General features: G+C 58.1%; 56 protein-coding genes (2 of these 56 cut by a window edge). 29 read left to right on the top strand and 27 right to left on the bottom strand.

Annotation, left to right across the window (positions count from 1 at the left end):
* From H2515_RS12455 to H2515_RS12405, 11 genes are all read left to right on the top strand, one after another.
* Positions 1–1724 carry the 3' portion of a TonB-dependent receptor gene (locus H2515_RS12455; protein ID WP_065413520.1) on the top strand. Its footprint begins 640 nt before the window's first position, so only the last 1724 of its 2364 coding nucleotides appear in the window; its start codon lies off the left edge, out of view; the stop codon is at positions 1722–1724.
* A gap of 276 nt (positions 1725–2000) precedes the next feature.
* Positions 2001–2324, top strand: a complete 324-nt coding sequence (locus H2515_RS12450; RefSeq protein ID WP_198660274.1) for a hypothetical protein — start codon at positions 2001–2003, stop codon at positions 2322–2324.
* A gap of 230 nt (positions 2325–2554) precedes the next feature.
* Positions 2555–5368, top strand: coding sequence for a bifunctional YncE family protein/alkaline phosphatase family protein (locus tag H2515_RS12445; protein ID WP_141672370.1), 2814 nt, complete (start codon positions 2555–2557; stop codon positions 5366–5368).
* Between the two features lie 181 nt (positions 5369–5549).
* Entirely contained in the window at positions 5550–7664 is a 2115-nt protein-coding gene (locus H2515_RS12440; protein WP_198660273.1) for a class I SAM-dependent DNA methyltransferase, read from the top strand.
* On the top strand, positions 7661–8878 hold the full coding sequence (locus H2515_RS12435; RefSeq protein ID WP_198660272.1) for a restriction endonuclease subunit S: 1218 nt from the start codon (positions 7661–7663) through the stop codon (positions 8876–8878). Before H2515_RS12440 ends, H2515_RS12435 begins: the two co-directional genes overlap by 4 nt.
* A 74-nt stretch (positions 8879–8952) precedes the next feature.
* A complete protein-coding gene (locus H2515_RS12430) occupies positions 8953–10431 on the top strand; it encodes a PIN domain-containing protein (protein ID WP_198660271.1) in 1479 nt (492 codons plus the stop codon).
* Positions 10431–11390: an AAA family ATPase gene (locus tag H2515_RS12425; protein WP_014028142.1), complete on the top strand. Its 960-nt coding sequence runs from the start codon at positions 10431–10433 to the stop codon at positions 11388–11390. The genes H2515_RS12430 and H2515_RS12425 overlap by 1 nt, the downstream gene beginning before the upstream one ends.
* The gene (locus tag H2515_RS12420) at positions 11368–11529 is read left to right on the top strand and encodes a hypothetical protein (RefSeq protein WP_232821382.1); all 162 of its coding nucleotides are present in this window, start codon (positions 11368–11370) and stop codon (positions 11527–11529) included. The genes H2515_RS12425 and H2515_RS12420 overlap by 23 nt, the downstream gene beginning before the upstream one ends.
* A 9-nt stretch (positions 11530–11538) precedes the next feature.
* Positions 11539–11760 carry a hypothetical protein gene (locus H2515_RS12415; protein WP_014028144.1) on the top strand — a complete coding sequence of 74 codons (222 nt, stop codon included), beginning with the start codon at positions 11539–11541 and terminating at the stop codon, positions 11758–11760.
* Positions 11761–11842: 82 nt separating this feature from the next.
* A complete protein-coding gene (gene rhuM / locus H2515_RS12410; RefSeq protein ID WP_014028145.1) occupies positions 11843–12853 on the top strand; it encodes a RhuM family protein in 1011 nt (336 codons plus the stop codon).
* Positions 12850–16086, top strand: coding sequence for a type I restriction endonuclease subunit R (locus tag H2515_RS12405; RefSeq protein WP_198660269.1), 3237 nt, complete (start codon positions 12850–12852; stop codon positions 16084–16086). The genes rhuM and H2515_RS12405 overlap by 4 nt, the downstream gene beginning before the upstream one ends.
* 199 nt (positions 16087–16285) lie before the next feature.
* On the opposite strand, the gene H2515_RS12400 is transcribed toward H2515_RS12405, so the two are convergent.
* Positions 16286–16621, bottom strand: coding sequence for a type II toxin-antitoxin system PemK/MazF family toxin (locus H2515_RS12400; RefSeq protein WP_065413513.1), 336 nt, complete (start codon positions 16619–16621; stop codon positions 16286–16288).
* Positions 16618–16755, bottom strand: a complete 138-nt coding sequence (locus tag H2515_RS16570; RefSeq protein WP_368604810.1) for an antitoxin MazE-like protein — start codon at positions 16753–16755, stop codon at positions 16618–16620. The genes H2515_RS12400 and H2515_RS16570 overlap by 4 nt, the downstream gene beginning before the upstream one ends.
* On the opposite strand from H2515_RS16570, the gene H2515_RS16140 reads away from it, so the two are divergent.
* On the top strand, positions 16708–16848 hold the full coding sequence (locus tag H2515_RS16140; protein WP_232821381.1) for a hypothetical protein: 141 nt from the start codon (positions 16708–16710) through the stop codon (positions 16846–16848). The two genes, H2515_RS16570 and H2515_RS16140, sit on opposite strands and share 48 nt — an antisense overlap.
* A gap of 254 nt (positions 16849–17102) precedes the next feature.
* Here the strand turns inward: H2515_RS16140 and H2515_RS12390 are convergent, their stop codons facing one another.
* From H2515_RS12390 to H2515_RS12300, 20 genes are all read right to left on the bottom strand, one after another.
* Positions 17103–17609, bottom strand: a complete 507-nt coding sequence (locus H2515_RS12390; RefSeq protein ID WP_035191828.1) for a hypothetical protein — start codon at positions 17607–17609, stop codon at positions 17103–17105.
* On the bottom strand, positions 17609–17941 hold the full coding sequence (locus H2515_RS12385; RefSeq protein ID WP_035191827.1) for a DUF3579 domain-containing protein: 333 nt from the start codon (positions 17939–17941) through the stop codon (positions 17609–17611). The genes H2515_RS12390 and H2515_RS12385 overlap by 1 nt, the downstream gene beginning before the upstream one ends.
* A gap of 64 nt (positions 17942–18005) precedes the next feature.
* The gene (galU, locus tag H2515_RS12380; RefSeq protein WP_065413512.1) at positions 18006–18902 is read right to left on the bottom strand and encodes a UTP--glucose-1-phosphate uridylyltransferase GalU; all 897 of its coding nucleotides are present in this window, start codon (positions 18900–18902) and stop codon (positions 18006–18008) included.
* Between the two features lie 79 nt (positions 18903–18981).
* On the bottom strand, positions 18982–19677 hold the full coding sequence (locus tag H2515_RS12375) for a DUF502 domain-containing protein (protein ID WP_198660268.1): 696 nt from the start codon (positions 19675–19677) through the stop codon (positions 18982–18984).
* Between the two features lie 72 nt (positions 19678–19749).
* A complete protein-coding gene (locus H2515_RS12370) occupies positions 19750–21135 on the bottom strand; it encodes a sigma-54-dependent transcriptional regulator (protein ID WP_035191824.1) in 1386 nt (461 codons plus the stop codon).
* A 1-nt stretch (position 21136) separates the two neighbouring features.
* Complete coding sequence (locus tag H2515_RS12365) at positions 21137–21628, bottom strand: hypothetical protein (protein WP_014028154.1); 492 nt, start codon at positions 21626–21628, stop codon at positions 21137–21139.
* On the bottom strand, positions 21628–23112 hold the full coding sequence (locus tag H2515_RS12360; protein WP_065413510.1) for a sensor histidine kinase: 1485 nt from the start codon (positions 23110–23112) through the stop codon (positions 21628–21630). Before H2515_RS12360 ends, H2515_RS12365 begins: the two co-directional genes overlap by 1 nt.
* A gap of 271 nt (positions 23113–23383) precedes the next feature.
* On the bottom strand, positions 23384–25060 hold the full coding sequence (recN, locus tag H2515_RS12355; RefSeq protein WP_198660267.1) for a DNA repair protein RecN: 1677 nt from the start codon (positions 25058–25060) through the stop codon (positions 23384–23386).
* On the bottom strand, positions 25060–25947 hold the full coding sequence (locus tag H2515_RS12350) for an NAD(+)/NADH kinase (RefSeq protein WP_198660266.1): 888 nt from the start codon (positions 25945–25947) through the stop codon (positions 25060–25062). The genes recN and H2515_RS12350 overlap by 1 nt, the downstream gene beginning before the upstream one ends.
* Positions 25948–26014: 67 nt before the next feature.
* Positions 26015–26752 carry a type III pantothenate kinase gene (locus tag H2515_RS12345; RefSeq protein WP_198660265.1) on the bottom strand — a complete coding sequence of 246 codons (738 nt, stop codon included), beginning with the start codon at positions 26750–26752 and terminating at the stop codon, positions 26015–26017.
* A complete protein-coding gene (locus tag H2515_RS12340; RefSeq protein WP_198660264.1) occupies positions 26749–27690 on the bottom strand; it encodes a biotin--[acetyl-CoA-carboxylase] ligase in 942 nt (313 codons plus the stop codon). Before H2515_RS12340 ends, H2515_RS12345 begins: the two co-directional genes overlap by 4 nt.
* Positions 27671–28927 carry a glutamate-5-semialdehyde dehydrogenase gene (locus H2515_RS12335; protein ID WP_198660263.1) on the bottom strand — a complete coding sequence of 419 codons (1257 nt, stop codon included), beginning with the start codon at positions 28925–28927 and terminating at the stop codon, positions 27671–27673. Before H2515_RS12335 ends, H2515_RS12340 begins: the two co-directional genes overlap by 20 nt.
* 90 nt (positions 28928–29017) lie before the next feature.
* The gene (gene holA, locus H2515_RS12330) at positions 29018–30052 is read right to left on the bottom strand and encodes a DNA polymerase III subunit delta (protein WP_198660262.1); all 1035 of its coding nucleotides are present in this window, start codon (positions 30050–30052) and stop codon (positions 29018–29020) included.
* Position 30053: 1 nt separating this feature from the next.
* Positions 30054–30572, bottom strand: a complete 519-nt coding sequence (locus tag H2515_RS12325) for an LPS-assembly lipoprotein LptE (protein WP_198660261.1) — start codon at positions 30570–30572, stop codon at positions 30054–30056.
* Positions 30569–33034, bottom strand: coding sequence for a leucine--tRNA ligase (gene leuS, locus H2515_RS12320; protein WP_198660260.1), 2466 nt, complete (start codon positions 33032–33034; stop codon positions 30569–30571). Before leuS ends, H2515_RS12325 begins: the two co-directional genes overlap by 4 nt.
* Positions 33035–33215: 181 nt before the next feature.
* A complete protein-coding gene (locus H2515_RS12315) occupies positions 33216–33479 on the bottom strand; it encodes a Txe/YoeB family addiction module toxin (protein ID WP_035192076.1) in 264 nt (87 codons plus the stop codon).
* Complete coding sequence (locus H2515_RS12310; RefSeq protein WP_014028296.1) at positions 33476–33718, bottom strand: type II toxin-antitoxin system Phd/YefM family antitoxin; 243 nt, start codon at positions 33716–33718, stop codon at positions 33476–33478. The genes H2515_RS12315 and H2515_RS12310 overlap by 4 nt, the downstream gene beginning before the upstream one ends.
* 170 nt (positions 33719–33888) lie before the next feature.
* On the bottom strand, positions 33889–34005 hold the full coding sequence (locus H2515_RS16565; protein WP_408626823.1) for a helix-turn-helix domain-containing protein: 117 nt from the start codon (positions 34003–34005) through the stop codon (positions 33889–33891).
* A gap of 207 nt (positions 34006–34212) precedes the next feature.
* Positions 34213–34593, bottom strand: coding sequence for an HVO_A0114 family putative DNA-binding protein (locus tag H2515_RS12305; protein WP_198660259.1), 381 nt, complete (start codon positions 34591–34593; stop codon positions 34213–34215).
* Entirely contained in the window at positions 34590–34859 is a 270-nt protein-coding gene (locus H2515_RS12300; protein WP_041648543.1) for a hypothetical protein, read from the bottom strand. Before H2515_RS12300 ends, H2515_RS12305 begins: the two co-directional genes overlap by 4 nt.
* A 202-nt stretch (positions 34860–35061) precedes the next feature.
* Here H2515_RS12300 and H2515_RS12295 point away from each other — a divergent pair, with 202 nt between their 5' ends.
* Complete coding sequence (locus H2515_RS12295) at positions 35062–35790, top strand: M15 family metallopeptidase (protein WP_065413502.1); 729 nt, start codon at positions 35062–35064, stop codon at positions 35788–35790.
* On the opposite strand, the gene H2515_RS12290 is transcribed toward H2515_RS12295, so the two are convergent.
* Positions 35783–37306, bottom strand: coding sequence for a SulP family inorganic anion transporter (locus tag H2515_RS12290; protein ID WP_014028301.1), 1524 nt, complete (start codon positions 37304–37306; stop codon positions 35783–35785). The genes H2515_RS12295 and H2515_RS12290 overlap by 8 nt on opposite strands.
* Before the next feature lie 334 nt (positions 37307–37640).
* Here H2515_RS12290 and H2515_RS12285 point away from each other — a divergent pair, with 334 nt between their 5' ends.
* Positions 37641–38444: a DNA-formamidopyrimidine glycosylase family protein gene (locus H2515_RS12285; RefSeq protein WP_065413501.1), complete on the top strand. Its 804-nt coding sequence runs from the start codon at positions 37641–37643 to the stop codon at positions 38442–38444.
* Positions 38445–38456: 12 nt separating this feature from the next.
* Here H2515_RS12285 and H2515_RS12280 read toward each other — a convergent pair whose 3' ends face one another.
* Positions 38457–38906 (bottom strand): rhodanese-like domain-containing protein, encoded by a 450-nt coding sequence (locus H2515_RS12280; RefSeq protein ID WP_014028303.1) that lies wholly within the window; start codon positions 38904–38906, stop codon positions 38457–38459.
* Between the two features lie 280 nt (positions 38907–39186).
* On the opposite strand from H2515_RS12280, the gene H2515_RS12275 reads away from it, so the two are divergent.
* The 6 genes from H2515_RS12275 to rpoS all read left to right on the top strand — a co-directional run bounded on the left by H2515_RS12275 (position 39187) and on the right by rpoS (position 45100).
* Positions 39187–40350 carry a cation diffusion facilitator family transporter gene (locus H2515_RS12275; RefSeq protein WP_035191809.1) on the top strand — a complete coding sequence of 388 codons (1164 nt, stop codon included), beginning with the start codon at positions 39187–39189 and terminating at the stop codon, positions 40348–40350.
* A gap of 154 nt (positions 40351–40504) precedes the next feature.
* A complete protein-coding gene (glnA, locus tag H2515_RS12270; protein ID WP_014028305.1) occupies positions 40505–41920 on the top strand; it encodes a glutamate--ammonia ligase in 1416 nt (471 codons plus the stop codon).
* A 203-nt stretch (positions 41921–42123) separates the two neighbouring features.
* On the top strand, positions 42124–42630 hold the full coding sequence (locus tag H2515_RS12265) for a DUF4124 domain-containing protein (RefSeq protein ID WP_198661472.1): 507 nt from the start codon (positions 42124–42126) through the stop codon (positions 42628–42630).
* Between the two features lie 96 nt (positions 42631–42726).
* Positions 42727–43479, top strand: a complete 753-nt coding sequence (surE, locus tag H2515_RS12260) for a 5'/3'-nucleotidase SurE (protein WP_035191808.1) — start codon at positions 42727–42729, stop codon at positions 43477–43479.
* Positions 43461–44162 carry a protein-L-isoaspartate(D-aspartate) O-methyltransferase gene (locus H2515_RS12255; RefSeq protein WP_035191807.1) on the top strand — a complete coding sequence of 234 codons (702 nt, stop codon included), beginning with the start codon at positions 43461–43463 and terminating at the stop codon, positions 44160–44162. Before surE ends, H2515_RS12255 begins: the two co-directional genes overlap by 19 nt.
* Positions 44159–45100: an RNA polymerase sigma factor RpoS gene (gene rpoS / locus H2515_RS12250; protein ID WP_035191806.1), complete on the top strand. Its 942-nt coding sequence runs from the start codon at positions 44159–44161 to the stop codon at positions 45098–45100. The genes H2515_RS12255 and rpoS overlap by 4 nt, the downstream gene beginning before the upstream one ends.
* Before the next feature lie 27 nt (positions 45101–45127).
* Here rpoS and H2515_RS12245 read toward each other — a convergent pair whose 3' ends face one another.
* Entirely contained in the window at positions 45128–45502 is a 375-nt protein-coding gene (locus tag H2515_RS12245) for an Mth938-like domain-containing protein (RefSeq protein WP_065413499.1), read from the bottom strand.
* A gap of 94 nt (positions 45503–45596) precedes the next feature.
* On the opposite strand from H2515_RS12245, the gene alaC reads away from it, so the two are divergent.
* Genes alaC through H2515_RS12220 form a run of 5 tightly spaced genes read left to right on the top strand, consistent with a single transcriptional unit; the run spans position 45597 to position 52006 of the window.
* A complete protein-coding gene (gene alaC / locus H2515_RS12240; protein ID WP_198660258.1) occupies positions 45597–46778 on the top strand; it encodes an alanine transaminase in 1182 nt (393 codons plus the stop codon).
* Positions 46778–48100: a homoserine dehydrogenase gene (locus H2515_RS12235; RefSeq protein ID WP_198660257.1), complete on the top strand. Its 1323-nt coding sequence runs from the start codon at positions 46778–46780 to the stop codon at positions 48098–48100. The genes alaC and H2515_RS12235 overlap by 1 nt, the downstream gene beginning before the upstream one ends.
* A gap of 52 nt (positions 48101–48152) precedes the next feature.
* Positions 48153–49283, top strand: coding sequence for a threonine synthase (gene thrC, locus H2515_RS12230; protein ID WP_198660256.1), 1131 nt, complete (start codon positions 48153–48155; stop codon positions 49281–49283).
* On the top strand, positions 49283–50248 hold the full coding sequence (locus H2515_RS12225) for a hypothetical protein (RefSeq protein WP_198660255.1): 966 nt from the start codon (positions 49283–49285) through the stop codon (positions 50246–50248). Before thrC ends, H2515_RS12225 begins: the two co-directional genes overlap by 1 nt.
* Entirely contained in the window at positions 50249–52006 is a 1758-nt protein-coding gene (locus H2515_RS12220; protein ID WP_198660254.1) for a single-stranded-DNA-specific exonuclease RecJ, read from the top strand.
* 29 nt (positions 52007–52035) lie between these two features.
* Here the strand turns inward: H2515_RS12220 and H2515_RS12215 are convergent, their stop codons facing one another.
* Both H2515_RS12215 and H2515_RS12210 read right to left on the bottom strand, forming a co-directional pair.
* Positions 52036–52509 (bottom strand): V4R domain-containing protein, encoded by a 474-nt coding sequence (locus H2515_RS12215; protein ID WP_014028355.1) that lies wholly within the window; start codon positions 52507–52509, stop codon positions 52036–52038.
* Between the two features lie 39 nt (positions 52510–52548).
* Complete coding sequence (locus tag H2515_RS12210) at positions 52549–52743, bottom strand: hypothetical protein (RefSeq protein ID WP_198660253.1); 195 nt, start codon at positions 52741–52743, stop codon at positions 52549–52551.
* Positions 52744–53228: 485 nt separating this feature from the next.
* Between H2515_RS12210 and prfB the strand changes: the two genes are divergently transcribed.
* The 4 genes from prfB to H2515_RS12190 form a co-directional block, all read left to right on the top strand.
* Positions 53229–54327, top strand: a protein-coding gene (prfB, locus tag H2515_RS12205) for a peptide chain release factor 2 (RefSeq protein WP_141672309.1) whose coding sequence is annotated in 2 segments (ribosomal slippage) — positions 53229–53303 and positions 53305–54327 — 1098 coding nt in all. Because the reading frame shifts where the segments join, the coding sequence is not laid out codon by codon here.
* A gap of 36 nt (positions 54328–54363) precedes the next feature.
* Positions 54364–55854, top strand: coding sequence for a lysine--tRNA ligase (lysS, locus tag H2515_RS12200; protein WP_014028357.1), 1491 nt, complete (start codon positions 54364–54366; stop codon positions 55852–55854).
* Complete coding sequence (locus H2515_RS12195; protein WP_035191801.1) at positions 55851–57095, top strand: lipoprotein-releasing ABC transporter permease subunit; 1245 nt, start codon at positions 55851–55853, stop codon at positions 57093–57095. The genes lysS and H2515_RS12195 overlap by 4 nt, the downstream gene beginning before the upstream one ends.
* Positions 57088–57531, top strand: the 5' portion of a protein-coding gene (locus H2515_RS12190) for an ABC transporter ATP-binding protein (protein ID WP_198660252.1). The gene runs 252 nt beyond the window's last position; 444 of the gene's 696 nt are visible here — the first part of the coding sequence; its start codon is at positions 57088–57090; the stop codon falls past the right edge of the window. Before H2515_RS12195 ends, H2515_RS12190 begins: the two co-directional genes overlap by 8 nt.

Genomic DNA, 57531 nt, shown 5'->3' with positions numbered 1-57531 from the left:
GGTATCGCGGCGGCAACTACACAACGGGTTTTGCGGTGAATAGCGGGGCGCTGCCAGGAACGGGCACCGAAATGCTGTTCAAATACTCCTATACGCATGCCCCAAGTTTTATGAATAATATCTTCGCCAAAATAAATTCGTATTATTTTGCCTTGGTTCAGCCATATAACAATGGGCTGTCTCAATTAAAACTGATTGCTGTTTATAACAATGAGTCAGCGCGTCAACCATCTTTAGTACCGCTGACTCTGCTTGCCCAGAACGGACGGTCTTACCAGCCACCGCTGGATGTGGCGTCCAGTAGCACGAATACCCACGCACTAAATGTAATATTATCGTGGAAAAGTATATTAAACAATTACATGCTCGCTAAAACGAAAGTCTTCATACAGCAACAGGCGGCGAACAGAACCTCATTCACCAATGCGGCATACTATAACCATAATTATTATGGTTATGCTACTTATGATGGTTACCCGGTGGGGACCAATCTCGAGCCCTGGGCGGCGTATCCATCGGTAAACAATAGCTATAATCCGGTGGCCCTGTTTGGCTCGGGAGCGGCAGGAACGCAGTTCCACAACTATATCGATAACATTCAAAGCATTGGTTTCCTGCCATCGATGACGTTCTTTGCGCCGCACAACACCATTGAGTTGGGTGCGATGGTGGATTACAGTCAGGATCACAGTGCCGAGTATTGGTACGGCAGCAGTCCGGTTCCGAATGTCGATGGGTATAACAATGCTTGGAATGAGCATGACTCGCGTAATTATAACTATGTTTATCTTCAGGATAATATCAACCTGCTTAATGGTGCCCTCCATATATATCCCGGAGTTAAGTATAATATTGTGTCAACTGGTTGTGATGACGTGACTGGTTATTATTACAGCTATGGTGGCCATGTAAATAACACTTACTACTTCTGGGAGCCCTCTCTTGGGTTTTCCTATACGCCGATCCATAACGTGAATCTGTATTTCAGTGTGGGCAAGACAAACAAGGTGCCGAATATCAGCGCTTTCTATTCGGCCATAGGAACAACTCCAACACCGGCGCCCATCTCTGTTCAGCCCGAAGGTGATATTAGTTACGATGCAGGTGTGCGATACACGAGTGATGTAGTATCTGGTAATTTATCCGTTTTCAGGCGCAACTTTAATAATATTTTCAGCGAGTACTACAATCCTGCTACCGGAATGACTTATGAGTACAATAATGGCAATGCCTTGTATCAGGGAGTTACCCTTGATTTGGGTGTACCCATTAAAGACCATGTTTCGCTTTTCGGGTCATATAATTACACCAGCGCTAAATACAGTACGTTATCCACTGGTGTGAACGGCACGGCCTATCCCGGAGAATACCGCCCTTACATCCCGATGTACACTGCAACAACAGGTATCCGCTACGAGCATGGCGGTCTTTATGCAGCGCTTACTGGCCACTTTGTCGGACGTCAATATATGGCGACTAACAAGGGCCAAACGATAGGTGTCACTTTGCCGTCATATGACACGCTGGATTTTACAACGTCCTATGAGGTGCCGATCAAGTCGACCTATGTGAAATCGGTCAAGTTTAGTCTTTACGCCGATAATATTCTCGACAATAACTATCTGGTCTACGCAGAACAGGTTACGAAACCGTTCTCGTATTACCGGGGGCAGGCTGGGGCCCCCGTATTTGTTGGGAGCAATGTGAGCGTTCGCTTCCAGTAAGTGCTGGGCGGTTAATCCGGCTGAGTTCACGGGCACTGCATAGGCTTTCATTTAAGCAGGTGCAGTGCCCGATTTTATTGACTAAAAGGTAATCTTATGGTTTCTGAATGCGCCCACAATGGGAACAAAAGAAGGTGGGTTTTTAGTGTATTAGCTACGGCTGCTTCAGCGTGATATTAACGGTGTATGGTTCCATGGCTTATGTTGCCAGCCAGTCCCGATACATACCGCCAATATACCTCCGTTATGACTAATATAAGGTGGTATCATGAAGGCATGTTTCAGTTTACGATGGGAGATATCGGTAGCTTCAGGCTGACGGCAATCGACACCTATCTGTTGGAGCGTATTTTTAAGCCGGGTATCATGATTGATCCGGGAACTGCCGGATCCCATCTGCCACAACTGTCGATGGGCGATGTCGTGATCGGAGCAAGGGTGGTAAATTTTAGTAACTATATGGCTAAGGCAAATGGCACCATCGTACCAAGTCAGTTTAGTGCTTTGGCGGCAGATAACGAGGGGTACATGAAAGGGAATCCCAACCCCAATGAACGCGTACTTTCACCAGTGTTCGGTATTTGCGCAGCAGCGATCTAATAAAATTGCTTTGCAGATGATCCACTACCTTGCTGGTCAGAAGAATCAGGGCATTCCATTTTCCGGGGGCTTTCGCGATCCGTGGCAGCCGGATACCTTCGCAAAAGCGGCGGTTTCACCTGCATTCGTACAAGCATGGACAAAAAAATTTGGGGTTAAACGCGGCTAACACCATTTTTCGGTCGTGTCGACAGCGAATCGCCATACTGTTGTGCTGAGGAGTAAAAGTAATGGAAAAAGGGTGTCTGAATCTGTCGGTATGTTTTTTCATGCTGTTTTTAAACATTTTTTGCGCTGACGATGCGTGGTCTGCGGGCGTGTCCCCCCTCAACACCCGCAACATCAAAGGCCCGATCCACGTCAGTGCAGAAAACAAAGGCCGGGTGACCCACATCCTGCCTACAGGGCGTATCGTCAGTCCCGTGGGCTTGGTCAATGGTGCCCCCAACTTCGTGACTGCGGTAGTGCCGGTAGGGAATCATGTGGCCGCCATGGCCAACGGAGCGACGCGCGCGCAGACCATCACCCTCTACGATCAGAAGACCCTGGAGCGGGTGGCAGAAATTGCCGCCTACAAAAAAGATGCCAAGAAAGCGGCTCCCCGGCCCAACGATCTTACTGATTTGCACGGTGAAACCATCGCTCATCAAAGCTTCTTTCAAGGCATGGTGGCAGGCGCCGACCAGACGATCTATGCAGCCGGTGGGGAGAGTGGCGATGTCGCCGCCTTTGCGCTAAGAGGTGGCAAGCCCACGCTCCTACGCCGTTATCCTCTGACCTGGCAACCTTTTCCAAAAGGCCAGTACCCTTACGAATATCAGGGGCACCACATTAATCAGCCCAGACTGTTTTATCCCGATGCCGTTGCTGTGGGTCCCCACGGTAAACATCTCTATGTGACGGGTATGCTGTCCAACAGTCTGGCACGGGTTAATATTCAGAGTGGACAGACCGATTACCTGAATGTTGGACCCTACCCCTACGCGGTCACTTTTGCCGATGGCGGCCAGAAACTGGTGGTCAGCCTCTGGGGCGGGAATGGCGTGGCAGTGATTGACCCTGTGACCATGCAGCTATTGGGTACCGTGCGTGTCGGTCCCCCTCCCGGTCCCGACAATACCGCTGCCGGTGTCCATCCCACGGCATTGGCTGCCGTCCCTCAATCGCCGGATGTTTTTGTAGCCCTCGCCAATGTCGACCGTGTCGCCGAAGTGGACACCATCAATCTCAGCGTCAAACGCTTCCTCAATGACCGCCCCTATCCCGACGCCCCGCCAGGCAGCTATCCCGACGGTTTGACCATCGCCGATGGTAAACTCTTTGTCGCCAATGCCGGCAACAACGACGTCGCCGTCTATAATGCGCAGACTGGCAAAGGCCTCGGCCTCATCCCGACAGGCTGGTACCCAACGGCGATCACCCATGTGGGCAACGCCCTCTATGTGGTAGGCGCCAAAGGCCTGGGCTCCGGCCCCAACGTCGATCACCAGTGGGTGGGCGACATGATGGGCGGACTCATTCAGAAAATTGACCTGAATGACCTCTCGACCCATCTCCCGGCCTGGACCCGGAAAAGCCTGCGCAATGACGGTTTTACTGCTGCCCAACGCCATGTGCGTCACGCTGAAGACCTCAAAACCACTGCCTTTCTGCGCAAACACATCCATTACGTGGTCTTCATTTTGCGAGAGAACAAGACCTTCGACGAAGACTTGGGCGATTACCAACGCGCCGGGGCCTGGGCGGAGCCGCGTCTTGACCTATATGGGCCCAAGGATCTGCCTAATCTTTATCATCTTGCCCGTCATAACACCTTGTTTGTGAATTTCATGGCCGATGGCGAGGTGACTGCGCAGGGCCACCAGTGGACGACGGCGGCTTCAGATTCCGACTTTGTGCAGCGTACCTGGCCGGAATACTACTCTGGGCGTGGCCTGGTCCCCAATCCGGGCTGGACGCAGTCCTTGTTACCAGGTGGCGCGAGCGGAACGGGTGGTATACCTCTCGGTGTTGATAACCCTTATGCGATTTATGAAAACCTCTCGGTACTCGGCAAGTGGTCCAACCCCTGGATCAGCTATCCGCAGCGCCTTTTTTTGTTTAATGATTTGCTCGATCATAAGGTATCGTTTGAGGACTTCGGCGAGTTTGTCTCGCGTTCCCAGGCGGGCAATATCTCCACAGCGATGAAAAAGCATCTGGCCACCGGCTTCCCCGGCTGGGATCGGATGATGCTCGACACCTACCGCGAAAAAATGGCGGTACGATGGCTGCAGGCTCATCCGGGTGCCCAATTCCCGCACTTTATTTACATCTGGTTGCCGGATGATCACACCGCAGGTCGTTCGCCGTGCTATTACACGCCAAATTATTACGTGGCCAACAATGACTACGCGACGGCCAAGTTTATTCATTATTTGTCCACCACACCGGAATGGAAACACATGGTGGTGTTCCTGACCGAGGACGATGCCCAGTCAGGAGCCGATCACCTCAATGCGCACCGGACATTCGCGCTGGCCGTGGGGCCCTGGGTCAGGCGGGACTATCTGGAGACCCACCTCTATTCGCAAGTGAACATGCTCAAAACGACCGAAGCCATCCTCGGGCTGCCGCCGATGTCGCAATGGGACGAAAATGCTGGCGTATTCTCCGGCATGTGGACGCATCATCCGGATTACGCCGAGACCCGGCTGCTCCCGATGCAGGTACCGGTTGCGTTCAATGCGGGCCAATGTGATGACTACACCCTGATGCGCCGCGAGGCCGGGGCTTCCGGGCATCCTCTGCGCCCGGATTCAAAATGGTATATCTGGTACAAAGCCCATCAGGCGCAGCATGGTGCCGGGTTGCCGCCTCCGGGTAAGGGGGAAGCCTACGCGCCCACGACCTTGCTCAAGGTGCCGGGTCCTGAGCAGATGAAGCAGGAATGGATTGCCACCAAGGGGGTAAAGGCCTGGCATAAGGAGGTGGCTTATCTGAAGGCTTATGCGCAAAAGCGGCATGCCCCCATTGCCGCCTATCAGGCCGGGGAGACGGAGTGACAGGGCTTTGCCCGGCAGCCTGACGGGGCTGGGCGCGTACCGATGTGGCCTGCGGTTTAACATGGCGGGACATAACCCGCCGATCTTGATGCTTGCACTTTACAATTCGTCATAGATAATGGCCAACAGGCCGTTTAATCCAATGATAATATTGTAGAGGCATGCTCAAGGCTAAAAATTAATGTCGCAACTCGAACACATCGAAGCCATCGAAAAACGTCTGTGGAGTGCCGCCGACAACCTGCGCGCCAACTCCAACTACGCCAGCAATGAATACTTCATGCCCGTCATGGGTCTGGTGTTCCTGCGTCACGCCTACAGCCGTTATTTGTCGGTGAAGGAGCAGATCGAGCCCAAACTGCCCAGTCGCGGCGGCAAAACCCGCGACCTGACCAAGGAAGACTTCTCCCAGCAGAGCGCGATTTATCTGCGGCCCAAGGCGCAGTTCGATACCCTCGTGGCCTTGCCTGACAGCGCCGACCGTGCCCGTGCCATCATCGAGGCGATGGAATCCATCGAGGCGGACTACGATAACCTGCGCGGCATCCTACCCAAGGGCGAATTTCAGGAGCTGGACAACCAGGTGCTTGGCCAGTTGTTACGGACTCTCAATCCGGAAGAGCTGAAAAAGGTCAAAGGCGACGTCTTCGGCCGCATTTACGAATACTTCCTCACTCAGTTCGCCGGGCAGGGCGCCCATGACGGCGGCGAGTTCTTTACCCCCGTCTCGCTGGTCTCGCTCATCGCCCACGTGCTAGACCCTGAGCGCGGTACGGTGCTCGACCCGGCCTGCGGCTCCGGCGGCATGTTCGTCCAAAGCGCGCGCATCGTCGAGGAACACGGCGACAGCCCCACGGAAAAGCTCACCTTCCGCGGCCTGGAGAAAAACGCCACCACCATTCGCCTCGCCAAGATGAACCTGGCCGTGCATGGCCTGGAAGGCGACATCCAGAAGGCCATCACCTACTACGAAGACCCGCACGAACTGGTTGGCCGTGCCGACTACGTCATGGCCAACCCGCCCTTCAATGTCGACGAGATTGACGCCGACAAGGTCAAGTCCGACCCGCGCCTGCCCTTTGGCCTGCCCGGCGTCAACAAAAAGAACAAGGTCAGCAACGGCAACTACATCTGGATCAGCTACTTCTATAGCTACCTCAGCGATAAGGGCCGCGCTGGTTTTGTTATGTCCTCCCAGGCCTCCAGTGCTGGCGGCGGCGAGGCCAGGCTGCGGCAGAAACTGGTCGAGACCGGCGATGTTGACGTCATGATCGCCATCCGTTCCAATTTCTTCTACACCCGCACCGTGCCCTGCGAGCTGTGGTTTTTCAACCGCGACAAGCCCAAGGCGCACAAAGCCAAAGTGCTGATGATCGACGCCCGCAACGTCTACCGTAAGGTCACGCGTAAGATCTACGATTTTAGTCCCGAGCAGCAGCAGAACCTGTTGGCCATCGTCTGGCTCTATCGGGGTGAAACCGACCGCTACCTGCAACTGGTGTCGGAGTATCTCGGTGACGTGACTGACGAAGCGTATGGCTGCTTTGCCGTTGAAGACGACCTGGGCCAGACCTTCCGGCCCCTGCCCGATTTTAGCGACGCCCTGAAAGCCTTGCGCAATAGTCTGGCATCGTTTCTGAAAAGCCAGCCCCAAACCGGCCCGCAAGCCGACGTGCTGAAGGAGTTGGAGAAAGAAACCGACCTGTTCGAACAGGACATCGAGCAGTTCCGCAACGCTGCCCGGCAGGCCGCCCAACAATGGGACGCCGCGCCCGACACCAACGCCGCGCTGCTCAAGCTCACCCAAGCCTTCGAGCCCATCGCCGAACAAAGCCGCGACCTGATCAAACAGACCGACCTCATCTACAAACTCGCCACCCGCCTTATCGACACCTGCGAAAGCGAATGCCACGCCAAGGACAGCGACACCTGGGTGAGCCGCGACATCACCCGCGCCCGCAAGGCCGCGGACGAAGCGCGCGGTATCACCGTCGAACAACTTAAGCAGGTGCGCTACTTCTGGAAACAGGCCCACTGGCTCACCGAACGCTTCCCCGAGGCCCAACTGCGCGATGTGGAAGGGTTGGTCAAACTGGTGGACCTCCAGGAGATCGAGGCCAACGACTGGAGCCTTACCCCCGGCCGCTACGTCGGCGTTGTTCCCGAGGAGGTGGACGAAGACTTCGACTTCGAGGAAACCCTGCGCGAAATTCATGTGGAACTGGAAGACCTCAACGCCGAGGCCGTCACCCTAGCCGCGACGATCAAAAGGAATTTTGAGGAATTGGGGGTATGAATAGCCACCACGTTGGCCCGATTAAGGACTTCGCTTTGGGTATCTATGATGGACCCCATGCGACACCTAAGGAAGCAGATGAGGGGCCGATATTTCTCGGCATCAAGAACGTCACTCCTCAAGGCACACTGGACTTTAGCGAAATCCGGCATGTTTCGGATCGGGAATATCCGAGGTGGACCAAACGAGTGGTTCCACGAGAAAACGATATCGTGTTCTCTTATAAAGCGACGCTGCACCGGTATGCGCTGATTCCAGAAGGGTTTAGGGGTTGCCTTGGTCGACGTATGGCATTAGTGCGTCCCGATCCGACGAAGGTTTACCCACGCTTTCTGCATTACTACTTTCTGACGCCCTCATGGCGAACCGTAGTTGAAGCCAACATTATCAGCGGTGCTACGGTCGACCGGGTTCCCTTGGCAAAATTTCCGGATTTCGAAGTACGGCTACCAGTTCTCGACGTACAGCGACGAATCGCCTCCATCCTCTCGGCCTACGACGACTTGATCGAAAACAACCGGCGGCGGATACAGTTGCTGGAACAGGCCGCACGGCTGCTCTACAAGGAGTGGTTCGTACACCTCCGCTTCCCCGGCCACGAACACGTCAAAGTCAAAGATGGCGTGCCGGATGGGTGGGAGAAGAAAAAGATCGCCGACATTTGCGAAACGGTCGGTGGGGGTACGCCTTCAACCAAATCTTCTGAATACTGGTATGGTGACATAACCTGGGTTGTCCCGTCCGACATCACAAAGAACGACTGCCTGGCTTTGTTCGATTCGGAACGCAAGATCACAGAGAAAGGCCTACGGGAATCATCAGCAAAGATGGTCCCAACTGAGACCATTCTGATGACAAGTCGTGCATCTGTGGGCTTTTTCGCGCTGATGGAATATGAGGTCTGCACGAATCAAGGGTTCATCAATATCATTCCGCACGTGGACGAAATGCGGATGTACTTATTGTTCAATCTCATGAGTCGGGTGGAAGAAATTCGGAGCAACGCAAAAGGCACCACCTATCCCGAAATAAGTAAGGGCCGGTTTCGAGATATGGCGGTTGTTATTCCAACTGCCATGCTGGTCAATGAGTTTTCTGGGTTCGCCAGTGACATCATTAACCAAGTGCGCATATTAAAAAAATCAACTCTGAAACTGGAAAGATCCCGTGACCTGCTCCTGCCGCGCCTAATGAACGGGGAGGTGGCAGTATAGTGGTTAGTATCAATATTTAAATGATTAAAATATGTAGAAAACTGGCTTTATATAACGATGATTAGCGGGTAGAGATGAATATATTACTCGACACAAATATATTGATACCATTGGAGGATACAGCACAACCACTTGATCCTTTGCTGGCCCAGATGTGTCGGCTGTCAGAGAAAAATGGTCACGATCTATATATCCATCCATCCCAACAAGAGGATATCAGACGGGATAGGGATGAGCAGAGACGGGACATCCTTCTCTCTAGATTGAGGCAATACCAGACAATTCCTTCTCCTCCTCAGTTGTCCGAGGCAGAGCTGCAGCAATACGGATGGAGGCAGGGCAGCGATAATGATCGAATAGATAACCTGCTTCTTCACGCTTTGTGTCGAGGCGCAGTTCATTTCTTAGTCACAAACGACAAAGACATCCATAAAAAGGCCCGGCAGACTCAATTTCAAGAGTCGGTTCACTATCTAGATCAGTTTCTCGCGTTTCTTAGCTCTCAGGTTGAGGCAGAGCATCCGCCGCCATTCGGGATTCAAGAACGATATCTGCACGAGTTTAATGTTCAGCAACCCTTTTTTGATTCGCTGCGCGATGGGTATGAAGGATTTAATGACTGGTATTTAAGGTCGTCGCAGGCACAAAGAAAGGCTTGGTGTATTAGTGATAATGGGACCATGCAGGCAATATGCATTTATAAGCAAGAGAGCAATCCTTGTGTTGTTGATGGCGGCCCTGCCTTGAATGGTGAGACGCTAAAGCTTTGCACATTTAAAATCGGGTATGATGTTCGAGGAAGAAAATTAGGGGAAAGGCTTTTGTACACCGCTTTTAAGTATGCTTCAGAGCATAAAATTCTCTACGTATACCTCCACACTTTTGGTAGCGAGCACGAGATGCTGGTGTCATTATGTGAGGATTATGGTTTTAAATATGCTGGAAAATATGCTGGTAGAGATGATGTTTACCTAAAGAAAATGCTGCCACCAGATATACCGGAAGATGAAATAGACCCGTTGACTTTTGCAGTCGACTACTACCCGCATTACATCGAAGGGAAAGAGGTTGGGAAATTCATCGTTCCGATAAGGCCAGAATATCACAACGATCTTTTTGCCGATATAAGTGATACCGCAAGAGGTTTATTTGCGGATGATCCGAGCATGTATGGCCCGCAGTCTAATACCATTAAAAAAGCGTATATATGCCATGCGAATACGAATCATATTAAGTTAGGTGACTTGTTGTTATTTTATAGATCTGGTGATCGAAAAAGTGTTGAATGTGTTGGTGTGGTTGAGCAGACATATCGTGGAAGTGATGTCGAACGAGTGCTACCATTGGTTTCTAAACGAACCGTTTACTCAAGAAGGGAGGTCGAGGAAAAGCTGCAGAGAAAAGCGCTTGTCATACTTTTCAGGCTCATGCGAACGTTTCCTAAAATAAGTATTGCTGAGCTTGAGCGGGTAGGCATTAGGGGACCTATACGAAGCATACGGAAGATAACGCATGAACAATATTTTTACTGTATTAACCGGTGGAATAATTGATGGGTAGAGCAGCGCTAATTTCTATCCATCCACAGCATGTCGCCAATATTCTGAGCGGCATGAAAATATTTGAATATCGGAAAGTTGTTCCTCAGTATGAGGTATCTCATTTGGTGTTTTATTGCACTGCTCCCGTGATGAAGATTGTAGCTGTCGCGGAGGTTTTAGGGTGCATTATCAGTTCGCCTACGCGAGTCTGGAATATAACATCTGCTGGCTCTGGAATATCTAGACGTTTCTTTCGAGAATATTTTTATGGACAGAAAACTGCGAGTGCGTTCTCTCTCGGTAAGGTTTATGAGATGAGGGAGTCATTGGGTTTGTCTTGTCTCTCAGGAGTAAAAGCCCCGCCGCAGTCATTTTATTATCTCGATGATGCTGACATGAGGGTAATTTTGGAAAACCAGTCAGCTATACCATCTGTCGCTGCCCATATGGTTTTTGTTGGTGGGATTCACGGTGTAGGGAAAACTACAATTAGCCGGAATGTATTTGAGCCAGCGGGATATCAATGCGTGACGGCCAGCTCTCTCATCGCAGAACACGGGCGGAAAACCGATCACGACAAGCGCGTTGATGGTGTTGGCGATAATCAGACCGCTTTGTTGCACGAGCTTGCGAACGCCAAAGCGAAACATGGCCGCTTATTGCTTGACGGCCATTTCACTCTGATCAACGGTCAAGATGAGATTGAGCCCATTGATGTTGAAGTATTTCGAGCCATGAAGCCCAATCAACTCATCCTTATTAAGGGGCGGCCTGAAGAAATAGCCACCCGGCTGAAAGAGCGGGATGGAAAAAAATGGAAGAGCTCGTTTCTCGCGAAATTTCAGGAGAAGGAGGAGGCGCATGCCCGTCGTGTGGCGAAGGAACTCGGAGTGAGATTGCGGATTATCGGCAGTGATATTGTAAAGGGGCACCTTGTCAGGCGGCCTGATGGCGAGTTCCCAGTCGTTTGAAATGAAGGCTTACACCGAAGATTCTCTCGTCCGGCAGATCACCGTCGACTACCTGGTGGAGCGGTTCGTCTGGCGGTCGGTGTTGGCCTATAACGAAGAGCACTTCGGGCTGGATAGCGTTTGGGAGGCGGTACAGTAAGAAGGTGCTATGAATGGCATCGTGATTTTTGAGGCTGATAGCCAGCAGGTGGAGGTGAGGTTGGAGGGGGAAACCGTCTGGCTGAGCCAGAAGCAGATGGCGGAGCTATTCGGCAAGGGTACCCGCACCATTAATGGGTACCCTGACCACATGTTTTCGGAAGGTGAACTAGAGCGAGATTCCACTATCCGGAAATTCCGGATAGTTCGTCAGGTAGGGAAATCCGCATGAGCTCGCGCACCACCCAAACGGCAGCTGTTGCATTTTTTGCAATAGCTCAGAAAATGATCAGACCATCGACAAGGAGCGTCACATGAATGCTCTCGATTTGCAGGTCCCAATCCTGCTCTATCCCCAAGCTGGCGGGAGTGATGCTACCGAGGTTCGGCTGGAGGGCGATACGGTCTGGCTTACTCAGAAGCAGATGGCCGAGTTGTTTGCGACCACCCCGGAAAACATATTGATGCACCTGAAAAACGTTTATCAGGAAGGTGAACTGCGGGAGTCGGCAACTGCTAAGAATTTCTTAGTGGTTCGCCAAGAGGGCAAGCGCCAGGTAAAACGCCAGCTCAAACATTTCAACCTCGACGCCATCATCTCGGTCGGCTACCGCGTCAACTCCACCCAAGCCACCCGCTTTCGTCAGTGGGCCACGCGAGTGCTGCGCGAGCACCTGACCCAAGGATTCAGCATAAATGAATATCGGCTGGCCCAGCAGGGGCTGGTCGAGTTGGAGCAGGCGGTGGACCTGTTGAGCAAGACCCTGACCCGGCAGGAATTAGTGACTGACATCGGTCGGGAAGTGGTCGACCTGATTCTGGGCTATGCCAAAACCTGGCGCCTGCTGCTGGACTACGACGAGGACAAGCTCGGTATACCCGTCGGTGCGCAGCCTGCTCGTGGGGTCTTGGGTTTTGAGGAGGCGCGCCGGGCGCTGGATGCGCTGGCCGATGCATTAAGAAGCCGTGGCGAGGCCAGCGAACTGTTTGCCCGTGATCGGGGCGAGGGGCTGGCGGCCATCCTCGGCAATATCGAGCAGACCATGTTTGGTGACCCGCTGTACCAAACCCGCGAGGAACGTGCCGCCCATCTGCTCTATTTCGTCATCAAGAACCACCCGTTTTCCGATGGCAACAAACGCTCCGGGGCCTTTTTATTCCTGCTCTATCTGCGCCAGGAGGGCATGCGCCTGACCCTGGATGAAAATGGCCTGACGGCGCTGACGCTGCTGATCGCCGAGAGCGATCCGAAGGCCAAGGATTTGATGGTGCGGCTGGTGATGAACCTGTTGGCCGTGGGCTCCGACACGAAAGGGGATGCATGAACTACACCGAAGACACCCTCGTCCAGCAGACCACCGCCGACTACCTGGAGCATCAGCTCGGATGGAAATCGGTGTATGCCTATAACCATGAGGACTTCGGACCGGACAGTTTGTTGGGCCGCGCTTCTGATCGTGAGGTGGTGCTGACGCGCACACTGCGCGAAAAGTTGATGGCGCTGAACCCGAATCTGCCGAATGCGACCTATGAGGACGCCGTGCGGCAGATCACCGCAACGATCGCCTCCCAGACTCTGGCCGCCACCAACCGCGAGAAGTACGAGCAGATGCGCGACGGCGTGCAGGTCACCTTTCGCAACGAGAAAGGCGAGCGAGTGCGTCAGCGGCTACGGGTCTTCGATTTCGATGCGCCGGAAAACAACGAATTTCTTTGTGTGCGCGAACTGTGGATAAAGGGCGATCTCTACCGGCGGCGGGCGGACATCATCGGTTTCGTCAATGGCTTGCCGCTGCTTTTCATCGAGTGCAAAAACCTCCACAAGAAGCTCAAGACCGCTTTCGAGCAGAATTTCTCTGATTACCGCGACACCATTCCGCATTTGTTCCACCATAACGCCATTGTCCTCTTCGGCAATGGCGAACAGGCGAAGATCGGTTCCATCACCAGTCGCTGGGAACACTTCAACGAGTGGAAACGCCTGGCCGAGGAAGCGCCGGGGGCGGTGGATATGGAGACCTTGCTCAAGGGCGTGTGCGACCGGCGCAACTTTCTGGATCTGGTGGAAAACTTCATTCTCTTCGATGAGTCCGCCGGCGCGCCGAGGAAGATCATCGCCCGTAATCACCAGTTTCTCGGCGTTAACCGCGCCATCGCGGCGGTGCGCGAACGCAAGACGCGCCAAGGCAAGCTGGGCGTCTTCTGGCATACCCAGGGATCGGGCAAGAGCTATTCGATGGTGATGTTTACCCGCAAGGTGCATCGCAAACTCGGTGGCAACTTCACCTTTCTGGTATTGACCGACCGCGACGACCTCGATACCCAGATCTACAAGACCTTTGCCGGTTGCGGCGTGGTCGGCGAGCAGGAGCAATGCCGCGCCGCCAGTGGCCATCATCTGAACGCACTGTTGACCCGGCACAAGGCCTATATTTTTTCCCTGATTCAGAAATTCAACCAAAAGGTTGAGCCGGAGCAGCCCTATAGCGTGCGCGACGACATCATTGTCATCACCGACGAAGCGCACCGCACCCAGTACGGCACATTAGCGCTCAATCTGCGTAACGCCTTGCCCCATGCCAGCTATATCGGCTTTACCGGCACGCCGCTATTCAAGGATGACGAGATCACGCGGCGGGTGTTCGGCGGATACGTCTCCACCTACGACTTCCAGCGCGCAGTGGAAGATAATGCCACGGTGCCGCTGTACTACGATGCCCGCGGCGAGAAGCTGGGCATCGCTATCGGTGACCTCAACGAGCGCATTGCCGAGAAGCTCGAAGAGCTGGAGGCCGACGACATCGATGTCGGGCAGCGGCTGGAGAAGGAACTCAAGCGCGACTATCACATTCTCACCGCCGACAAACGCCTCGACCAGGTGGCGCGGGATTTCGTGCAGCACTACTCGACCGCATGGGAGACCGGTAAGGCGATGCTGGTGTGCATCGACAAGGTGACCTGCGTGCGCATGCACAAGTTGATCGGCTTTTATTGGGACGAGCGCATCCGCGAGATGGAAAAGGCACTGCCCAAAATTGGTGACGAACAAGAGGCAGTGTTCAGCCAGCGCCAGATGGACTGGATGCGCGAGACCCGCATGGCCGTGGTCGTGAGCGAGGAGCAGGGTGAGGTGGACAAGTTCCGCAAGTGGGATCTGGACATCCTCCCGCACCGCAGGCTGATGAAGGAAGGCATCGACCTGCCCGCGTCCATGCGTGCCAAACCCGAGTATCGCAACATGCAGACCATGGCTCTGGATGATGCTTTCAAGGCCGAGAAGCACCCCCTGCGCGTCTCTATAGTCTGCGCCATGTGGCTGACCGGCTTCGATGTGCCGAGTCTTTCCACCCTCTATCTCGACAAACCCCTCAAGGCCCACACCCTGATGCAGGCCATCGCCCGTGCCAACCGCGTGAACGAAGGGAAGAACAACGGTTTGATCGTGGATTACTGCGGCATCCTCAAGCACCTGCGCAAGGCGCTGGCGACCTTCGCCGGGACGCAGCCGGATGGGGAGGAGGGCGAGATCGACCCCGCGCGACCGGAAGAGGAGTTACTGGCGGACCTGGCCGAGGCGATTGCCCTGGTGCGCACATTTCTGGATGACCGTGAGGCCTCACTGGATGATGTCATCCAGAAGACCAGCTTCGGGCGCAACGCCGCGATCGTAGCGTGCAAGGAAGCCGCCAACGAAAACGACGAGAGCCGCAAGCGTTTCGAGGTGATGTGCCGGGAGGTGTTCAAGAAGTTCAAGGCCTGCATCAACGCGCAGGGCGTCAATGCCCATCGCGCGGATAGAGATGCGATCAATATGGTCTACAAGAGCCTGCAACAGGATCGTGAGCAGGCCGACATCACCGATATTATCCGGCAGTTGCATCAGGTGGTGGACGGGGTGATCGAGGTGAACCCCGACCGCGTGGGCGAGGAATCCGCGCGGTACGACATCAGCAAAATCGACTTCGACCGGCTCCATAAAGAGTTTGAACGCAGCCCGCGCAAGAACACCACTGTTCAGACCTTGCGCCAGGCCGTGGAGCAGCGGCTGCAGCGCCTGTTGCTGCAAAACCCGCTGCGCACCGACTTTCAGCAACACTACGAACAGATCGTCGCGGAGTACAACCGTGAGAAGGACCGCGTCACCATCGAAAAGACCTTCGAGGCTTTGTTAAAGTTGGCTCAGGAACTGGATGAAGAGGAGCACCGGGCGGTCCGCGAAGGGTTGGATGAAGAGTCTCTGGCCATTTTCGATCTGTTGAAGAAGCCGGAACTCAGTGTGGTCGAGATCAAGCAAATCAAGGCGGTTGCTGTGCAATTGCTCCAAAAACTGAAGGCCGAAAAGCTTCGCGTGGATCACTGGCGAGATAAGGAAGCGACCCGAGACTCAGTACGTGTGGTGATTCGAGATTATCTTTGGGATGAGGAGATAGGGCTGCCGCTGGATTCCTTTGCCGAAGAGGATGTCGAAATGAAAGCCGATGACGTGTTCCGGCATATCTACAGAGCCTACCCGACAGTGCCTTCGCCCTATTTCAGCGCGCAAGTGATGGCCATGTGACTGCATGACCATCACTAGGCGTGGAGAATGAAGTCACGGGGATGGAGGTCATACAGGCCATCATCAAAGCCATGAGCACGTCGAGGCAGAAGATACTAGTCTGGATTATGTCGTACTCCCCGCCGAAGAAGCACTGGAACCAGCGCAGATCCAGGCAGAACCGGCACGGGTGAAAATTCGCCCGGTTGGCGACAAACGGCTACTTTGCGATACCTAAAAACACCGCCAGGCAACGACTCACCTCTATTATCACCTGCGCGCTAACGGAACCAAATACGGGGCCCAACTTATCGCGCTTTACCGTCATTACCTTGTCGACCATGATCTGTGAAGTCTTTTGTAATCCATTGGTCCCGTCAGGATGTACTGTTATCCGGAACAATGGCGCATCCACTAGCGTTCCCGACAGTAGTAACACGGTGACGGTCGCCTGCTCGCTAAACTGATCAGACTGCACCACCAGCGCCGGTCTTGGTTTCCCGAAGTCACCCCGTATAGCCACCGTCAACAAATCACCACGCCGCGCGTCGTTCACTCGTCCAAATCATCCAGTGCGTCATCCAGAAACTCCATCAGATCCGTATCCGCCCTATCTGCTTGGGCAGCTAATCGGGATTGGCGATGGCACTCTTCTGCAAATCCGGGGCGGCGCGTGTCTGGCACCCAGATTTGAACTGGACGGAGGCCAGCTCTGCGCAGAGCATTGCGGCACTTTTGGACGCGCTCATTCACGTGGGTGGTCATCATGAAATCCTCTCTTGAGTGACCCGGAGCAGTATGCCCAGATAATTTGTTGCATGCAACAAATTGGCGCGTCACAGTGCGTCCTAACGGCCGGATTAGACGTGGCAGTCGTTGAGTCGATGATCTGCCAAGCCAAGGTCCGTGACCTCTGATCGTGAGGCCCTATTTCAGCGCGCAAGCGATGGCCATGTGACTGCCTGCTGCACATTCAACCCATCCCGGTAACTATGGTGGACCCCGGCGATATGCAGGATGGGGGCGGTGTTGTGCCTTCAGCCCGAGCGCCCGACAGGGGCATAGAGGTATTCATAAAAGTTGTCCATGGCGATGCCTTGCGTGTCATAGCCCGTGGCCTGAACGACATCACCTTTGACTCTCATGGCGACCATACAGGCATGCTGAGCTGGGAGCGTGTCGGCTGTGACGAAAGAGGGGCCGTTGCGGCCGCAGGCATTACCGGGATATTCCCGATTCAGGCGGGAGACCAGCGTCTGTACCACATGCCAGGCTTGCAGCGGAGATGCGGCGGCGAAGGCGCGTTCGTTGTGCCAGGCGGCTTCTATGGCCTGGCGTTCCTGGTCAGTAGGTGCTTGTGAGAGCGCTTCCCGGTGCAGTTGATCCAGAGCCTGCAAGGTGACATAGAGGTCCGTACGCGCACTGCTTTGTTGGCCAATGACGTGGACGCTCAGGGCGATGGCAAGGACGCCATAGGTAATGATGATGATGCCGATGGTCCAGGCAAAACGCAGGCGGGCGGAGGCGGACGGACGTTCTGCCATCAGGTATGGCGGCGCTGAGTCTGGTAGTGGCGGCGGGTGGGTTGCTGTACCCGGCGATCGGCGATGCTGCCTTCTTCATGCCGCACCTGCAGGCGATTTTCGGCGGCGAAGCGCATGATTTCGGCAAAGGCCTCCGGGCGAATCTCTTCTAGGCTCTCGTCTATGATAATGGCGGCGTTGCCATTGATAGTGGCGGGTTCAATGAGGGGCAGGTAATGAATCTTGTGGTCGGCGCCGAAATGAGCCAGTCCAACCCCTTCAATGAGCATCTCCGCCCAGGCGGAGGGGCGGAATTTGCCACCGCTTTCGGTAACGCCGTCGATGATGATCATGGATGCATGCGCTCTTCGGGGAAACGAGCGATGATAGCGCTCCTTTCGGAGAGAATGAAGGGAGTCACGGAAAGGTCTCAACCGGGGCCGGGTGTTGGCAAAGGCTGTCAATGTACTGAGTGAAATCGGCACCTATCTCGGGGTGCAACTTGCCAAAGGCGATGGTCGCCTTCAGATAGCCAAGTTTGTCGCCGCAATCAAAGCGCCGCCCGGAAAAAAGATAGGCCAGCACCTGCCGCTCTTTCAACAGGTGGGCGATGGCATCCGTCAGTTGAATCTCGCCACCCGCGCCTTGCTGCGTCTGTTCCAGAAAGTGAAACACCCGCGCGGGGAGGATGTAGCGTCCCACTACGCCCAGATTAGAGGGCGCGTTTTCGGGCTTGGGTTTTTCGACGATGCCGCTAATCTGGTAAATACGATCATCCCAGGGCCGCGCGTCGACCACACCGTAGCGGGTGGAATGTTCCCGTGGAATTTCTTCAACACCGAGAATACCCGCTTGATAGCGGTGGTACTGTTCTACCATTTGTGCGAGCACGGGTGGGTCACCGAGCATAAGATCGTCGGCCAATAAAACCGCAAAGGGTTCGTCCCCCACCACTGGGCGAGCCATCAGCACCGCATGCCCGAGCCCAAGAGGGTAGGGCTGGCGTAGGAAAATGGTGCTGACATGGCTGGGCAGAACGCCCCGCACTTGCTCCAGCAAGGCCATCTTGCCGCGTTTTTCCAACTCGATTTCCAGTTCGTAAGAAACGTCGAAGTGGTCTTCGATGGCACGCTTGCCACGTCCGCTGATGAAAATGAGTTGGTCGCAGCCTGCGGCGATGGCTTCCTCCACAGCATATTGAATGAGTGGCTTATCCACTACCGGCATCATTTCCTTGGCGCTAGCCTTGGTGGCCGGAAGAAAACGAGTGCCCAGGCCGGCCACGGGGAAGACTGCTTTGCGCACTTCAGCCATGCTTCATCTCCTTATTTAGTATGACAAGAGTATAACGAAGACTGTGGGTTTGCCGCAAAGCGCCCACTGAATGGAGTTATCACTGGTTTGGATCAGAATGACTTGTTGCTGTGCCTCTGGTTGATTCACCGTTGGCACCCAGCTTATCACGGATGGCTTTTCCTCCCCCCATCCCGCCCGCCATGGCGAAGCGCAGAGCCTGCTGCGGGGTGAGATCGGGCAGGGGGATGACCTTGTCGCGTGGTACGATGCAGGTAAAGCCACCGATACCGTAGCTCATGGGGATAAACACCGCGATACATTCCTCGGGCAACCGGGGCAGTTCGCTGAGGGTGTCGCGGGTGACCAGACCGATGAGATAACCCATGTCGCCGCCTTGGCGAACCAGTACGGCACTACGGAAACCACGGTCCGTCCCGCCAAACAGCAAGCCTACCGTTTCGTGAATAGTGCTGTAGAGGCTATGCAGTACGGGAATGCGTCCGAGTACGGTGTTCAGTTTCTCAAAAATCCAGGAGGTCAGGACATGGGAGGCGAGGAAACCGACACCAAGAATAGTCATCAGGGTGAGCAACAAGCCCAGACCGGGGATATCGACGCCAAAAAGCGCCTTAATCGGTGCCTCAAAAAGGCTGTTCAGCCAGCCGCCAATCCACAGCACTACGTAAACCGTCAGCCCAATGGGTAGCGAGATGAGCAAACCCTGAGCGAACCAGCGACGCAGGTGGATGCGCTGGAGGAGGGGTTTCTGGGCAATGGGGACGGGTAGTGTCATCAGGCCGGTGACGGAGTCAAAGTAGGCTCAGCATAGCAAAATCGGTGATGGGGGCAAAGCACCGGCGTATCGCTATTCTTCATCCCGATCCTCCTGACCCTTGAAAAGCTGCGGAGCCAGACTGTGTTTGCGCATCAATTTGTAAAGATCAGTCCGATGTCGGCCAGCTATGCGCGCGGCTCGGGAGATGTTGCCATCCGTAGCGCGCAAGAGGTTTTCCAGATAGGCGCGCTCAAAGGCAGCCTTGGCATCTTGCAGGGGTGGAAAAGCACTCTGACCGCCTTGGCGACCTGTGTCGGGAATGGTGTCGGCAGCGACCCAGCCTTTTTCAGTGACTGCCGCGGCAAAAGTGACGACATTCTCCAATTCCCGGACATTGCCGGGCCAGGATCGTTGCATCAGTTTGTCGAGGGCTTCGGGGCTGAAGCCCAGAATATCCCGATTCAGTCGCTGACTTTCCCGATCAAGAAAGTGCTGGGCCAGCAGGAGAATATCTTCCGCTCTTTCACTCAGGCTGGGAACCCGCAGCGGGATGACATGCAGGCGATAGTAAAGGTCCTCGCGGAAGGCACCACTGGCGGTAAGGGCATGAATATCTTGATGGGTAGCGCTGATGACTCGCAGGTCGACAGTCATCTCTGTTTTCGCGCCGACGGGACGCAGGCTGCCTTCCTGAAGGACGCGGAGCAATTTAACCTGCAGGATAAGAGGTAAATCGGCAATTTCATCCAGGAAGAGGGTGCCGCCGTTGGCGCTGCGGATTAATCCGGCATGGTCTTGAGTGGCGCCGGTGAAGGCGCCTTTGACGTGGCCAAAGAGCTCACTCTCCGCCAGCTCGGCGGGTATGGCACCGCAATTGACTGCAATGAATGGACCGTCACAGCGCGGGCTGGCATCATGGATGGCGTGGGCGACACGTTCCTTGCCGGAGCCGCTTTCTCCGGAAAGGAAAACGCTGGCTTTCGAGCTGGCAATACGCGCCAATTCATCCACCAGCGCGGCCATGGCTGGGCTGCGGTGGAGAATGCTCTGCCCCGCCTGTTCACGCAATGCTGTCCGCAGTTTGCGAGTTTCCTGACTGGCGTGGCGCTGTACAAGGGCGGCTTTGGTTAGCTCTTGGAGCTCTTCGTTGCTGAAGGGTTTGCTCAGGTACCCGAATGCCTGCGCACGCATGGCCGCAACCGCGTTGGGGATGCTGCCATGGGCGGTGAGCAGAATGACCGGCAGGTCGGGGTCAAGCGTTTGCACCGCCTCGAGCACGGCCATCCCATCCATGCCCGGCATGCGCAGATCGGTGATGACCAGATCGGGTCTCTCCATGTGCAAAATCTGCATGCCTTGGGCAGGATCACTGCTCGCCAGAACACAATATCCCTCACTTTCCAGCCAGAGACCGAGCAGGCGCAGAAAGTCGGGATCATCGTCAATGGTGAGAATGGTGGGGATAAGTTTGGGCATCTTAGGGCCGCTTGAGAACGTGGTGGTCAAGAGATTTTTCGGCATGGTCGTGGAGGAGATTTTCCAGGCGATGCAGACGTGCTTGTGCGGCTGCGGATTGTGCATGGGTGGCCGCTAATTGTGTCCGGGTCTTTCGGAGTTCTGCTATACATGCGTAATTGGTGGCTGTGCGTTCTTGCAGAACGTGGACGATGCGCCGCAGAGGAAGTGTCTTGGCAGCCACTTCCTTATTCTGAGCCGCTAGCCCCAACTCTCTCGCCGCATTTCCCAGTGCCGTGCTATCCAGCGGCCCGTTACTCAAGTAAGCATTGGCTAACGCCACGTGGATGCGTGCGCAAGCAGCGGATGTGGCCTGGCCACAGTGGGCGAGATCGCTGAGCGGTATGTTGCGTGTTGCCCTGGGCAGGGGGGGGGTAATTTGTGCGCACGCACTCAGCATTGCGGCAAGGCTGAGGGTGGCAAAAATCGGAAGGAGGCTCGTGTGTCGGCGCATCAAATGGCTTCGACGTTGCGCACAGCGGGTAACCAGATTTCAGCGCAGAGACCGCCGCTGGGGCGATTGTGCATCCTGATCCAGCCGCCCTGGGCGGCCACCAGTTCGCGGGTAATCGCCAGACCCAGGCCGGTGCCGCGCGGCAGGCTGTTGCTGACCGGTACCTGATAGAAACGTTCAAAGACCCGCTCCAGCAGGGCATCAGGAATACCGGGACCATTGTCGCTGACGCTAAAATGAACACCCTTCTGCTGCGCCGTTGCACGGACCTCAATTCGTCCGTCTGCCGGACTGTATTTATGGGCATTGCTGACCAGATTGGTCAGAATCTGGCGCAGTCTTTGCGGATCGGCGTAGACACTGAGTTGCTCCGCCCCGTTACAATCCAAGGTCTGATTTTTTTTATCCGTTAGTGGTTGCATACGGTTTTGCAGGTCGACCAGCACTTCGGCAACCGGGAGATCCTGCGGTGAAAAATCCAGGGAACGCGCTTGCAGGGCGTGCATATCCAGCATTTCATGGATGGCGGCATACAACTCTTTGACTTGGCGGACGATGATTTCGAGCACTTCGTGCTGGCGCGGCAACAGCGGGCCGATGCGCTCACTGAGCAGGAGCTCGCTGCCGGAACGTGCCGAGGCCAGCGGGGTTATCAACTCGTGGGATACCTGGCTGAGAAATTCATGTCGCAAACGTTCTTCTTCCCGCAGCCGTGCCTGCATGCTTTGGATACTGCGGGCAAGATCGCGGAGCTCCTGAGGGCCTTCACTGGCGACATTCGTCAGTTTGCCAGCGCCAATATCTTCCACGGCACGACGAAAGTCCTTGAGGGGTCGGGTCAGGGCGGTGGCTACCCGCCAGGGGATGAGTATGCTGAGTAAAGCGGTGATGAAGACCAATGCATAGAGGAGCTGGACGGCACGGGTTCGCGCCGCAGCGGCTGCAGCGCTTTGCTGGGTGAGAAGTGTCGCTATCGCTAGATGTACGGCCTGAAATTTTTCTTCGACGGCGGCTTTGCTGGTCTGTTCGGGGGCACTATTGCCAACGGTCTGCGCATAGGTGGCCAGACTGCTTTGCAATTGTTGCATGGCCACCGTGAGAGCGGGGTGATTATGGGTGGCGCGTTGTAGTGTTTGCAGAGCATCCTCTTCGCTGTTCACCAGCTGAGTGAAGGTCTTTTCATAACCGGCTTGCGGCAGCACTTGGGCAAGTCGACGAAAAAAATTCGCTTGATGCTGGGTGTTTTTAATCTTTAGCAGTTGTTCTTGCAGGGGTAATCCGACATGAATGAGCGTATCACTGCTGTTGCCGAGGGTATGAATAGAGCGAACCGCGACGTAGACCACGCCGCCCACCAGTAGCAGTATCGCCAAAGCGACCAGTAATACCCGCCGCGGGATGGAGTCGGCTCTGTTATATTCTACGCGCGTCGGGACGACTGACTCGCGGTCTGTGCTGTATCCTTCCATAAAATCGGCCGCCATCGGTTCTCCGGGTTTTTGGCACTGGACGCGCATTTGTGTGCCCAGAATATCCCTCACCAGCCAGATTGTAAGCGACCCGAGCGTCAAGGCCTAGTGTGGACTGTTGGCTACGCCCGAATATTCTCTTGTGAACGGGACAACTTGGCGTTGTGTCGACCCGGTAGGCCGTCGTCCACGTTTTGCTGGGAGACCGGCGGGGGGACTGCCAAGGTGATGTTTCTCGCAGTTTGCGCCTGATGTCCGGATTTTTGCAAAAGGGATGCGTGCGTGCTCAGAGTTCGGTGCTGGCCAGTAAGGCGGCTGCCGCCTGAGTTACCGCGTCGCTGATTTCAATGCCGCCCAGCATGCGGGCGATTTCCTGCTGGCGTTCGGTGCGGTTCAGTGTGCGAACCGCGCTGAGGGTCTGCCCGTTCATGACCTGTTTTTCTACCCGCAGGTGCTGGTGTCCCTGGGCGGCTACCTGTGCCAGATGGGTGACACAGAGGACTTGCTGGCGCGCACCGAGGCGGCGCAGCAGGCGGCCAACCCGTTCGGCGACCGCGCCGCCGATGCCCACATCCACTTCGTCGAATATGAGGGTATCAATGCGTTCGGGCGCGGCAAGAATAACCTGAAGCGCAAGGCCGATACGTGACAGCTCGCCGCCGGAGGCCACTTTGGCCAGGGGTTGGGCGGGATGGCCGGGGTTGGCGGTAATCCAGATTTCCACCTGATCCCAGCCGGTATCGCGCCACTGTTTTTCGGTTTCGGGATGGCTGTCCAGGCGTAGCTCGATGGCCGCATGGGGCATACCTAGTTGCTGGATTTGCGCGACAACGGCCTGGGCCAGTGCATCCTGCTGTTGTTGGCGTGCGCTGCTGAGGATTGCACAGTCCCCGCGGTAGGCCGCCCGCGCCTGGGCCAGTTCGTGCTCGGCGGCGCTGCGCGTGGCATCGAGATCTTCGCGGGCCAGCAACTCTTGGCGCAGCGTGGCTAGCTTGGTCAGCAGCCCGGCTATGTCGCAGTGGTGTTTACGTTGCAGATCCTGCAGGAGTTGCAGGCGCTGGGCGATGCTTTCCAGCCGCTCTGGATCGGCCTCCAGGTTGGTGGCATAGGCGCGCAGGCTGGTAATGGCTTCTTCGGTTTGAATCAGGGCCGAGTTGAGCAATTCATCGCAGTCCGCGAGACGGGGATCGTGGGCGCGGGCGGCGCTCACGTGGCGTTGCGCTTCGGCGAGGGCGCGCCCAGCGGCGGTATCTTCGCCATCCAGCCGGGCGAGGGCGGCCAGGATATTTTCCCGGAGCTTTTCCACGGCGCCGAGGCGCTGTTCCTCGCCGCGCAGGTTTTCCCATTCATCGGCCTGCAAGTCGGCGGCTTCCAACTCGGTGAGCAGAAAGCGCTGCCAGTCTTCCTGTTCGTGCTGTTTGCCCTGCTGTTCCTGTAATGCGGCGCAGCGCTGGGCGGCCTGACGCCATTGCCGGTAGCGGTCGGCGACGGCGCTGAGGGCTGTCTCCACTCCGGCGAAACGATCCAGCAGAAACAGTTGGCGCTCCGGCTGAAGCAGGCTCTGATGCGCATGCTGGCCGAGAAGCTCGACCAGGGTTTCACCGAACTCTTTGAGCTGGCCATTGGTGACACTGCGACCGTTGATGAAGGCACGGCTGCGGCCGTTGCGCTGAATGATGCGGCGCAGGAGGCAGATGTCCTCGTCTGCGATTTCTTGTTCGCGCAGCCACTGGCGTGCGGGGTGCTCCGGACTGAGTCCGTATTCGGCACTGATTTCCGCCTGCTCGGCACCATGGCGGATGTCTTCGGCATGGCCTTTGTCGCCGAGCAGCAGGGCGATGGCGTCCACCAGAATGGACTTGCCCGCGCCGGTTTCGCCGGTCAGTACGGTCAGCCCAACCGCAAAATCGACACTGATGGCATCAATCAAAGCAAAGTCACGCACTTGCAGGTTGAGGAGCATCAGTCTTCTCCGGGGGACTCAGCCCAGTGCAGTTTGCCACGCAGAATCTGGAAGAAGTTTTCTTCCTCAGGGTGGATGAAGCGAGCGGAGCAGGATGCACGACGGATGACGATTTCGTCGCCGATCTCCAGGGGGACGCTGCAATGACTGTCCAGGCTGAGGGCGGCGGGCTGGCGGCGGGCCGTGAGGCGGGCGCGGATTTTTACGGTATCGGCGACGACCAGAGGCCGCGCGGTCAAGGTATGGGGGCAGATGGGGACGAGGAGGAGCGCCGCTAGAGTGGGTGTAAGGATGGGCCCACCCGCTGACATGGCGTAGGCCGTGGAGCCCGTGGGGGTAGCGATGATGAGTCCGTCAGCGCGCTGGGTGTAGACAAAGCGATCGTCTATCTGCACCTGCAATTCGATCATGCTCTCGCCACCGCCCTTGTGGATGAGGACCTCGTTAATGGCGAGGCCAGAATAGGCGCAATCCTGCCCACGCCAGAGTTCAGCGAGGAGGACGCTGCGCAGGTCCTGTTGATAGTGGCCCTCCAGAATGGGCGGCAAGGCTTCGCTGACTTGGTCGATGGAGAGGTCGGCGAGAAAGCCGAGACGCCCTTGATTGATACCGAGAATAGGGATACCGCTTTGTGCGGTCTGCCGCGCCGTCCCCAGCAGGGTACCGTCGCCGCCGAGGGCGATGACGAGGTCCGAATCGGCTTTTGCTTCTGCGAAAGAGAGTAGTGGTAGTCCCAGACTTTCGCCAATATCTGCCGCACACCCGGTTTCGAGAAAGGTAGGCAGGCCCTGGGCCAGCAAAAAATCCCGCAGGCTTTGCAGTCCGGGGCGGACTGAGGGGTCACGGTATTTGCTGACGAGCAGGACACGCTGGAAGGGTTTAGCCATGGGGATAGCCTACATGGGGGCGGGGCTGGCGCCAAGGGGCTGTGGCCATTTTTGCGTGGCTTCGATCTTAGGGCGGGGCATCACCTTGTATCCACAAATAAAGGCCCCGCAGGAGCAGGTGGGGCTGATAGAAGCTGCCGGGGATGCCGGGTTGCCAGCATTCGGCGTCCCCGCCGGTGATGAGGATCTGTGCCTGGGGACTGCGCTGGCGATAGTCGGCGATGGCGCCGCGCAGGGCATCAGTGAAGAGGTGAATGATGCCCGCCTGAATGGCGTCGCTAGTGTTGTTGCCCAGCATTTCTGTTGCGCTGCCCAGCACAACTTCGGGGAGGAGTGCCGTACCCTGATGCAGACTGCGCAGGCTCATGGTGATACCTGGCAGGATACGTCCACCCCGGAAATGCCCGCCAGCCAGCAGGTCGATCGTGATGACGGTGCCCATGTCGATGACGATGCTGTCTTGCCTGGGGCAGTCCATGGCGGCGGCGAGCAGGCAGCAGCGGCGGTCAAAGCCGAGGCTTTCCGGCGGATGGTAGTCGTGCGGCACGGCGCGGCGGAAAAAGCCGGGGTCGGGTTCGCGAACCGCTGCTGTGGATAAGACTTCCCGCCAGGCGGCAAGCGCCGCAGGTACTACGCCGCCCAGCGCGACGGCTTCCCGGTTAAGCGCGTTGAGCCATGTCAAGCCGGGCTGCTGCAGGATTTTCGTGGGTGGCAGTGCAGTGGCAACGCTGGTGCTGTCAAAATGCACGCCATCCTGGGTGCGCGCCAGCAGGGTGCGGGTATTACCGACGGCGATGAGGATCATGGATGTTGGGGCCGCAGGCTGACATCGCCGACATTCAGCCAGGCCGTATCGGTATTCGTGTAAGAGACCTGCAGACGTCCGTCCGGGCCGAGGCCCAGCACCTGGGCCGTACGCACGCCCTGCGCGTCGCTGATCTGAACGGGTTGGTGGGTCAGGCGATCGGCCTCCTTCCATGTCGGCAGGAAGGGTGTGAGGCCCACCGCCGCAAAGCGCGCGAAGTCTTCCTGCCATTGGCGGAGAACAGCACCGGCGAGGGTGTTGCGGGTGACCCTGATGTCGAGATCGGCGAGGCTCACGGCGGTGGCGGGTAGAGCGGGGTCATCGTGGATGTTGAGTCCCAAACCGACCACCAGCCGGGTCTCTCCGTGGCCACGTGGACGCGCCTCAACCAGGATGCCCCCCAGCTTGCGCCCCCCTACCCAAAGATCATTGGGCCACTTGACCCAGAGATCAGGCAGGCGCGCCTGCAGCAAGGTGAATACCGACAGGGCGGCAACGATGGTGAGTGCCGCATTGACCGGGCGGTACTGAGTCCAGCCATAGCTCAGATAGAGATGACGCCCAAAAGGGGAAGACCACTGGCGCCCGCGCCGCCCGCGCCCGGCCCACTGGCTCTCGGTCAGGCAGACGTCGACGCTGGTATCCTGCAACACTTCGGTATTGGTCGAGGCGCAGCACAGCGGCAGGTGGATATGTGCCGGGTCGATGCCGCCGATGGTGGCAATTTCCTGGGCGGAGAGCGACGCGGCGGGATATTCCAGGTGCACACTGCCATCCTGCGCATAGAGGGGGAAGCCCCATTCGGCGGCCTCCGCCAGCAGCGCAGGCTGAAGCCCGCCTGGATTGTCGGCAGGCCAGGCATGGGGCAATCCATCGGCCACCGCCGCCAATAAGACCTGCAATGCCGTCGAAGGCGCGTCAGGAGCGGATATGGCCATCTCCCAGGACGATCCATTTTTGCAGGGTCAGGCCCTCCAGTCCCACCGGCCCGCGTACATGCAGGCGGTTGGTGGAGATGCCGATCTCTGCACCCAGACCGTATTCAAAGCCATCGGCAAAGCGGGTGGAGGCATTGACCATGACGGAACTGGCATCCACCTCGCGCAGAAAGCGGCGGGCGTGGGTGTAATTTTCGGTGATGATGGACTCGGTATGCTGGGAGCCGTAACGGTTGATGTGTTCCATCGCGGCGTCGAGATTGTCCACCACTTTGACGGAAATGATCGGTCCCAGGTACTCGGTGGCGTAGTCCTCTGCGGTGGCGGCGATGGCACCGGGGATGCGGGGCAGGCCGCGTTCGCAGGCGCGTATCTCGATCCCCTTCTCCTGCAAGGCCGCGGCGATAGGACCGAGCAGGTCATCCATCCGCTCCTGATGAATGAGCAGACTCTCTGCCGTATTGCAGGTGCCCAACCGCTGGGTTTTGGAATTGACGACCACTTTGAGCGCCTTGCGGGGATCGGCGTCGGCGTCCACATATACATGGCAGTTGCCATCCAGATGCATGATCACGGGTACGGTGGCTTCGGCCTTGATGCGGGCGATAAGGCCCTTGCCACCGCGGGGAATCACCACATCCACATGGCGATCCATGCTGATCAGGATACCCACAGCCTCACGCTCGGCGGTATTGACGTACTGCACCAGATCCAGGGGCAGGTTGGCCTTGCCGAGGGCAGCGCGCAGGCGCTCGGCGATGGCCAGGTTGCTGTGCAGGGACTCGGAACCACCACGCAGGATGACGGCGTTACCCGATTTGACGCAGAGGCCGGCGGCATCGGCGGTGACGTTGGGGCGCGATTCATAGATCATGGCGATCACGCCGAGAGGCGCACGCATATGCCCCACCTGAATGCCGCTGGGGCGGTAACGCAGGTCGGTGATCTCACCCACGGGGTCGGGCAGGGCGGCAATTTCTTCGAGGCCTTTGGCCATGGCTTCGATTCGGGCTTCGTCCAGACGCAAGCGATCAATGAAAGCATCATCTTTACCCGCTTCTTCGGCGCTGCGTAAATCTTTGCGGTTGGCGCGTTGCAGATGGTCGGCGTCGCGGCGCAAGAATTCCGCCATGGAGCGCAGGGCGCTGTCTTTGGCGGCGCTGTCCGCGCTTTGCAACCGGCGCTGGGCGCTACGGGCGCGTTCACCGATTTTTTCCAGTTCGCTACGTAAATCCAAGATGGAGCCTCCTGTGCTGGGCTCGGGCCGGACGTGAGGGCAACGGCAAGCCCACCGCTGATCCGTGCCGGGAAACGGCACCCGCGTGGCTTAACCCGCGCGGGTATTGTTGGTATTGTGCCGTTCCGGAGCCATTCCGGCAATCCGCAGGCAGAGATCGGTCAGTGCCAGCCAGACCGGCGTGGGGTCCTGTCCCTTGATGCGGGCGTCGATGGCAAGGCAGTCCTCAATGCCCGCTAGCAGCCCCGCGCGGGTCAGACGCCGGGCGGCATTGCGCAGCCAGCCCTGCCGGGGCGGGAAAATACGGTTCTGCTGGAAGAATGCATCGGCATCCACGCCGCCAGCCCGCAATTCAGCCAGCAGGCGTAGGTCCTTGTGCAGGACCCAGAGACACAACGCCGGTTCACCGTCGCCACTGCGCAAGCGGTCGAGAATGCGCAGGATTTGTTCCGTCTCGCCGCGCAGAACCGCATCGGCGAGGTCGTAAATGGTGAACTGACTGCTGTCTGCCAGTACCGCACGGATAGCGGGGACATCAATGCTCTGTCCCGGATAGACCTGTTGCAGCCGCTGAATGGCCTGATGGCAGGCACTGAGATTGCCGGCACTGAGGTCAGTGAGCAACTGGACAGCGGTGCTATCGGCCTGCATCCCGGCGGCGCGCAGGCGCTGCTCTACCCAGCGCGGCCAGTCCTGCCCTTCCGGGCGATACAGCAGGAGCGTGTGGCCGTGGGTCTCGACGGCCTTGAACCAAGCGGTTTTCTGTGTGCTGGCGTCAGGGCGGGGGCCACTGAGAATCAGCAGGGCGTCGGGAGGTGGCGAGGCCAGCCAGTACTGCAGAGCGGTGCTGCCTTCTTTGGGGACTTTGGGACTATCCAGACGCAGCAGGAGCAGGCGTTGTTCAGCGAAAAGCGAACCGGCGTTCCGCTCGTCGCGCAAGGCATCCCAGACAGTACCGTCTTGCTGGTCGAGGCGCTGTTTCTGGGCGAAACCATGCTGTGCCGCAACGGCGATCAGGGCGTCTTCTGCCTCCTGCAAGAGCAGGGGTTCATCGGAAAAGAGGCCGTATACCGATGCCAGAGTGCCGCGTAAATGGCTGGCCCATTGCGCTGGCTTCAGCCGCATTTCAGGGCGCCTGCTGGCGGAAAACGGGGCTGTTGAGCACCCGCCGCAGAATTTGTCGTGCGCCCTGTTCCATTAGCAGGCGTTGTGAGGTGACCTGCTGCTCATTGGTCGCCAGTGGGTTGCCACTGTTGTAGCTGAAGCTATTCTCCATGAGCAGCGGTTGCGACGCGAGGAGTATTTTATGGTCGCTGCCGATGACGCTGATATCGGCGTGCAAGGTATCGAGAAACTCCAGAGCCACACCGCTGCCTGGGCTGATGCTGATGATCCGCTGGCTGACATAGGCATTGTCGATCTGCAACAAGGGACCGCCCTGCTGCGCGTAGTTGCCGTCACGCTGTAATGCACGATCAACGGCCTGTGCCAGAGTGCCACCAGAAGGGCCGGTACCCGCCACGCGCAAGCCGGTCAGCTTGGGCGGAATGGTGGCCCCGGTTTGCAGATGAAAACCGCAGCCGCCCAGCACCAAGGCCAGCCCCGCCACGAGCCACCAGCGAATCCACTGCCGGGTACGGTTCATCCCGCCACCACGTTGACCAGACGGCCGGGTACGATGATCACTTTACGCACGGTTTTACCCTCCAGATGGTGCTGCATGGCCGGATCGGCCAGTACCCTCTGTTCGACGCTGGCGTTGTCCGCATCAGCGGGAAGATCCATGCGTTCGCGCAACTTGCCGTTGATCTGAATGACCAGGGTCACGGTATCGCAACGCAGGGCCCCGGCATCGGCGACGGGCCAGGACGCATGGCCGATCACGCCGCTTTGCCCCAGTTTTTCCCAAAGCACCTCGGCGATATGGGGCGCAAAGGGGGCCAGCAGCAGGGTCAGGGCGCGCAGTCCTTCGCCCAGCACCGCCCGTAAGTCGGCCGGGGCATCCGCGGGGACCTTCAGCAGGCTGTTGGTCAGTTCCATGATGGCAGCGATGGCGACGTTGAAATGATAGCGCCCGCTCATGTTGCGGCTGACCCGATCGATGCACTGATGTACCGCGCGGCGCAGGTCCACCGCCGCAGCGGAGAGCTCGGCGGGTAGTGCCGGGGGCGTGGCGCCATACTCGTGGACCAGACGCCAAAAGCGGTTGAGGAAGCGGTAAGCACCCTCCACGGCGCTGTCCGACCACTCCAGATGCTGTTCCGGCGGTGCCGCGAAGAGGATAAAGAGGCGCGCGGTATCGGCCCCATAGCGGTCGATTAGGCCTTGCGGGTCCACCGTGTTGCCCTTGGATTTGCTCATCTTGCTGCCGTCTTTGAGCACCATGCCCTGAGTCAGTAGATGGCGGAAGGGCTCATCGTGGGCGCCGTCGGCGGGTAGCAGGCCGACATCGCGGAGCAGGCGGTTGAAGAAGCGGGCATAGAGCAGATGCAGCACCGCGTGCTCCACACCGCCCACATACTGATCTACCGGCAGCCAGTCGGCGGCGCGCTGGTCGAGCATCTGCTCGGCATCGGGGCAGGCGAAACGAGCGTAATACCAGGAGCTCTCCACGAAGGTGTCCATGGTGTCGGTTTCCCGCCGGGCTGCGGCACCGCATTGCGGGCAGGCCACCTGGGTGAACTCGGGGTCGTCCAGCAGCGGCGAGCGCGGGTCTTTAAGCTGGTAGTGGGTCGGCAGGATCACCGGCAGATCCCGCTCCGGTACCGGCACGACGCCACAGTGGGGGCAGTGGATCATGGGGATAGGTGTGCCCCAGTAGCGCTGGCGGGAGATGCCCCAGTCGCGCAAACGGAAGTTGACGGTCTTCTGCCCCAGTCCCCTGGCGGCTACGGCCGCGGTGATGTGGCTCTTGGCCTCGTCATTGGCCAGGCCGTCGAAAGTCCCGGAGTTGAACAAGGTGCCGCTGCCGGTGTAGGCCTCCGCCATGGCTTCGCCGTCGGTGGCAACGCCCTCGGCCTGAATCACCGCGCGAATGGGCAGGCCATATTTGCGCGCGAACTCAAAGTCCCGCTGATCATGGGCGGGCACACTCATCACCGCGCCTTCGCCATAACCCATGAGCACGAAATTGGCGGTCCAGACAGGTAGCTCCACGCCGGTGAGGGGATGCTGCACGTTCAGGCCGAGGGGATGTCCCTCCTTCTCCTGGGTTTCGATGCTGGCTTCGGAAACGGACCCATGGCGGCAGCGTTCGAGGAAGGCCGCGAGTTCAGTGCTGTTTTCCGCTGCCTGAATGGCGAGAGGATGTTCCGGGGCTACCGCCAGATAGGTCGCCCCCATCAGGGTGTCGGGACGGGTGGTGAAGACCTTGATGACGCCGTCGCCAGTGGCCAACGGGAAGTGAATCTCTGCGCCTTCCGAACGACCGATCCAGTTGCGTTGCATGGTCAGCACCTGCTCCGGCCAGCCTTCGCTCAGGGTATCAAGTCCGCTCAGCAGTTCTTCGGCGTAGGCGGTAATGCGCAGAAAATACTGCACGATCTCCCGGCGCTCAACGGGCGCGCCGGAGCGCCAGCCACAGCCGTCCACCACCTGCTCGTTGGCGAGGACGGTCTGGTCCACCGGGTCCCAGTTGACGGTGCTCAGCTTCTGATAGACCAGCCCCTTCTCCCAGAGCTTCACGAACAGCCACTGCTCCCAGCGATAGTAATCCGGCGTGCAGGTGGCGAACTCCCGCGACCAGTCGTAAGACAGGCCCAGTCGTTGCAGCTGTCCGCGCATGTGGGCGATGTTGTCCATGGTCCACTGCGCCGGGGCTAAACCATGCTTGAGGGCCGCATTCTCCGCAGGCAGGCCGAAGGCATCCCAACCCATGGGCTGCATGACTTCCTTGCCCAGCATGCGCTGATAACGGGCGATGGCATCAGCGATGCTGTAGTTGCGCACATGTCCCATGTGCAATTGCCCGGAGGGGTAGGGAAACATGGCCAGGGCGTAGAACTTTTCGCCCGATGGCCTAGCTGAGGCCTTGAAGGTCTGCTGATCCTGCCAGCGCTGCTGCACGGCGGCTTCGAGTTCTTGCGGGGAATAGGCGGGAGTGTCCATGGGTTTATCTTGAGCCGGATACCGAATGTGGCACAAAGGTTGCCATAGGCACCGGGGTGGCGCAATGGTTTACGGCGCTATTTCAGCCATCGGGCAAGGGGTAAGACGGGTTCTGGCTTGGGCATAGGTGGCTACATGGCCTTCCGCGATCGCCTGTTCACCGCGTGCAATGGCTTCCATATCATTCATAGTGCGTCCACATCCGCAGGACGCGAACTATTTTCTCTTTCGTGAAAACTTCGTACACGATACGGTGCTGAATATTGATGCGGCGAGCGTATGCGCCAGCTAGATCGCCGACCAACTTTTCAAAGGGTGGTGGATTTTGAAATGGATCGTTGGCAAGAACCGCGAGCAGTTCTTGCGCCTTTGATTTAAGGCCACTTGCAGCAAGCTTCTTTGCATCCTTCATTGCATGCTTGGAATAAACAACGTCCCAATTCACCACTCAAGCTCCTTCGAGCTTTTTGGGAGGGGCTCAGCCATACCCGCCTTGATGGACTCGCGCATGCCAGGCACGGCCAGAAGGTACAAGGTTTCTTGAATTGCGCTCCAATCTTCCGCGGAGAGCAGCACGGCACTGCCACGTTTTCCGGAAATGATGATTGGCTCATGAGACTCTGCTGTTTGATCAATGAGCCGGTACAGATTTGCGCGAGCTTCGCTGGCGGTAAGCGTGTTCATTTCGTGCTCCTTCAAAGAAGCCTTTATGGTACGTGTTCACGTACGTTTGTCAAGTGACTATGCGAGGGCTACACCGGGCGCATCTGTCAGGCTTGTAGTGAAAGCCGTAGAAGATGCAGTGCGCCCCGCAACGTTCAAGTTGGGCCTTGCGATGAGGAACCGCAAGTTGCTCATGAGTGATCGGGAGACGCAGAGAGCTTTACACCGAGAGCATGAAGTAGCTTGAGCATTGTGTCGTAGCGTGGCTTGGCGCCAGGCGTAAGCGCCTTGTAATTGTACTGCGCCATAGTGCTGTGTAACTGCTCGAGATCGTCCATGGTGCGGCAACCCCCGAAATCATACTCATCGAAGACTCCTTCGGCCACTGTATAGGGCGGCCCGTTGAACCATGACGGGTCATCATAAAGCGGCCGACTATCCTCGTGCGCGATACAAATGGCGGCGATGGTTCTGGTGCCAATTCCCACCTGTCAGCTTACGGCACGGACCTGAAATCAGGCCAAGCTACCCCGGTCGTGGGTGCCAAACACGTCAATATCCACTGTGATGCGGCGAGCGAGAACTTCGGGAATTTTTGTCTTGCCTTTCCCTTCACGTAACCGTACCAGACCGCAGGCCTCCAGTTTGCTCAGTGTACGGCTGACGTTGGGCTCGGCGCGGTGCAACTGTCTGGCGAGTGCGGCAACGGACTCCGGATGCGTTCTATCAATTGCAGCCAACAACTCCCGGTTTTCAGAGATCAATAAACGCAGCACCGCGCCGGCAGATTCATAGGCTACGCCACCAACATTAGTAGGGACAGCACGTTCACCACGGACAACCGCCAGCATTTCAGCCTTGAGTTCCTGAAGATGTTGTATCTTGGGTTGCATCATCTCAATTTCTCCTCGACTATTACGTACTGAACATCCAGGTCACGCAACGTGCGTTCAACTTCCCCGAAAAAATCCACCAGGAGCTGCTCCACCGAAACATAAGCATAGGGACGCCCTGGATCGTCGATAGTCCTGTGCCAATGATCCGCCTGAGTGGGGTTTTCAAAGTACCCGCTTTCAAGGATGTGTCGCCTGCTGTCGTATCCAAGCAGTAGCTCCAACTGGTATTCTGGTAGTTCAGCAATCCCATGCTGATGGGATTGCATGGGGTATGCCAGATGTCGAGCGATTCCTCCTGACGGAAGTTTGGTCACTAAACCACGGCGCGACGGATATCTGCCCCATGGGCAAGACACACAGACCATTACTAACCGCCTAATGCGGACAGGCGCTATTCGTAACGCCCCCATTTGACTTGCTTCCCAGGCAAATGATTATCTGTTTCTTCAACGCGACCGGGACAAGGCGATGCGCACTGATTATCTGACCATACCCATCCGGGACTGCGGTGAGCCGCTGCAGGAGATTCCTGAAAGCGCCTTCCCACGGGTGACCCCGCATCCTTACCGCGCAGTGGGGGCGCCTTATACCGGGTCGCCCTGGCGGCTGCGCTCCGGGGCGCTTTCTGCCTTATATCGGGCGCAATCCTTGTTGTCGGCTCGACGTCCGGGATGGCGTATTGCGCTGTTCGATGCCTATCGGCCACTGGCTGTTCAGCACTTCATGGTCTGGGATGCCTTCCGGCGCGAGGCGCAGGCGATGGACTGCCTTACCAGGCTCGCGTCCTGCGCCGGGCCGGAAGCGTTGGCGCGCCTGGATCCCGAAATCCATGCCCTGCTTGCCCCCAAAGTGTACCGCTTTTGGGGGATTCCCGACCCGGATCCCTGCCGTCCGCCACCGCACAGCACGGGTGCCGCCATAGACTGTAAACTGGTGGATGGAGAAGGTCGGGATGTACCCATGGGCGGACCGGTCGATGATTTCACCGATCGTGCCATCCCGGATTTTTACGCGGCTGCCCTGCCGGGAACGCCAGAGTATCTCCATCATCAGAATCGTGAGCTACTGGTCTTGGTCATGACCCAGGCAGGGTTTGTGCAGCATGTTGGAGAATGGTGGCACTTCTCCATCGGAGATCAGATGTGGGCCTATGCGCTGGGCGCAGAGCACGCGCTTTATGGACGAATCCTCAGCTAATCTTGTCATCCGCCACATGATAACGCGGGTCTTCTGCCACGTTAAAGACCACCAGATCCTTTGCCTTCTCCAGCAAATCCCGGCAGTCACCGCTCAAATGGCGCAGATACAGCTTCTTGCCCCGCTTCTCGTAGCGCTCGGCCAGCGCATCAATGGCCTCGATGGCGGAATGATCGACAATCCGCGCCCCGGCAAAGTCGATGATGACCACGTCCGGATCTTCTGCCGGGGTAAAGAGGTTACGGAAGGCAGTCACCGAGGCAAAAAACAGCGTTCCTTGCAAGGTGTAAATCTTGTGCCCTTCCGCATTGATGCTGGTTTTAACGCCAATCTGCTTGGCGTGCTGCCAGGCAAAGGCCAGCGCCGCGATGATGACCCCCGCCACTACCGCCAGGGTAATATTGACCAGCACCGTAATGGCGGCGACCAGAATGCCGATGACTATGTCGGTGCGCGGCACCTTGCCGAAAAAGCGCAGACTGCTCCATTCAAAAGTCTTTTCCACCACCACGAACATCACGCCGACCAGTGCGGCAATGGGCACCTGCTGAATCCAGTGTGAAGCCAGCACAATAAAGGACAGCAAAAAGAGGGCCGTGGTAACGCCCGACAGGCGCTTAATGGCGCCGTTACCAACGTTGATGATGCTCTCCCCCAGCATGGCGCAGCCGCCCATGGCGCCAAAAAAACCGCTGACCACATTGGCAAGACCCTGCGCCATGGACTCCTGATTCGGCTTGCCGCGGGTGTCGGTCATCTCGTCGATCAGGTTCAGGGTCAGCAGGGTTTCCACCAAACCGTTGGCGGCCATAACCAGGGCATAGGGGAAGATGACGACCAGCGTGTGCCAGTTCATTGGCACTTCCGGCAGATGAAAGCTGGGCAGGCCGCCGGCCAGCGATGCCACGTCGCCGACGGTCACCGTAGGAATCTTGAAGGCGACGACGAGGAGGGTGGTCAGTAGAGCACCCGCGAGCGTTGCCGGGATCGCCTTGGTGATGCGTGGCGTCAGATAAATAGCCACCATGGTCAGGGCGACCAGCCCGATCATGATATAAAGCGGCGTACCACGCATCCAGACCATGGCGCCTTGGGCATCCCTGATCTTGAAATGCTCCAGTTGCGCCATGAAAATCACGATAGCGAGGCCGTTGATGAAACCGAGCATGACCGGGTGGGGGATCAGGCGCACGAATTTACTCAGCCGCGCCGCCGCGAAGAAGAGTTGCAGCAGGCCCATCAGGATGACGGCAGCAAACAGGTATTCTGCCCCGTGGGAAACCACCAGCGCCACCATCACCACTGCCGTAGCACCGCTGGCGCCGGACACCATACCCGGCCGCCCACCCCAGAGCGAAGTGATAAACACCAGGATAACCGCCGCGTATAAGCCGGTTAACGGCGAGACATGGGCGACAAAGGCGAAGGCGATGGCTTCTGGTACCAGAGCCAGCGCCACGGTAATGCCGCTGAGGATGTTGATCTTGTTTTCTTCAAATCGGGACAGGCTTTGCATCGGACTGCTCCACTTGAGGCAAATGCGTCTCCATGCCGGGTCGGGCCTTAGGCCCACAGTGCAGCAGGAAGCAGCAGTAGAGTTCAAAAATGAGAAGGGCGAGAGCTTCGCCAGAGTGCGGTCAGCAGTGACCAGCATAGAGGATGAGGTTGAAACTCACATCGGAGACAGCACCTGATTCATTAAAGGCTTAATGACTAAATACCGTACCAGAAGCCTGATTTATAATCAAACGGCTTTGCCGCCCAGCCTCTGCCGCCATTGGCGCGCCAGCGCCCACAGGTTAGACTAGGGCGCTTATCACGGGTCTCATAACATTGTTCCGGAGAAAAACATGGCCGAGTTGCCAGAAATAGAACTGCTCAGACAAAAGCTGCGGCGCAGTATCCTGCACAAGCGGGTCGGCGTCATGCAGATGCAGAATGCCAAAGGCGAGCCACTGTCCGATGGCGCCGGGATGGATGATGCCGCCCTCCAGGGCAAAGCCATCACTGACCTGCATCGCTATGGTCAATACCTTTTCCTGGAACTGGATCGCAAAGACATCCTCGCCATGCAATTGGGCGGTGAGTTGAGCGGCGAACTTGAACGCGGCCCTGCTCAGGCAGAAGGCGGGGAAGAGCCGCGTGCGGCATTGGAGATTCAGATCAATGGCCAGCAGCGCTTGCGTTTTCAGGGGACCCAGTTGGGTAACCGCCTGCGCCTGCTGGATGAAAACAGCGATGTGGATTTCCTGACCAAGCTCGGCCCGGATCCGCTGATGGTGCATGGAGAAGGGCTCGGAGTATTGCGCGAAGCCCTGAGTCGTCGCCGCAGTGCCCTGCGTAACATCCTGCTGGATGATACTTTCGCGCCGGGCATCGGCGGTATCTGGGCGGATGAAATCCTCTTTCAGGCCCGTTTGCGGCCGGATCGCACCGCGACCAGCCTCAGCGAAGAAGATCGCGAGCGTTTCCTGGAGCAGATCCCCAAGGTGCTGGATCGTGCCGTGCGCTGTCAGGCGAAGACCAACCTGCTGCCCAAGACCTTCCTCACCCGCCATCGGGCAGATGGGCACTGTCCGAGTTGTGGCGGGGCACTGGAGACCCTTTCGGTGGGGGGTAAGAGCGCGCTGTTCTGCCCGGCCTGCCAGTCTTAAGCAGACCGCAACCTACTTATGTCTCCAGGGTAAACCGCTGGCCTTCCAGCCTTCTACCTTGCCGCGCTGGCCGTGGGTGTCGTGTTTGCCCTCAAAGCCCCCGAGGATGTTATAGCAATGGCCATAACCCAGGTCGGCCAGATGTTCAGCAGCCGCCAGAGAGCGGCCACCCGTCCGGCACAGTAACAGCAGTAAATCGCCGGGTTGGGCTTTCTTGCGCAGCTCTGCGTCAAAGTCGGCATTGGGGGTCATGCCCGGATACTGTTGCCACGGCACATGGCAGCAGCCCTCTACGAAACCCGAGAAATCCAGTTCCGGCTGGGAGCGCACGTCAATCAGGATGGCCTTGGGATGGTCGCGCAACACCGCATGCGCTTCCTCTGGCGTCATATCTCCGGCGTGGCGTTTGCCAGCAGCCTTGGCCCGCTCCTGCGCCTTCTGCAAAATCGCTTCGGTATTCATAGCGTTCACCTCGTCCTGTAAATCGGTTTGGATGCCAGGAGGATTAAACAGCATCTGCGCATATATTGTGCGTGTCCCCGCTTTTCGGCAAGCCCGCCGCCAGATCTTATCTGTGGGCATTGCCTTGACAATCGCCAGCGAATTGACGATTGTCCGACCAAATATCCAGACAGATAACCCGAGACACGGTCATGAGTCAGTGAGATACCCTGAATCGTTTCAAACCCGCATTGGTTGCCGACTTTACGGATGACCGCAACACCTTGAGAGGCCCTGAGTAGTGGCAGAAAGCATCAGTCGCACGGAACGCGGCAAGCAGAACATGCGGGTGACCCTGATGGGGGCGGGCACCAACGTGGTGCTGTTTTTCATCAAACTGGCGGGGGGCATTTTCGGGCACTCTAGTGCACTGGTGGCGGACGCCATCCATTCCCTTTCGGATCTGCTGTCTGATCTTGGGTTGGTGTTCGCCATGCACTTCAGCAGCCAGCCGCCGGATCAGGAGCATCCCTACGGCCATGAGCGTTTTGAAACGCTGGCGGCGCTGGCCACGGGCAGCCTGCTGGCCATCAACGGGGCCGGGATCGGCTACGAGGCGGTCCAGCGGCTCATTATCGGTCATTACGGCATGCCAGCCAGCTGGACCCTCTACATCGCCGCCTTTGCCATCATCGCCAAAGAGTCACTCTACCAGATCACTATCCGGGTAGCCCGCAGGACCCGTTCGGCCGCATTGCGCGTCAATGCCTGGGATCACCGTACCGATGCGATTTCCAGTGTCATCGTGTTTATCGGTATCGGTGGCAGCTTGCTGGGCGCGCCTTATCTGGACTCGGTCGTCGCCCTTATCGTCGCCCTTATGGTGCTGCGGATCGGCCTGGTCACCGGCTGGGAAGCGGTGCAGGAGCTGGCAGATCGTGGCCTTAGCGATGAAGCACTGGCAGCGATTCGCGAGGTGATTCTCGGCTGCGAGGGGGTGCGCGATTTGCACCTGCTCAAAACCCGTAAAATCGGCCATCAGGCCCTGGCCGAGGTGCATCTGCAGGTGATGCCGACCCTGAGCGTCTCCGAGGGACACCAGATTGCTGAGCGGGTGCGAATAACGTTGTTGCGGCAGGTGGATGAGCTGGCTGATGCTACCATCCACATCGACAGCGAAGATGATGAGGATGGGGGCGTGGTTCTGCCGCCGCGCAGCGAGATTGAAAAAGTGGTGTGCGAATGTCTGCTGGCGCGGAACTTGCCTGTAGCAGAGCAAATGACCTTGCATTACCTCAAGGATGGCGTCGTGATCTGCATGCGTTATCACTTGCCGCCAGCGGAAACATTCGCTAGCCTGCAGGACATGGAAACACGGCTTCAGGACGCCTTGCAGGGGCAGGTGCCGGGCTTGCAGCAGGTGGATGTGGTCTGGCAGTTGCCAAAAACACCGACCGCTCTATAGTGGTGCATAATTTTTGGTTGCACCATAACTGGGCCCAATATTGGTGCGTATGGAGTCCGAATTGTTGTCGGCATGGTGGTTAATAGTCTGGTATGAATTTTGTACGCGCAGTTTGCTCAGGGTCGTGAATATTTCTTGATTGAAGGAGAAGCAAATGGGTTACAGCCCCAGTGATGTGGTTAAGTTGATTAAAGAAAAAGACATCAAGTTTATCGATTTCCGCTTTACCGATACCAAGGGTAAGGAACAGCATGTCTCCGTCCCCGGCCACACTATCGAAAAAGACACCTTCGTCGAGGGTAAGGCTTTTGATGGCTCCTCCATCACCGGCTGGAAGGGCATTAACGAGTCCGACATGATTCTCCTGCCCGAGGCCGAGTCTGCCGTTCTCGATCCTTTTACGGATGAAACCACCCTCATTATCCGCTGCGACGTCATTGAGCCCGCCACCGGCCAAGGCTATGAGCGCGATCCCCGCTCCGTCGCCAAGCGTGCCGAGATCTACCTGAAGAGCACGGGCATTGCCGACACCTCCTACTTTGGTCCCGAAAATGAATTTTTTGTTTTCGATTCCGTGACCTGGAATATCGATATGAGCGGCTGTGCTTACAAGGTGGATGCCGAAGAGGCCGCATGGAATTCTGGCAAGGAATATGAATCCGGCAATATGGGCCATCGCCCCGGCGTCAAGGGCGGCTATTTTCCGGTCCCACCCGTTGATTCGGCGCAGGATTTGCGCTCCGCCATGTGTCTGGCCATGGAAGAAATGGGTTTGAAGGTGGAAGTGCATCACCATGAGGTGGCTACGGCCGGGCAGCACGAAATCGGTGTCGGTTTTAATACGCTGACCCGCAAGGCGGACGAGGTGCAGATCCTCAAATATGTCGTCCACAACGTAGCGGCGGCTTATGGTCAGACGGCGACTTTCATGCCCAAGCCCATCGTCGGTGACAACGGCAGCGGCATGCATGTCCACCAGTCCCTCGGCAAGGATGGCAAGAATATCTTTGCTGGTGACTTGTACGGCGGACTGTCGGAAATTGCCCTGTACTACATCGGCGGCATCATCAAGCATGCCAAGGCGATTAACGCGCTGACCAACCCCAGCACCAATAGTTACAAGCGTCTGGTACCCCATTATGAGGCGCCGGTGTTACTGGCCTATTCTGCCAAGAACCGTTCGGCGTCCATCCGTATTCCCTTCGTCAACAGCCCCAAGGCCCGACGCATCGAAATACGTTTCCCGGACTCCACCGCCAACCCCTACCTGGCGTTCTCTGCCATGCTGATGGCGGGTCTGGACGGTATCCAGAATAAAATTCATCCCGGCGACGCCATGGACAAGAATCTTTATGATCTGCCCGCGGAAGAGCAGGCCAACATCCCCGGCGTGGCGGCATCCCTGGAAGAAGCCCTGCGCGCCCTGGAAGCCGATCATGACTTCCTCATGAAGGGGGGTGTGTTCTCCGAGAGCTGGCTGGAAGGTTATCTGGATGTGAAGTGGGCCGAAGTGCAGACCCTGCGTATGACCACCCATCCGGTGGAGTTCCAGATGTACTACAGTCTCTGAGATGGGATATAGCCCGCCACGGCGGGCTTTTCCCCGGCGCCATCAGCTCCGTGCTTTATGCGGGGCTTTTTTGTGGCCGCTGCCTTGACAATCGGGGGCCTGGCGACCATATAGAGAAATGCCACGCTGGTCAGGAGAGCAGGATGATGAAGTGCGGAACCCCCCCCCTTACATCTGGTAAGGGTGAATCAAAGCGCCCACTAATGGCGGGCGTGTGTATTTTCCTGTCGGCCTTTCTGATCAGCACTTCTGCGGATGCGTCAACCATTTATCGCTGGGTGGGCGGTGGTGGAGTCGTCAGCTATGGCGAAACCCCACCTGCGGGCGCTAAAGACGTCGAGCAGATCTCCGGGGCACCGCAGAACTCGGTCAGCACGCCCGTGTCGGCGTCCAGTGCTAGTGTTGACACCCCATCGCCATCTGCCGCACCCACGCCCACCCGACCCGTGGTAAATCCAGCCTTGAAGCGTCTGCAGGCGGAGCTGGCTGTGGCGCGGCTGGCGCTGCTTCAGGCGACCAAAAACTACGAGCAGGGCAAGGCCATACGCACCGGCAACGAGCGTAATTATGCGCGCTATCTGGACCGGGTAAACGGTCTGAAACAGGCGATGGATGCGGCGCAATTGCGCGCGCTGTTGCTCCAGCGACAGATCCAACAGGTACAGAATGAAGGTCCGGCGCCAGCGACTCCAGAGGTCGCGGCGCATTAGTTTGCCGGGTGCAGCGCGTATCTGAAGATGGACCCGAAGGTGCTTCGTAGCTTACCATAGCCGGAGGATAGCCACTGCACGCCTTTGGGAGACCTAATGCCGCGTTTCTTGCTCAGTAACGATGATGGTTATCTGGCACCGGGACTGGCGGCACTTGCCGAAGCAATAAGGCCTTTAGGCGATTTGGAGGTACTGGCGCCGGAGCAGGATCGTAGCGGCGCCAGCAACTCCCTCACCCTGGACCGGCCGTTGCGGATGCGTACCGGGCTCAACGGTTTTCACTATCTGGTCGGCGGTACACCCACGGACTGTGTCCACCTCGCCGTCACCGGCATATTCGCGGAAACACCTGATATGGTGGTCTCCGGTATCAATCGCGGCGCCAATATGGGGGATGATGTGCTCTACTCCGGCACGGTGGCCGCCGCCACCGAGGGGCGTTTTCTCGGTTTGCCGGCTATTGCGGTTTCCCTGGCCGGACGCGATTGCACCCACTTTTCGACTGCGGCGCAGGTGGCCGCCAAGTTGGTGATCGGGGTGCTGAGTCATGCGCTACCTGCCGATACCATTCTCAATGTGAACGTACCGGATTTGCCCTACGATGAAATCCGCGGATTTGAAGTGACGCGTCTGGGGCGTCGCCACAAGAGCGACATGGTGATACCGGCGGCGGATCCGCGCGGCGATCCTGTTTACTGGATTGGCCCTTCCGGACGGGAGGCAGATGCCGGTCCCGGTACCGACTTTGACGCGGTGCGCCGCGGTTACGTCTCCATTACGCCGCTCGATCTGGATATGACCCGCTACAATTTTCTGGATGGTTTGAGTCAATGGCTGCTTCGTTGCTAGCCTTGAGTCCTGAAGTCGGCATGATTTCCCCGCGTACCCGGGGGCGGATGGTGCTCCGTCTGCGCGCGGAAGGCATCCGTGACGAGCGGGTGCTGGACGCGATGAACCGGGTTCCGCGTCACCGCTTTGTCGCGCAGGCGTTGGCGGGGCGTGCCTATGAGCCGGTGTCTCTGCCTATCGGCTATGGGCAGACTATCTCTCAGCCCTGGACCGTGGCGCGGATGATGGAGGCGATCCTGGAGGACAGGGAGGTGCCGCAGCGGGTGCTGGAGATCGGTACTGGTTCCGCCTACCAGACCGCCGTGTTGGCAGAGCTGGGGGCTGAGGTCTTCAGTATTGAGCGTATCGGCCCGCTTCAGGAGATGGCGGAGGTGTTACTGGGGCGGCTGGGCTACCGTCAGGTGCATCTGCATCACGGAGACGGCAGTGGCGGCTGGCCGGAAAAGGCGCCCTTTGATGCGATTGTCATCACGGCTGCAGTGCCCTGCGCCCTGGCGCCTCTTTATCGCCAGTTGCGGGCCGGGGGTAGTCTGGTGATGCCGGTGGAAGAATGCGGCAGGCAGCATCTGCAAGTCAGTCATTGGGATGGCAGTGCGGCGCAGGTGATTTCGCTGGGTACCTGCCATTTTGTCCCTTTGCTGGCGGGAACGGTTGCGGTGGCCTCTGGAGAGTGTGTCGGATGAAAAGCGCGAGCAGAGACGAGGAAGAGAACGTTCAGGCAATAGCCTCAGAGATGGAAGCGGATGTTCCGGAAAAAGCCGAGGAGGTAGAAGATCTTGGTGAGACCCATGATTGGGATGCTACCCGCTGTTATCTGCGGGAAATTGGGCATAGTCCGCTGCTGACAGCAGAACAGGAGGTCACTCTCGGGCGCCGGGTTCAGGCCGGAGATCAGGCGGCACGCTGCACCATGATAGAGAGTAACCTGCGTCTGGTGGTAAAGGTGGCGCGGCGTTATATCAACCGGGGTTTGCCACTCCTGGATCTGATCGAAGAGGGTAATCTCGGGCTGATTCGGTCGGTGGAGAAGTTCGATCCAGAGCGCGGTTTTCGCTTTTCCACCTACGCGACCTGGTGGATTCGCCAGAATATCGAGCGCGCGCTGATGAATCAGACTCGCACCATCCGCCTGCCCATCCACATCATGAAGGAACTCAGCACTGTGCTGCGCGCGGTCCGCTGTCTCGGGCAAACCCTGCAACGAGACCCGACGCCGGAGGAGGTGGCAGAGGCGCTCCACCGCCCGGTAGAAGCAGTGCGTGGCTGTCTGCAAATGGATGGTCGGGTGACGAGCTTGGATGTGCCTCATGGCCGGGACTCGGATCGACCCCTGGCGGATATCATTGCCGATGTTGATGCGCTGGGGATTGAAGCGGACCTGGCTGACCGAGATCTCTCCCAGCAGGTGCACCAGTGGATTGCAACCATGACCGAGAAGCATCGGTTAGTACTGTTCTGGCGCTTCGGTCTGGATGGTACTGATGGGGCGACGCTGGAAGAGGTCGGTTCTCGCCTCGGCGTTACTCGGGAGCGGGTGCGGCAGATTCAGGTAGAGGCACTGCTGGTGCTGCGCCAGCGCATTGAAGAGGAGGGTCTGACATCGGAGAGCCTTTTCGGCTGACGGTAACGTCGGCGGATGCCAGTGCGTTCAGGCCTCGGGCGGCAGCAGGGCGGCGATGACCACGCGATCTTCGGCCAGCAGGATGTTGTAGGTGCGGCAAGCGGCGCCGGTGTCCATCACCTCTACGGCGAGATCAGCGATGCGTAGGGCACGCATGAGTTCCAGCGGAAAATGCTGACGCTTGCCGGTGCCCAACAACACAATATCGGGCTTGCGTGCCAGTACTTCGGCAAAGTGCGTGAGTTGGAGCGCGCTGAGATGCTCCGGTCCCCAGGGGCTGTGCAGCCAGTCGGCACCGACCAGCAGGCCGTGTGCGTGGCGCTTGCCGTGGATGACGATGCCCTGCGGACCATAGGCATGGATGAGATTGCGGTGAGCGTCGCGTTGCAGGTGTAATTTCATGTTGAATGTCCTTCATGCGGATTGACAGGTCCGCTTTGCCTCTCTATTGTTCTTCGATTTCGGCATTCGCTACAACCCTGAAGGCCCGCGCCACATGAACAGTGACTTTGAACGTATCCGTCGTCTGCCCCCTTATGTATTTAACATCGTTACGGACCTGAAGAATCAGGCCCGCAAGCGGGGCGAGGATATCATCGACTTTGGCATGGGTAATCCTGATCAGCCCACGCCCCAGTATATTGTCGACAAACTCTGTGAAACGGCCCAGCGCGGCGATACCCATCGCTACAGCGTGTCGCGCGGCATTCCCCGCTTGCGGCGCGCCATCACGGGCTGGTACGAACGGCGCTATGGCGTGCAGCTTGATCCGGAGTCTGAAGCCATTGTCACCATCGGCTCGAAGGAGGGTATTGCCCATCTGGCGCTGGCGACCATGGGCCCCGGCGATACGGTGCTGGTGCCGAGCCCGACTTATCCCATCCATCCCTATGGCTTTGTCATCTCGGGCGCCGACGTGCGCCATGTGCCGATGCTGCCGGGGGTGGATTTCTTCGAGGAACTGGAAAAAGCCGTCAAGGCCGCCTGGCCGAAGCCGAAGATGCTGGTGATCAACTTCCCCCACAACCCGACGGCGGCGGTCGTGGATCTGGACTTTTTCGAGCGGATTGTCGCGTTTGCCAAGGAGCACCGTATTTGGGTGGTGCATGATCTGGCCTATGCGGATATCGTCTTTGATGGCTATAAAGCGCCGAGCTTTTTGCAGGTGCCAGGGGCCAAGGACGTGGGCGTCGAATTCTTCACCCTTTCCAAGAGCTATAACATGCCCGGCTGGCGGGTGGGTTTTGCGGTGGGGAATCCGAAGCTGGTGGGTGCGCTGGCGCGAATGAAGAGTTATCTGGATTACGGCACTTTTACCCCCATTCAGGTGGCGGCTATCACCGCACTGGAAGGGCCGCAGGATTGCGTGGAAGATATCCGGCTGATGTATGAGCAGCGCCGCGACGTGCTCTGCGAGGGGCTGGATGCCGCGGGCTGGGTGGTCGACAAGCCCAAGGCAACCATGTTTGTCTGGGCAAAAATTCCCGAAGCCTTGCGCAAGATGGGCTCCCTGGAATTCTCCAAGCTGGTACTGGACCGCGCCAAGGTGGCGGTGAGCCCTGGCATCGGCTTTGGTGAGTTGGGCGACGAATATGTGCGTTTCGGGCTGGTGGAGAATGAGCACCGCACCCGACAGGCCATCCGCGGCATCAAACACATGTTTCGTGAGGATCTGTAATGGCGGATGCAATGGAGCCGGTACGGATCGGTATTCTTGGTATGGGCACGGTGGGTCAGGGCACGGTGCGGGTGTTGGAGCGCAATGCCGAAGAAATCGTGCGCCGGGTCGGACGCGAGTTACGGGTAGTGCATGTGGCAGTGCGTAATCCCGCACGTTTGGCGGGACTGGGTCTGGATGCGCGGATCAGCAGCGATCCCTGGGCGGTGGTGCGCGATCCCGAGGTGGACGTGGTCGTCGAGGTGATGGGGGGCCAGGAGCCGGCCCTGAGCTTGTTGATGGCCGCTATCGCGGCGGGTAAGCATGTGGTGACCGCTAACAAGGCACTGCTGGCCGAGCATGGCAACGAGATTTTTGCGGCGGCGCAGACGCAGGGGGTGATGGTTGCCTTCGAGGCGGCGGTGGCGGGTGCCATTCCCATCATCAAGGCGATCCGCGAGGGGCTGGCGGGCAACCGGATTCAGTGGCTGGCGGGCATTATCAACGGCACCAGCAACTATATCCTCTCCCAGATGTTCCACGCGGGTTGGGACTTTGAGCAGGCCCTGGCTGAGGCGCAGCAGTTGGGTTATGCCGAGGCCGATCCGGGGCTGGATGTGGATGGCGGCGATGCCGCGCACAAGATTACCCTGATGGCGTCTATTGCTTTCGGTATCCCGGTGGATTTCGCCCATTGTCATGTGGAAGGCATTCGTGCGCTGGAACGGACCGATGTGGTCTATGCCGCCGAGCTGGGCTATCGCATCAAGCTGCTGGGGATTGCGCGGCGCCGCGCGGATGGCGTCGAGTTGCGGGTACATCCGACCCTGATTCCCCATAGCCATCTGCTGGCCAATGTGGAGGGACCCTTCAACGCGATTCTGGTGGAGAGCGATGCGGCGGGACAGAGCCTTTATTATGGACGCGGCGCGGGCGGCGATCCCACGGCCAGCGCCGTGGTGGCTGACCTGGTGGATGTGGCGCGGACCATGACCGCCGATCCCAGCAACCGGGTGCCCCATCTTGCCTTCCAGCCCAATGCCATGAGTATCTTGCCGCTGTTGCCCATGGCTGAGGTGGAGAGCGCTTATTATCTGCGCATTCGTGCCCGTAACCGCCCCGGTGTCCTGGCACAGGTGGCGACGATGCTGGCGGAATATGAGATTTCCATCGAAGCGCTGGTGCAGAAAGAGGCGCCGGAGGCAGACAGCGTGCCCATCGTCCTGCTGCTGCACCGCTGCCGGGAGGGTGACCTGGAGCAGGCCATCGCCCGCATTGAAGCCCTGCCAGTGGTCGTTCAGCCCGTATTGCGTCTACGCGTCGAGAGTTTGGCGGAAGGGTGATCCATCCGGCAAACCGAATTTTGGCATTTCATTTTAAAATCAGGATAACTTCATGACCCGTTATACCGGCATCATCGACCACTACCGTGCTTTCCTGCCCCTGGCTCCCGAGACTCAGGCGGTGAGCCTGGGCGAGGGCAATACGCCGCTGATCGAATGCATCAATCTGCCCCGCCAGCTCGGCCTCGATATCCGTCTTTTCCTCAAATTTGAGGGCTTGAATCCCACTGGCTCCTTCAAGGATCGCGGCATGACCATGGCGGTGACCAAGGCCAAGGAAGAGGGCAGCGAGATGGTGATTTGCGCCTCTACCGGCAACACTTCGGCGGCCGCGGCGGCCTACGCGGCGCGGGCGGGAATGCGCGCTTTCGTGGTGATCCCGGAAGGCAAGATTGCCCTCGGCAAACTCTCCCAGGCGATGATGCATGGTGCCATGGTGTTGCAGATTCGCGGCAACTTCGATGCGGGCATGCAGATCGTCCAGGATGTCGCCGCCAATGCGCCCATCACTTTGGTGAACTCGGTGAATCCTTACCGCTTGCAGGGCCAGAAGACGGCGGCCTTCGAGATTGTCGAGGCGCTGGGCGAGGCGCCCGATTATCATGCCCTGCCCGTGGGCAATGCCGGTAATATCACCGCCCACTGGATGGGCTATTGTGAAGCCACTGACGGGCGGACTGACCAGTCCCAGTCTCTGACCGCTTCCTGCAAATTCTGCGATGGCGCCTGCACCTATGGTCACGGTAAGGCGGGCAAACGACCGAAGATGCTGGGCTTTCAGGCGGCAGGCAGTGCCCCCTTCATCGTCGGCCACTATGTGAAAGACCCCGAGACCATTGCCACGGCCATCCGTATCGGTCATCCCATGTCCTGGGATCAGGCGCATCGGGTGCAGGCGGAAAGCGGCGGCTGGTTTGGCGGTCATAGCGATGCCGAGATTCTGGAGGCGCAGCGCTGGCTGGCGCAACATGAGGGCGTTTTCTGCGAACCGGCTTCGGCGACTTCGGTGGCGGGGGTGGTGGCTGCGGCCCGCGCCGGAAAAATTGAAGCGGGCGCGACGGTGGTCTGTACCCTCACCGGGCATGGCCTCAAAGATCCTGATACCGCTATCGCTCAGGGTGGCGAAGTGCTCACCGTGGATGCCAGTCTGGAGGCCGTGCAGCGCGCCATCCTGGACCGCTGATGGCTGATCTCTGCCTCTGGCTCTCGGGTCTGCGCGGCGTGCCGGAGGACGACCTGGGAGCGGTGCTGCCGCGTTACTGGGGGCGTGGGCGGGCGGAACGGTTAACGGCTGCTTCCTCTCTGGAGGTGGCAGGGCGTTTGCTGGGTTTCGCAGGGTTGTTGCCCGCTGCGGCATTGTTGGCGGAGTCTGAGGGTATAGCGACCGAAGGGCACTGGGTCATCGCCCTGGAGCCAGTGGCGTTTCGCGGACAGGCGGGGCGGGCGGTGTTACAGCCTCTGCCCGGCCTGGAAGAGGCTGCTGCCGCGGCCCTGTTTACGTCTGCTGTTGAGCATATGGCGGATACCCCCTGGATTCTGCGCCGCGGCGCCCGGCGCTGGTATGTGCTGGCCGCCAACACGCCCGACCTGCACTGTCCCGATCCCGAACAAGTCTGGGGCCGCGAGCCGCTGGCCCTGCAAGCCACCGGTGCCGATGCCCGGCGCTGGAATGCCTTCCTCAATGAGTTGCAGATGCTCCTCGCCGCCCATCCCGTCAATCAGGATGTCGATGCCAGCGGTCAGGAACCCTGGTGTCTGTTCTGGGCCTGGGGGGAGGGGCGTTTGCCCTCTGTGCGGCCCATTCCGAAGTGGCGGACCGTGGCGGCGGAGGCGGACTACCTGCAGGCCGCGGCCTGCTGGCTGGGTTTGCCACTGTCTTATCCCAAGGCGTTGCAGGCCGCAATAAAACTCCCCGATGATCTGCTTTGGGTCTGGCCTGGGGCCTGGCTTTATCCCGATGCGGCAAAGTCTTTTGCGGCGCTGGTCCCGGCCCTGTCATCGTTGTGGCGGCGTGGCGGGTGCCTGGAGTGCCTGACGGGTGTGCTTGCCAGCGGTGATATAGAGCGCCTTACGCTTCGCCGTGCAGATCGCTGGCGCTTCTGGCGTCGCCCGGCCCGGCCCGGTCATGCCTTGCCGGGGGTCTGGTAGATGACTGAAACTGTGCGCATCGTTGACCGTCCGGTGGCAGCGGCGATATTGCACGCGGCGTTGCGTCTCGGATATACCCCGCTCCAGGCCCGGATTATTGCCGGTCGACTGAGTGATGCGGACGTGGCGAAGCTGCCGGCATTGTTGAGTCTGCAGTTGAGTGGCCTCACCCCGCCCGACTTGCTGCCCGATATCGACATCGCTTGCGACGCCGTGGTTTCCGCCATCCGCCAGGAACTCCCCATCCTCCTGATTTCCGATTTCGACTGTGATGGCGCCTCGGCCCATGCGGTGCTGAAGTTTGCATTCCGGGATTATTTCGGCGTTCCGGAACAGCGGATTCACAGCTATATCGGACATCGTCTGCGGGACGGCTACGGCGTCACCGAAACCCTGACCGACCGCATTATTGCGGAGGCCCCCCGTCCCGCCTTAATTGTTACCGCAGATCAGGGGAGCACGGATCACGAACGGATTGCCCGGTTGCGGGATCATGGTTTTATCATCGTCGTCACGGATCATCACGGCGTGCCCGCATCCGGGCCGCCCCCGGCGGCCGTGGCTTGTGTAAACCCGGTGCGCGACGATTCGGCGTTTCCCGATCCGTACATCGCCGGCGTGCATGTGGCGTGGCTGCTGTGCTGTGCGCTTCGTCAGCGGCTTATTCGGGATGGCGACCTTCCCGCCACTGCTCCAAAACTCGGCGGTCTGCTGGATCTCGTCGCCCTGGGCACCATGGCCGATTGTGTCAATCTGGCGCGGTCCACCAATAACAAGGCGATTATCGCCCGCGGCCTGGCGATCATGAACTCACCGCTTGCGCGGCCCGCCTGGCGGGCCTTGTATGTTGCCACGAACGGCAAAGGCCCCATCACCGCCGCTACCCTGGCATTTAATTTTGCGCCCGTCATCAACGCCCGCGGACGCCTGGATTCGGCACTGGGCAGTGTGAATCTGTTGATGAGCGATAACGCTCCGGCCGCGGAAGAACTGGCGCAGCATTTCGTCGAGCATAACACCGAACGTAAGGCGGTCCAGTCGAATATGCTGCACAGAAGCACCAAACAGGCGGCACAGCAGGTAAGAGATGGCGCCGCGGCGATTACGATATTCGACTCGGAAGGCCACGCGGGTGTCCATGGCATTTGTGCGGCGCGACTGGCGGAGTCTTTCGGTCGGCCGGTCGCTTATTTCTCGCCCAAAGCCGAGGGCGAGCATATCACCGCCTCTCTGCGAACCGTGCATGGCTTTCATGTGCGGGATGCCCTGGCGGAGATAGCCGATCGTTATCCCGATGATTTTACCGCCTGGGGTGGCCATGCCGGCGCTGGTGGGGTGACCTTAAAGCGCGATGGTCTGCAGCGCTTTGCAGAAGCGTGGGCCTCTATCGCCGCAAGCGCATTGCGCGACCACAGAGTCGGCCCGGAGATTGTCACCGATGGTGCGCTGGAGGTGACTCCCAGCTTCGCCGTTGTGGAAGAACTGGCCGCCTTAGAACCTTTTGGCCGCCAATGGGAGCACCCCGTTTTCAGAGGCCACGGCCGGATTGAACAGGTCCGCCCGGTGGGTGACGGCAGGCATCTGAAACTGGTTGTGAAAATGGATGCGATGGACTACGACGCCATCTGGTTCGGTGCCGTGGAAAGTGGCGTCTGCCCGGTGGGAGTGGGGCAGACGGTACTCATGGCTTACGAGCTGGATACTAATACGTTCCGGGATACGACGACGCTGCAGTTGCGGATTCGGTATGCCAATTAGACCTCATGTATCATTCTGTCGCATTACCATTACTTCTGTATTACATCAAAGCCACATGATTCATGTCCAAGCCCGCCTATGCAAGTAACCTCGCGGACGTTAACCTTGTTTTTAAAGATGCCCTCTGCTACGCCGGCAATCAAACCGCCCTCGAAAGAACACAGGGTGCGCCCGACAGGTTCCATTCCAGAACAGGTAACACATTCGTAAACATCAATATGTAGTTGCCCTTTATCATTTTCCCCAGTTTTTATGACCCCTATTTTAAGTTGTTCGCATAATTCTACAAATTGGCTTAGATCTTTTAACCCAAGGCTATATCCAAGGTGTCTTCCTGATAGGTATGCCTGTGCTGTAGAACTAACACCAAACATATCCTCTAGAAGAATAAGACGCACCAGCCTGAATAGTGCGATTGGTGCTTCATTACCTAAAGTCGGGCGCACTACTTTTGTTGCGTTTGCGAAGTCGATTTTTTCAAAAAGATTGGTTTCTATCGTCACAGGTCACCTTGTTATGGAAATTTTTGTTATGGACATTGATCATATTTCGCATGGCTCCGGCTGGGTGTGAATCGAGACGCCATACGATTTTAATGTATCCAATTGTTTAATTGGTTGCCATTCTTCTTGCTTGTTGGGATGCTTAAGCGGTGCAGGCAACGCGTCATTCATTAATGAGCGGATCGTTTTGGCTTCGCGGTTAAGGCGCGCCCGGACCTCCTGGGGGTAGGCCACCGGGTACGCCTGGTGAATTGCCGTAGCCATTGTTGTACTGACCAGGTCCCTGGTCGGGTGGTGGTGGTGGGGGTTGCTGGTTGTACCCCTGATTTCCATTTCCGCCGTAAGGGCTAACGGTACAGCCTGATAGCGCTAAAATACCCAAGACAAGCGCAGCGATTCTTCCAGTTGAAATAGGCATGGCACATTCCCTCGCAGTGTTCATGCATTCAGTCTAGCTCAACCGCCACCCCAACGCACTGCCGCCAGCACCGTTCATGCACTCACTGCGGAGAGTGTGTGGTGTATACTCGCCCCGTGGAAACGAAATTGTCTCGCGGGGCCCAGTGGATGGAATGGACGTTTTTTGATGCCCCGCCATCCCTGCCGAAACACTGCTGGAGATCAGCACCGAATATGCGCATAATTGGAAGTTTTGCGTGCAGGGCAACCGGGTGCGCGCGGGTATGGTCCTGATGCAACCTGATGGAAAAGGAAGAATCATGAGAGAAGTGAATGAGATGCGTGCGCTGCACGAAGATCTCCAGGTCCGTGTCGCGGGCCTGAGGGGGTATCTTTGACCTCGAAGAAAAGCGCGGTCGCTTAGAGGAAGTTCAACGGGAGCTGGAAGACCCGACCATCTGGAACAACGCCGAAAAGGCCCAGGAACTGGGTCGCGAACGGGCTGCTCTGGAAGCCATCATCACGCCTATGGACAAGCTCACCGCTAGCCTCGCCGATGGCAGCGAGATGCTGGAGTTGGCCCTGAGCGAGCAGGACGAAGAACTCCTCGCCGCTGTCGATGCGGATCTCGATAGCGCGCTGGCCATGGTCGAGAAGTTGGAATTCCAGCGCATGTTCTCTGGCGCGCAGGATGCGGCAAACTGCTTTGTGGATATTCAGGCGGGCGCGGGCGGCACCGAGGCGCAGGACTGGGCGGAAATGATTCTGCGCATGTATTTGCACTGGGCCGAGTCCCATGGCTTTGCGGCGGAACTGGTGGAGGTCTCCGAGGGCGAAGTGGCGGGCATCAAGTCGGCCAGCATCCATGTGCGCGGTGACCATGCCTTCGGTTGGCTGCGTAGCGAAACCGGCGTCCATCGCCTGGTGCGCAAATCGCCTTTCGACTCCGGCAATCGCCGTCATACCAGCTTCGCCAGCGTCTTTATTTATCCCGAGATTGACGATAGTTTCGAGGTGGATATCAATCCGGCGGACCTTAAGGTGGACACCTATCGGGCCAGCGGGGCGGGTGGTCAGCACGTCAACAAGACCGACTCGGCCATTCGTATCACCCATGTGCCCTCGGGCATTGTCGTGGCCTGCCAGACCGACCGCTCGCAGCACAAGAACCGGGCCGAGGCCATGCGCATGTTGCGCTCCAAACTCTATGAGATGGAGATGCAGAAACGTGCCGTCGAAAAGCAGGCGCTGGAGGACAGCAAAAGCGATATCGGCTGGGGTCATCAGATCCGTTCCTATGTGCTGGATCAGTCGCGGATCAAAGACCTGCGCACCGGGGTCGAAGTGGGCGACACCCAGAAGGTGCTCGATGGGGCGCTGGATATTTTCATTGAAGCGGCGTTGAAGGCCGGATTGTAAGCGGTAGTCACTCAGTATTTTGCAGGAAGGGGACGGATGGTGGATCAGGAACTCAATGACCAGATGCAGGTGCGGCGTGACAAGCTGGGACACTGGCGTAGCGAAGGCCATGCCTATCCCAACGGCTTCCGTCGCGATGCCTTGGCGGGCGACTTGCAACAGCGTTATGGCGATATGGATGCCACGGCCCTGGAGCAGGAGCCCATCGCGGCGCGGCTCGGCGGGCGACTGATGAGCCGCCGGGTCATGGGTAAAGCCAGTTTCGCCGACATTCAGGATCAGTCCGGGCGTATTCAACTCTTTGTCAGCCGCGACAACCTGGGCGAAGAGGCCTACGCGCGCTTCAAGGGCCTGGATTTCGGCGACATCATCGGTGTGGATGGCGTCCTGTTCCGCACCAAGACCGGGGAGCTTTCGGTTAAAGTGCATAAGCTCCAACTGCTGAGCAAGGCCCTGCGCCCGCTGCCGGAAAAATGGCACGGACTCGCCGACCCGGAAACCCGTTTCCGCCAGCGCTATGTCGATCTGATCGTCACCGAAGCCACCCGCCGCACCTTCCAGATTCGTGCCGAAACGGTGGCAGCCCTGCGCGATGGTCTGCGCCAGCGCGGCTTTTATGAGGCGGAGACGCCCATGATGCAGCCTATCCCCGGCGGTGCCACGGCGCGGCCCTTCGTTACCCATCACCATGCCCTGGATATGACCCTCTACCTGCGTATCGCCCCGGAGTTGTATCTCAAGCGACTGGTGGTGGGCGGCATTGAGCAGGTTTTTGAAATCAACCGCAACTTCCGCAATGAAGGCATTTCCACCCGCCATAACCCCGAGTTCACCATGCTCGAATGGTACGAGGCCTACGCCGACCACGTGCGCGCCATGGACCTCACCGAGACCCTGATCCGTGCTGCGGCACAGGCGTCCTTGGGCACGACGGCGATAAACTACCAAGGGCTGGAGATTGACCTCGGCAAACCCTTCCACCGTTTAACGGTGACGGAGTCAGTGCGTGCCCATAACCCCGATCTGGCGGATGCCGATCTGCGGGACCCCGCAGTGCTGGCGGCCAAGCTCGCGCAGTTACAGCTGCCCTGTCAACCCGCCTGGGGCTGGGGCAAGCGTCTTATCGAAATCTTCGAGAAGACGGTGGAAGGCCATCTCCAGCAGCCGACCTTCATCACCGAGTATCCCCTGGAAGTCAGTCCGCTGGCGCGCCGTAATGATCTCGACCCCGAGGTCACGGATCGTTTCGAGCTGATGATCGCCGGCCGCGAGCTGGCCAACGGTTTCTCCGAGTTGAATGATCCCGAAGATCAGGCCGCCCGCTTCCGGGCGCAGGTGGCGGCGAAGGACGCCGGTGATGAAGAGGCGATGTGCTTCGATGCCGACTATATTCGCGCCCTGGAATACGGCATGCCGCCGACGGCAGGGGTGGGGCTGGGCATCGACCGTCTGGTCATGCTGCTCGCCGATCAGCCCAGCATTCGCGAGGTGATTCTCTTTCCCCATCTGCGGCCGGAGCAGTCATGAGGTTTTATGAGCTCTGGATCGGGCTGCGTTACACCCGCGCCAAGCGCCGCAATCACTTTATCTCCTTCATCACCGGCACGGCGATCATGGGCATGGTCATCGGCGTGGCGGCCCTGATCGCAGTCATGGCGGTGATGAACGGCTTTGATCATACCTTGCGTGCACGGATTCTGGCGGTGACTTCGGATGTGATTATTCAGGGCAACGGGGTGCCGGTGCTGAACTGGCCGACGGCGGTAAAGCGTCTTTCGACAATTCCTGAGGTGACGGGTATGGCGCCCTACGTGCAGGCGCAGGCCATGCTCTCCCACGACGGGCTGGTCAGCGGTGCGGTCATCGAGGGTATTGATCCGTCTTTGGAAAGCCGCGTCAACAAGCTGGCCAGCGATATGAAAATGGGTGACTTGCAGTCCCTGCAGACCCACCCCTGGAGTATCGTCCTCGGCCGTGCGCTGGCGCGGCAACTGGGCGTGACCGTAGGTGACAAGATCACCCTGATCTCCCCCCAGGGTGGGGTCACCCCACTGGGGGTAACCCCCGCCTTGCGCCAGTTCACGGTGGTCGGGCTCTTTTCCGTCGGAATTTACGCTTACGACAGCGGCATGGCCTATATCAACCTGGGTGACGCACAGCGGCTCTACGGATTGAACCAGGGCGTGACTGGCTTGCGCATGCAGATCAAAGATCCCTTTGCCGCCCCGGCCTTCGCCGCCCATCTGCAAAAACAGCTCGGTGCTGCTTTTTATATCCAGGACTGGACCCAGACCCATGAAAACTTCTTCAAGGCCCTGAGCATGGAGAAACTGGTGATGTTTGTGATCCTGTCGCTCATCATCGCTGTCGCCGCCTTCAACATCGTGGCGACACTGGTGATGGTGGTCACCGATAAGGAGACGGATATTGCCATCCTCCGCACCATCGGCGCAACGCCGCGTAGTATCATGCTGATTTTTATGGTGCAAGGTGGAGTCATCGGACTCTTTGGCACGCTGCTCGGTGTCTTCTTCGGGGTGTTGCTGGCTTTGAATATTCCGACCCTGGTACCAGCTATCGAGCAGTTGTTTCACGTCCAATTTATTTCGCCGGAGGTTTATTCCATCAGTCAGTTACCCTCCAAGCTGAAGCCTTGGGATGTGATCCATGTGGCTATTGCCGCGCTCATCATGAGCTGGATAGCGACGTTATATCCCTCCTGGCGTGCCTCGCGCATCGCTCCTGCTGAGGCCCTGCGTTATGAGTGAGCAGATCATTCTTTCCGTCGAGCACCTGCGCCAGAGCTTCGCCATTGGTCGCGAACACCTGGAAGTCATTCGCGACATCAATCTGGAAGTCCGTCACGGCGAGCGGGTAGCCATTGTGGGGGCCTCCGGGCAGGGCAAGAGCACGTTGATGCACCTCATGGGCGGATTAGAGCGCCCGTCGGGGGGGGGGGTACGGATTCTCGGGCAGGAGGTCTACAAACTGAGTGAGTCGGCGCGCAGCCGCTTACGTAACCAGAGTGTCGGCTTCGTCTATCAGTTACATCGTTTGCTGCCCGAGTTCACTGCGCTGGAGAATGTGCTGCTGCCGCTGCTGATACGCCGGGTGTCGCGCCACTCTGTAGAGTCCTGGGGTAAGGAAATCCTGACCCGCGTCGGCTTGGGCGAACGCTTGGACCACAAGCCCGGCACGCTCTCC

Origin of the sequence: Acidithiobacillus ferrivorans (assembly GCF_016250455.1) — a bacterium.
GTDB classification, from domain to species: domain Bacteria; phylum Pseudomonadota; class Gammaproteobacteria; order Acidithiobacillales; family Acidithiobacillaceae; genus Acidithiobacillus; species Acidithiobacillus ferrivorans.
Note: the sequence above shows the minus strand (reverse complement) of the source record. Positions and strands in the feature narration are given on the sequence as shown.

Excerpts from the sequence above, each read along its gene's own strand:
- H2515_RS12300 (WP_041648543.1), bottom strand. The coding sequence starts at position 34,859 with ATGCAATCCCATCAGCATGGGATTGCTGAACTACCAGAATACCAGTTG.
- H2515_RS12280 (WP_014028303.1), bottom strand. The coding sequence starts at position 38,906 with ATGAATACCGAAGCGATTTTGCAGAAGGCGCAGGAGCGGGCCAAGGCT.
- surE (WP_035191808.1), top strand. The coding sequence starts at position 42,727 with ATGCCGCGTTTCTTGCTCAGTAACGATGATGGTTATCTGGCACCGGGA.
- glnA (WP_014028305.1), top strand. The coding sequence starts at position 40,505 with ATGGGTTACAGCCCCAGTGATGTGGTTAAGTTGATTAAAGAAAAAGAC.
- H2515_RS12195 (WP_035191801.1), top strand. The coding sequence starts at position 55,851 with ATGAGGTTTTATGAGCTCTGGATCGGGCTGCGTTACACCCGCGCCAAG.
- recN (WP_198660267.1), bottom strand. The coding sequence starts at position 25,060 with ATGCTCCTCAACCTGCAAGTGCGTGACTTTGCTTTGATTGATGCCATC.
- H2515_RS12440 (WP_198660273.1), top strand. The coding sequence starts at position 5,550 with ATGTCGCAACTCGAACACATCGAAGCCATCGAAAAACGTCTGTGGAGT.
- H2515_RS12305 (WP_198660259.1), bottom strand. The coding sequence starts at position 34,593 with ATGATGCAACCCAAGATACAACATCTTCAGGAACTCAAGGCTGAAATG.
- H2515_RS12370 (WP_035191824.1), bottom strand. The coding sequence starts at position 21,135 with ATGCCCAAACTTATCCCCACCATTCTCACCATTGACGATGATCCCGAC.
- H2515_RS12445 (WP_141672370.1), top strand. The coding sequence starts at position 2,555 with ATGGAAAAAGGGTGTCTGAATCTGTCGGTATGTTTTTTCATGCTGTTT.
- H2515_RS12340 (WP_198660264.1), bottom strand. The coding sequence starts at position 27,690 with ATGGCCATATCCGCTCCTGACGCGCCTTCGACGGCATTGCAGGTCTTA.
- H2515_RS12290 (WP_014028301.1), bottom strand. The coding sequence starts at position 37,306 with ATGCAAAGCCTGTCCCGATTTGAAGAAAACAAGATCAACATCCTCAGC.
- H2515_RS12405 (WP_198660269.1), top strand. The coding sequence starts at position 12,850 with ATGAACTACACCGAAGACACCCTCGTCCAGCAGACCACCGCCGACTAC.
- H2515_RS12375 (WP_198660268.1), bottom strand. The coding sequence starts at position 19,677 with ATGACACTACCCGTCCCCATTGCCCAGAAACCCCTCCTCCAGCGCATC.
- lysS (WP_014028357.1), top strand. The coding sequence starts at position 54,364 with ATGGTGGATCAGGAACTCAATGACCAGATGCAGGTGCGGCGTGACAAG.
- alaC (WP_198660258.1), top strand. The coding sequence starts at position 45,597 with ATGAACAGTGACTTTGAACGTATCCGTCGTCTGCCCCCTTATGTATTT.
- H2515_RS12265 (WP_198661472.1), top strand. The coding sequence starts at position 42,124 with ATGGCGGGCGTGTGTATTTTCCTGTCGGCCTTTCTGATCAGCACTTCT.
- H2515_RS12385 (WP_035191827.1), bottom strand. The coding sequence starts at position 17,941 with ATGATCATCATCGACGGCGTTACCGAAAGCGGTGGCAAATTCCGCCCC.
- H2515_RS12415 (WP_014028144.1), top strand. The coding sequence starts at position 11,539 with ATGAATGGCATCGTGATTTTTGAGGCTGATAGCCAGCAGGTGGAGGTG.
- H2515_RS12295 (WP_065413502.1), top strand. The coding sequence starts at position 35,062 with ATGCGCACTGATTATCTGACCATACCCATCCGGGACTGCGGTGAGCCG.
- H2515_RS12435 (WP_198660272.1), top strand. The coding sequence starts at position 7,661 with ATGAATAGCCACCACGTTGGCCCGATTAAGGACTTCGCTTTGGGTATC.
- H2515_RS12345 (WP_198660265.1), bottom strand. The coding sequence starts at position 26,752 with ATGATCCTCATCGCCGTCGGTAATACCCGCACCCTGCTGGCGCGCACC.
- leuS (WP_198660260.1), bottom strand. The coding sequence starts at position 33,034 with ATGGACACTCCCGCCTATTCCCCGCAAGAACTCGAAGCCGCCGTGCAG.
- H2515_RS12390 (WP_035191828.1), bottom strand. The coding sequence starts at position 17,609 with ATGGCAGAACGTCCGTCCGCCTCCGCCCGCCTGCGTTTTGCCTGGACC.
- H2515_RS12430 (WP_198660271.1), top strand. The coding sequence starts at position 8,953 with ATGAATATATTACTCGACACAAATATATTGATACCATTGGAGGATACA.
- H2515_RS12360 (WP_065413510.1), bottom strand. The coding sequence starts at position 23,112 with ATGGCGGCCGATTTTATGGAAGGATACAGCACAGACCGCGAGTCAGTC.
- thrC (WP_198660256.1), top strand. The coding sequence starts at position 48,153 with ATGACCCGTTATACCGGCATCATCGACCACTACCGTGCTTTCCTGCCC.
- rhuM (WP_014028145.1), top strand. The coding sequence starts at position 11,843 with ATGAATGCTCTCGATTTGCAGGTCCCAATCCTGCTCTATCCCCAAGCT.
- rpoS (WP_035191806.1), top strand. The coding sequence starts at position 44,159 with ATGAAAAGCGCGAGCAGAGACGAGGAAGAGAACGTTCAGGCAATAGCC.
- H2515_RS16140 (WP_232821381.1), top strand. The coding sequence starts at position 16,708 with ATGGCACTCTTCTGCAAATCCGGGGCGGCGCGTGTCTGGCACCCAGAT.
- H2515_RS12245 (WP_065413499.1), bottom strand. The coding sequence starts at position 45,502 with ATGAAATTACACCTGCAACGCGACGCTCACCGCAATCTCATCCATGCC.
- H2515_RS12325 (WP_198660261.1), bottom strand. The coding sequence starts at position 30,572 with ATGAACCGTACCCGGCAGTGGATTCGCTGGTGGCTCGTGGCGGGGCTG.
- H2515_RS12235 (WP_198660257.1), top strand. The coding sequence starts at position 46,778 with ATGGCGGATGCAATGGAGCCGGTACGGATCGGTATTCTTGGTATGGGC.
- H2515_RS12285 (WP_065413501.1), top strand. The coding sequence starts at position 37,641 with ATGGCCGAGTTGCCAGAAATAGAACTGCTCAGACAAAAGCTGCGGCGC.
- H2515_RS12310 (WP_014028296.1), bottom strand. The coding sequence starts at position 33,718 with ATGAACACGCTTACCGCCAGCGAAGCTCGCGCAAATCTGTACCGGCTC.
- H2515_RS12425 (WP_014028142.1), top strand. The coding sequence starts at position 10,431 with ATGGGTAGAGCAGCGCTAATTTCTATCCATCCACAGCATGTCGCCAAT.
- H2515_RS12350 (WP_198660266.1), bottom strand. The coding sequence starts at position 25,947 with ATGGCTAAACCCTTCCAGCGTGTCCTGCTCGTCAGCAAATACCGTGAC.
- H2515_RS12225 (WP_198660255.1), top strand. The coding sequence starts at position 49,283 with ATGGCTGATCTCTGCCTCTGGCTCTCGGGTCTGCGCGGCGTGCCGGAG.
- H2515_RS12420 (WP_232821382.1), top strand. The coding sequence starts at position 11,368 with ATGGCGAGTTCCCAGTCGTTTGAAATGAAGGCTTACACCGAAGATTCT.
- H2515_RS16565 (WP_408626823.1), bottom strand. The coding sequence starts at position 34,005 with ATGGCGCAGTACAATTACAAGGCGCTTACGCCTGGCGCCAAGCCACGC.
- H2515_RS12220 (WP_198660254.1), top strand. The coding sequence starts at position 50,249 with ATGACTGAAACTGTGCGCATCGTTGACCGTCCGGTGGCAGCGGCGATA.
- H2515_RS12450 (WP_198660274.1), top strand. The coding sequence starts at position 2,001 with ATGTTTCAGTTTACGATGGGAGATATCGGTAGCTTCAGGCTGACGGCA.
- holA (WP_198660262.1), bottom strand. The coding sequence starts at position 30,052 with ATGCGGCTGAAGCCAGCGCAATGGGCCAGCCATTTACGCGGCACTCTG.
- H2515_RS12365 (WP_014028154.1), bottom strand. The coding sequence starts at position 21,628 with ATGCGCCGACACACGAGCCTCCTTCCGATTTTTGCCACCCTCAGCCTT.
- galU (WP_065413512.1), bottom strand. The coding sequence starts at position 18,902 with ATGGCTGAAGTGCGCAAAGCAGTCTTCCCCGTGGCCGGCCTGGGCACT.
- H2515_RS12255 (WP_035191807.1), top strand. The coding sequence starts at position 43,461 with ATGGCTGCTTCGTTGCTAGCCTTGAGTCCTGAAGTCGGCATGATTTCC.